This is a genomic window from Variovorax sp. GW821-FHT10C12, assembly GCF_059415405.1.
Genome location: NZ_JBWKNE010000001.1, coordinates 2,613,894 through 2,671,564 on the forward strand (window position 1 = coordinate 2,613,894; position 57,671 = coordinate 2,671,564).

At 68.2% G+C, this 57,671-nt stretch carries 45 protein-coding genes (2 of these 45 cut by a window edge); 7 read left to right on the plus strand and 38 right to left on the minus strand.

From position 1 onward, the window contains the following. Nucleotides 1–574, plus strand: the 3' portion of a protein-coding gene (locus AC07OH_RS12285) for a LysR family transcriptional regulator (protein ID WP_062474040.1). The gene continues 350 nt to the left of window position 1, outside the view; only the last 574 of its 924 coding nucleotides appear in the window; its start codon lies off the left edge, out of view; its stop codon occupies nt 572–574. On the opposite strand, the gene AC07OH_RS12290 is transcribed toward AC07OH_RS12285, so the two are convergent. From AC07OH_RS12290 to AC07OH_RS12340, 11 genes are all read right to left on the minus strand, one after another. Further along, entirely contained in the window at nt 562–1,533 is a 972-nt protein-coding gene (locus tag AC07OH_RS12290) for a Bug family tripartite tricarboxylate transporter substrate binding protein (protein WP_495300835.1), read from the minus strand. The genes AC07OH_RS12285 and AC07OH_RS12290 overlap by 13 nt on opposite strands. A 60-nt stretch (nt 1,534–1,593) precedes the next feature. After that, nucleotides 1,594–2,574 carry a tripartite tricarboxylate transporter substrate binding protein gene (locus AC07OH_RS12295; protein ID WP_495300836.1) on the minus strand — a complete coding sequence of 327 codons (981 nt, stop codon included), beginning with the start codon at nt 2,572–2,574 and terminating at the stop codon, nt 1,594–1,596. Nucleotides 2,575–2,589: 15 nt separating this feature from the next. Further along, nucleotides 2,590–3,393 (minus strand): crotonase/enoyl-CoA hydratase family protein, encoded by an 804-nt coding sequence (locus AC07OH_RS12300; RefSeq protein WP_495300837.1) that lies wholly within the window; start codon nt 3,391–3,393, stop codon nt 2,590–2,592. 1 nt (nt 3,394) lies between these two features. Then, nucleotides 3,395–3,817, minus strand: coding sequence for a hotdog family protein (locus tag AC07OH_RS12305; RefSeq protein WP_082818094.1), 423 nt, complete (start codon nt 3,815–3,817; stop codon nt 3,395–3,397). An 82-nt stretch (nt 3,818–3,899) separates the two neighbouring features. Beyond that, nucleotides 3,900–5,123 carry a CaiB/BaiF CoA transferase family protein gene (locus tag AC07OH_RS12310; protein ID WP_495300838.1) on the minus strand — a complete coding sequence of 408 codons (1,224 nt, stop codon included), beginning with the start codon at nt 5,121–5,123 and terminating at the stop codon, nt 3,900–3,902. Nucleotides 5,124–5,399: 276 nt separating this feature from the next. After that, nucleotides 5,400–6,080 (minus strand): RNA polymerase sigma factor, encoded by a 681-nt coding sequence (locus AC07OH_RS12315; RefSeq protein WP_495300839.1) that lies wholly within the window; start codon nt 6,078–6,080, stop codon nt 5,400–5,402. After that, on the minus strand, nt 6,067–17,811 hold the full coding sequence (locus tag AC07OH_RS12320) for a filamentous hemagglutinin family protein (RefSeq protein WP_495300840.1): 11,745 nt from the start codon (nt 17,809–17,811) through the stop codon (nt 6,067–6,069). Before AC07OH_RS12320 ends, AC07OH_RS12315 begins: the two co-directional genes overlap by 14 nt. Nucleotides 17,812–18,152: 341 nt before the next feature. Further along, complete coding sequence (locus tag AC07OH_RS12325) at nt 18,153–19,148, minus strand: FecR family protein (protein WP_495300841.1); 996 nt, start codon at nt 19,146–19,148, stop codon at nt 18,153–18,155. 72 nt (nt 19,149–19,220) lie between these two features. Beyond that, nucleotides 19,221–19,748 carry an RNA polymerase sigma factor gene (locus AC07OH_RS12330; protein WP_307635466.1) on the minus strand — a complete coding sequence of 176 codons (528 nt, stop codon included), beginning with the start codon at nt 19,746–19,748 and terminating at the stop codon, nt 19,221–19,223. Between the two features lie 3 nt (nt 19,749–19,751). Then, entirely contained in the window at nt 19,752–20,459 is a 708-nt protein-coding gene (locus tag AC07OH_RS12335) for an STN domain-containing protein (RefSeq protein ID WP_495300842.1), read from the minus strand. 208 nt (nt 20,460–20,667) lie between these two features. Next, on the minus strand, nt 20,668–23,175 hold the full coding sequence (locus AC07OH_RS12340) for a penicillin acylase family protein (protein ID WP_495300843.1): 2,508 nt from the start codon (nt 23,173–23,175) through the stop codon (nt 20,668–20,670). Between the two features lie 98 nt (nt 23,176–23,273). Here AC07OH_RS12340 and AC07OH_RS12345 point away from each other — a divergent pair, with 98 nt between their 5' ends. After that, a complete protein-coding gene (locus tag AC07OH_RS12345; protein ID WP_070063094.1) occupies nt 23,274–24,353 on the plus strand; it encodes a PLP-dependent cysteine synthase family protein in 1,080 nt (359 codons plus the stop codon). Between the two features lie 5 nt (nt 24,354–24,358). Next, nucleotides 24,359–25,450, plus strand: coding sequence for a lipocalin-like domain-containing protein (locus AC07OH_RS12350; protein WP_495300844.1), 1,092 nt, complete (start codon nt 24,359–24,361; stop codon nt 25,448–25,450). 21 nt (nt 25,451–25,471) lie between these two features. Here AC07OH_RS12350 and AC07OH_RS12355 read toward each other — a convergent pair whose 3' ends face one another. The 8 genes from AC07OH_RS12355 to AC07OH_RS12390 all read right to left on the minus strand — a co-directional run bounded on the left by AC07OH_RS12355 (nt 25,472) and on the right by AC07OH_RS12390 (nt 33,048). Continuing rightward, nucleotides 25,472–26,230 (minus strand): hypothetical protein, encoded by a 759-nt coding sequence (locus AC07OH_RS12355; RefSeq protein WP_495300845.1) that lies wholly within the window; start codon nt 26,228–26,230, stop codon nt 25,472–25,474. Between the two features lie 397 nt (nt 26,231–26,627). After that, entirely contained in the window at nt 26,628–27,074 is a 447-nt protein-coding gene (locus tag AC07OH_RS12360) for a cupin domain-containing protein (RefSeq protein WP_495300846.1), read from the minus strand. A gap of 107 nt (nt 27,075–27,181) precedes the next feature. Further along, nucleotides 27,182–28,168 carry a branched-chain amino acid ABC transporter permease gene (locus AC07OH_RS12365; RefSeq protein WP_495300847.1) on the minus strand — a complete coding sequence of 329 codons (987 nt, stop codon included), beginning with the start codon at nt 28,166–28,168 and terminating at the stop codon, nt 27,182–27,184. Nucleotides 28,169–28,178: 10 nt separating this feature from the next. Continuing rightward, nucleotides 28,179–29,054 carry a branched-chain amino acid ABC transporter permease gene (locus AC07OH_RS12370; RefSeq protein ID WP_101489724.1) on the minus strand — a complete coding sequence of 292 codons (876 nt, stop codon included), beginning with the start codon at nt 29,052–29,054 and terminating at the stop codon, nt 28,179–28,181. A gap of 45 nt (nt 29,055–29,099) precedes the next feature. After that, a complete protein-coding gene (locus AC07OH_RS12375; protein WP_489058731.1) occupies nt 29,100–30,296 on the minus strand; it encodes an ABC transporter substrate-binding protein in 1,197 nt (398 codons plus the stop codon). A gap of 37 nt (nt 30,297–30,333) precedes the next feature. After that, complete coding sequence (locus AC07OH_RS12380; protein ID WP_495300848.1) at nt 30,334–31,533, minus strand: ABC transporter substrate-binding protein; 1,200 nt, start codon at nt 31,531–31,533, stop codon at nt 30,334–30,336. Nucleotides 31,534–31,570: 37 nt separating this feature from the next. Continuing rightward, entirely contained in the window at nt 31,571–32,278 is a 708-nt protein-coding gene (locus AC07OH_RS12385) for an ABC transporter ATP-binding protein (RefSeq protein ID WP_369630389.1), read from the minus strand. Then, nucleotides 32,278–33,048: an ABC transporter ATP-binding protein gene (locus tag AC07OH_RS12390; protein ID WP_307693422.1), complete on the minus strand. Its 771-nt coding sequence runs from the start codon at nt 33,046–33,048 to the stop codon at nt 32,278–32,280. Before AC07OH_RS12390 ends, AC07OH_RS12385 begins: the two co-directional genes overlap by 1 nt. Nucleotides 33,049–33,388: 340 nt before the next feature. On the opposite strand from AC07OH_RS12390, the gene AC07OH_RS12395 reads away from it, so the two are divergent. From AC07OH_RS12395 to AC07OH_RS12405, 3 genes are all read left to right on the plus strand, one after another. Further along, nucleotides 33,389–34,597 (plus strand): AGE family epimerase/isomerase, encoded by a 1,209-nt coding sequence (locus AC07OH_RS12395; RefSeq protein WP_495300849.1) that lies wholly within the window; start codon nt 33,389–33,391, stop codon nt 34,595–34,597. Between the two features lie 107 nt (nt 34,598–34,704). Continuing rightward, a complete protein-coding gene (locus AC07OH_RS12400) occupies nt 34,705–35,322 on the plus strand; it encodes a cysteine hydrolase family protein (protein ID WP_495300850.1) in 618 nt (205 codons plus the stop codon). Between the two features lie 51 nt (nt 35,323–35,373). Continuing rightward, nucleotides 35,374–35,817: a cupin domain-containing protein gene (locus AC07OH_RS12405; RefSeq protein WP_495300851.1), complete on the plus strand. Its 444-nt coding sequence runs from the start codon at nt 35,374–35,376 to the stop codon at nt 35,815–35,817. A 16-nt stretch (nt 35,818–35,833) separates the two neighbouring features. On the opposite strand, the gene AC07OH_RS12410 is transcribed toward AC07OH_RS12405, so the two are convergent. Genes AC07OH_RS12410 through AC07OH_RS12430 form a run of 5 tightly spaced genes read right to left on the minus strand, consistent with a single transcriptional unit; the run spans nt 35,834 to nt 41,731 of the window. After that, complete coding sequence (locus AC07OH_RS12410; protein WP_495300852.1) at nt 35,834–36,742, minus strand: LysR family transcriptional regulator; 909 nt, start codon at nt 36,740–36,742, stop codon at nt 35,834–35,836. Between the two features lie 19 nt (nt 36,743–36,761). Then, complete coding sequence (locus tag AC07OH_RS12415; RefSeq protein WP_492682727.1) at nt 36,762–38,324, minus strand: DHA2 family efflux MFS transporter permease subunit; 1,563 nt, start codon at nt 38,322–38,324, stop codon at nt 36,762–36,764. 38 nt (nt 38,325–38,362) lie between these two features. After that, nucleotides 38,363–39,688 (minus strand): HlyD family secretion protein, encoded by a 1,326-nt coding sequence (locus tag AC07OH_RS12420; RefSeq protein WP_495300853.1) that lies wholly within the window; start codon nt 39,686–39,688, stop codon nt 38,363–38,365. A gap of 35 nt (nt 39,689–39,723) precedes the next feature. Further along, nucleotides 39,724–41,202, minus strand: coding sequence for an efflux transporter outer membrane subunit (locus AC07OH_RS12425; RefSeq protein WP_495300854.1), 1,479 nt, complete (start codon nt 41,200–41,202; stop codon nt 39,724–39,726). Then, nucleotides 41,195–41,731, minus strand: coding sequence for a MarR family winged helix-turn-helix transcriptional regulator (locus tag AC07OH_RS12430; protein ID WP_495300855.1), 537 nt, complete (start codon nt 41,729–41,731; stop codon nt 41,195–41,197). Before AC07OH_RS12430 ends, AC07OH_RS12425 begins: the two co-directional genes overlap by 8 nt. Nucleotides 41,732–41,809: 78 nt before the next feature. On the opposite strand from AC07OH_RS12430, the gene AC07OH_RS12435 reads away from it, so the two are divergent. Continuing rightward, a complete protein-coding gene (locus AC07OH_RS12435) occupies nt 41,810–43,597 on the plus strand; it encodes an ABC transporter transmembrane domain-containing protein (protein WP_495300856.1) in 1,788 nt (595 codons plus the stop codon). A 22-nt stretch (nt 43,598–43,619) separates the two neighbouring features. Here the strand turns inward: AC07OH_RS12435 and AC07OH_RS12440 are convergent, their stop codons facing one another. The 14 genes in view from AC07OH_RS12440 to AC07OH_RS12505 are tightly spaced (at most 37 nt apart) and all read right to left on the minus strand, a layout consistent with a single transcriptional unit that may run on beyond the window. Further along, on the minus strand, nt 43,620–44,105 hold the full coding sequence (locus tag AC07OH_RS12440) for a DUF1178 family protein (protein WP_495300857.1): 486 nt from the start codon (nt 44,103–44,105) through the stop codon (nt 43,620–43,622). Nucleotides 44,106–44,112: 7 nt separating this feature from the next. Continuing rightward, nucleotides 44,113–44,718 carry an NUDIX domain-containing protein gene (locus tag AC07OH_RS12445; protein WP_307693431.1) on the minus strand — a complete coding sequence of 202 codons (606 nt, stop codon included), beginning with the start codon at nt 44,716–44,718 and terminating at the stop codon, nt 44,113–44,115. A 5-nt stretch (nt 44,719–44,723) separates the two neighbouring features. Then, nucleotides 44,724–45,029 (minus strand): DUF2818 family protein, encoded by a 306-nt coding sequence (locus tag AC07OH_RS12450; RefSeq protein ID WP_307635456.1) that lies wholly within the window; start codon nt 45,027–45,029, stop codon nt 44,724–44,726. 14 nt (nt 45,030–45,043) lie between these two features. Beyond that, nucleotides 45,044–46,531, minus strand: coding sequence for an NADH-quinone oxidoreductase subunit NuoN (gene nuoN / locus AC07OH_RS12455; protein WP_489058743.1), 1,488 nt, complete (start codon nt 46,529–46,531; stop codon nt 45,044–45,046). 24 nt (nt 46,532–46,555) lie between these two features. Beyond that, a complete protein-coding gene (locus AC07OH_RS12460; RefSeq protein WP_492682739.1) occupies nt 46,556–48,034 on the minus strand; it encodes an NADH-quinone oxidoreductase subunit M in 1,479 nt (492 codons plus the stop codon). Nucleotides 48,035–48,059: 25 nt separating this feature from the next. Continuing rightward, nucleotides 48,060–50,105 carry an NADH-quinone oxidoreductase subunit L gene (gene nuoL, locus AC07OH_RS12465; RefSeq protein WP_495300858.1) on the minus strand — a complete coding sequence of 682 codons (2,046 nt, stop codon included), beginning with the start codon at nt 50,103–50,105 and terminating at the stop codon, nt 48,060–48,062. A 7-nt stretch (nt 50,106–50,112) separates the two neighbouring features. Further along, nucleotides 50,113–50,421, minus strand: coding sequence for an NADH-quinone oxidoreductase subunit NuoK (nuoK, locus tag AC07OH_RS12470; RefSeq protein WP_056579591.1), 309 nt, complete (start codon nt 50,419–50,421; stop codon nt 50,113–50,115). Next, entirely contained in the window at nt 50,418–51,077 is a 660-nt protein-coding gene (locus AC07OH_RS12475; protein ID WP_062475392.1) for an NADH-quinone oxidoreductase subunit J, read from the minus strand. The genes nuoK and AC07OH_RS12475 overlap by 4 nt, the downstream gene beginning before the upstream one ends. A gap of 37 nt (nt 51,078–51,114) precedes the next feature. Continuing rightward, nucleotides 51,115–51,660, minus strand: a complete 546-nt coding sequence (nuoI, locus tag AC07OH_RS12480; RefSeq protein ID WP_062475395.1) for an NADH-quinone oxidoreductase subunit NuoI — start codon at nt 51,658–51,660, stop codon at nt 51,115–51,117. Between the two features lie 18 nt (nt 51,661–51,678). Further along, a complete protein-coding gene (gene nuoH / locus AC07OH_RS12485; protein WP_495300859.1) occupies nt 51,679–52,755 on the minus strand; it encodes an NADH-quinone oxidoreductase subunit NuoH in 1,077 nt (358 codons plus the stop codon). Then, nucleotides 52,752–54,923, minus strand: a complete 2,172-nt coding sequence (gene nuoG / locus AC07OH_RS12490; RefSeq protein ID WP_495300860.1) for an NADH-quinone oxidoreductase subunit NuoG — start codon at nt 54,921–54,923, stop codon at nt 52,752–52,754. The genes nuoH and nuoG overlap by 4 nt, the downstream gene beginning before the upstream one ends. 20 nt (nt 54,924–54,943) lie before the next feature. After that, on the minus strand, nt 54,944–56,284 hold the full coding sequence (nuoF, locus tag AC07OH_RS12495; protein ID WP_159271073.1) for an NADH-quinone oxidoreductase subunit NuoF: 1,341 nt from the start codon (nt 56,282–56,284) through the stop codon (nt 54,944–54,946). Further along, complete coding sequence (locus tag AC07OH_RS12500; protein ID WP_099791019.1) at nt 56,284–56,826, minus strand: NADH-quinone oxidoreductase subunit NuoE family protein; 543 nt, start codon at nt 56,824–56,826, stop codon at nt 56,284–56,286. The genes nuoF and AC07OH_RS12500 overlap by 1 nt, the downstream gene beginning before the upstream one ends. 10 nt (nt 56,827–56,836) lie before the next feature. Beyond that, on the minus strand, nt 56,837–57,671 hold the 3' portion of the coding sequence (locus AC07OH_RS12505; RefSeq protein WP_099791021.1) for an NADH-quinone oxidoreductase subunit D. It continues 419 nt past the right edge of the window; the window shows 835 of its 1,254 coding nt (coding positions 420–1,254); its start codon lies off the right edge, out of view — the gene reads right to left on this strand; the stop codon is at nt 56,837–56,839.

Genomic DNA, 57,671 nt, shown 5'->3' on the forward strand with positions numbered 1-57,671 from the left:
CCCGCGCGTGGACCTGGAGATCGAGGAATCGACCACCACCGATCTGCTGCGGCGCATCGAGGACCACTCGCTCGACCTCGCGCTGGTGCGCTACCCGGTGCTGACGCCGACCGCAGCGGAACTCACGGTGCTGCAACTGGACCACCTGGTGCTGGCCGTGAGCGCCGATTCGGCCTTCGCGCAGCGCAGCGAGATCGCCATCGCCGAGCTGGAGGGCGAGCCCTTCATCGCGTACTCGCGCACGCTGGTGCCCACCATGCATGTGCTGACCATGCAGGTGTTCCAGGATGCCGGCGTGCAGCCGCGCATTACGCAGGAGGCGGTGCAGGTCCAGACGATCCTCGGCCTGGTGGAAAGCGGCCTGGGCATGGCGCTGGTGCCGGCGGTGGTGCAGCGCTACGCCAGCAACGGCGTGCGCCTGATCCCGCTGACCGACATGCCGTCCAAGTACACCGTGGGCATCGCGATGGCCACGCTGCCCGACGCCTTGACGCCGGCCGCACGCAATTTCATCGCGGTGGCGCATGCTGCTGTCCAGCCTTCTGCAACGCAGCCACCGGCTCAGTCTTCGTAGCCGATGTTGGCGGTCTTCACGATGCGCCGGGTCTTCTCGATCTCGGCCCGCTGGAACTCGCCGAAGGCCTGCGGCGCGCCGTAGAACACCGCCCCGCCCTGCAAGGTGATGAAGGTCCTGGCCTCGTCGCTGTCCATCAGCTCCTTGATGGCCTGCGACGCCCGGGTGAGCACGGGCTCGGGCACGCCCGCGGGAAAGAACACGCCGGTCCAGGCATAGGACTCGTAGCCGGGCGTGCCGCTCTCGCTCACGGTCGGCACCTGCGGCAGTTCCTTGATGCGTTCGTTGGCGGCGACGGCCAGCGCACGCACCTTGCCGCCGCGCAGCAGCGGCATCACCGCGCTGACCTCCGCCATCGTGTAGTCGATGTTGCCGCCGGCCAGGTCGGTCATGGCCGCCGAGGTGCCCTTGTAGGGCACGGCCGTGGCCTTGATCTGGTTGCGCTCGTGCAGCAGTTCGAGCGCGACGCGGTAGGTGGCGGTGCCGCTGCCGAAGTTGAGCTTGCCCGGCGCCTGGCGCGCAGCCACCACCAGGTCCTGCAGGGTCTTGAAGGGCGAGCTGGCGGGCACGACCAGCACCATCGGAAAGCGGGCGATGCGCGCCAGCGGCTGGAAGTCTTTCACCGCGTCGTAAGGCAACTGCCGGAACACGGCCACGTTGGTCACCATCGGCGAGTTGCTGGCGACGAACATGGTGTAGCCGTCGGCCGGTGCGGTGGCCACGGCGCGCGCGGCGATGAAGCTGTCGGCACCGGGCCGGTTGTCCACGAGAAAAGGCTGCCCGAGCTTCTCGCTCAGGTGCCTGGCCAGGAAGCGCGCAGTGGTGTCCGCGCCGCTGCCAGGTGGCAGCGACACGATCATCTTGACGGGCTTGTCCGGGTAGCCGGCCGCGGCCGCCAGCGTGGCGGCGCAACCCATTGAAAGCGCCAACAGCCAGCGCGTGAGGAAAGGGGTCTTCATGTCTCTGGTTCCTTGTCGTTGTTGTCCGGCCCGCCGATCGCAGGTCCGATGCCTGTCTTCTTATTCGGCCTCGATGCCCGCGGCCTGCACCGCGCCGGCCCAGCGCTTGAGCTCCGCGCGCAGGTACGTGCCGAACTGCTCGGACGTGGAAGACTGGAGCAGCACGCCTTGCGGCTCGAACTGGCCGCGCAGGCCCGGGTCGGCCACCGCCTTGTTGACGGCTTCGTTGAGCGTCTTGACGATGGCCGGCGGCGTGCCCTTGGCCACCAGCAGGCCGTGCCAGGTGGGTGCGTCAAAACCCGGGATCAGCGACTCGCCCAACGCCGGCACGCCGGGCAGCACGCCGATGCGCGCCTTGCCGGCCACGGCCAGCGCGCGCACGCGGCCATCGCGGATGAAAGGCAGCGACGAGTTCACGGCGTCGAGCAGGAACTGGGTCTGTCCGCTCATGAGGTCGGCCATGGCGGGTGCGGTGCCCTTGTAGGGCACATGCATCGCATCGAGCTTCAGGGCCTGCAGGAACAGCGCGACGCCCAGGTGCGTGACGTTGCCCTGCCCGCCCGAACCGTAGGCGAGCTTGCCGGGCCGCGCCTTCATGTACTGCACGAACTCCTCGATGTTGGCCACGGGCAAGCTCGGGCTTGCCATGAGCACGGTCGGGATCAGCGCGGGCAGCGCCACGGGCACGAGATCGCGCAGCGTGTCGTAGGGCAGGTTCTTGTGCAGCGCCGGGCTGATGGCCAGGCCCGACGAGTGGTACAGCACCGTGTAGCCGTCCGGTGCGGAGCGGGCCACGAACTCGGTCGCGATGTTGCCGCTGGCGCCGGTGCGGTTGTCGACGACCACCGGCTGCCCCAGCAGTTGCGAGAGCCTGAACCCGATGGCGCGTGCCACGACGTCGGTAGGCCCGCCCGCAGCGTAAGGCAGCACCAGCCGGATCGGCTTCTGCGGCCAGGCTTTGGGTTCATCGGCCGCGCGGGCCAGGGGCATCGCTGCGAGCGCACCCGCAGCGGCAAGGATGTGGCGCCGTTGAAAGGACATGGTCATTCCCCGCTGTCAGGTGCGTTCCGCGGCACGGGCCTTCGCCGCATCGAGAAAGGCATCGAGCGCGGACTCGTGCGCGGCGGTGTGGTGGGCCAGCGCCTGGAAGCCCGCCGACATCTCCAGCACCGTGTCGAGCCGCGCGTGCTGTGCTTCGCGCAGCAGCCGCTTGGTCATGCGCAGGGCATGCGACGGATTGCTGGCAATGCGCTGCGCGAGCCGCAATGCCGTGGGCATCAGCGCATCGGGCTCGACCACATCGGAGACCAGCCCCCATTGCAGGGCCTGTGCGGCATCGATGGGGTCGCCGGTGAAGGCCATCTCGCAAGCGCGCGACATGCCGACCGCCCGGGGCAGCAGCCACGCGCCGCCGTCGCCCGGAATCAGCCCGAGCTTGACGAAGCTTTCGGCGAACACGGCCGTGCGAGACGCGATCCGGATGTCGCACATGCAGGCCAGGTCGCTGCCCGCGCCGTAGGCCGGCCCGTTGACGGCCGCGATGGTCGGCACTTCGAGGTTGCACAACGCCAGCGGCAGGCGCTGGATGCCGTCGCGGTAGGCGTAGCGGCTGTGCACCGGCTCGCCGAGCCCGCTGCCGATGGTGTCGCGCAAGGTCTTCAGGTTGCCGCCCGACGAGAACGCCGTGCCGGCACCGGTCAGCACCACGGCGCGTACGGACAGGTCGCGGTTGACGGTGTCGCACAGCGCGATCAGCGACTCGACGGCATCCGCGTCGGACAGTGCATTGCGGGTCTGCGGACGGTTCATCGTCACCACGGCCACGCCGCCGTCGCGTTCGATCTTGAGGAAGTCTTCCATGTCAGTGCGCCTTCTTTTCGTCTGCCGGCTTCATGCGCATCATGCGCAGCGGCGTGTAGGTGAGGACGGTCTTGCCATCCTGGTTGAGAACCGAATTGCGGGTGCGCACGAGGCCGCGTCCCGGCTTGGCGGTGGGGCGTCGCTCGATCACTTCGCATTCGACATGGATCGTGTCGCCCACGAAGGTCGGCGCGGCGATGTCGAGCTCCGCATTCAGGAACGCGAGGCCCGTGCCCTGCATGGACGGCGTGATCAGTCCCTCGGCGAAGGCATAGACCAGCGCACCTGGCACCACCCGGCCCGCAATCGCCATGTGCGCCCGGTCGCTGGTGTCGGTGAACAGTTCTTCGTTCAGCCAGCTCAGGTTGATGAAGCTCACGAGGTCCGCCTCGGTCACGGTGCGGGCACGGGAACGAAAGCGCATGCCTGTTGGCAGCTCGTCGAAATGGAAACCGGTGTTCAGCTGGATCAAGGGTGCGCTCCGTTCAGGTCCATGCGATGGCGGTTCAGCCCGCTTCGGAAATCAGTTCGGCGGGCAACAAGGTGGCGCCCTGCGCAGCCAGTGCCTCGATCTGCGCCGCGCTGTAGCCGGCCTCGGCCAGCACCTCGGCGCTGTGCTCTCCGAGCCGGGGCGCCTGGCGCACCACCGCGGGGGGCGAGTCGGACCATCGCGTCGCGATCGCCATGGCGCGCAGGCGCCCTTCGCTGGGGTGTTCCACGGTTTCGAAGAAGCCCACGGCCTTGAGATGCGGGTCGTCCATCAGCGACTCGAGGGTGTGCATCGGCATGACCGGGATGTCGGCGGCTTCGAGCCGTGCGGTCCAGTCGGCTGATGTGCGGGTCTTCATCACCTGGCCCACCAGCTGGTACAGCTCGCCGATGTTCTCGGTGCGCCGGCCGATGGTGCTGAAACGCGGATCGGCCTCCATCTCCTGCGACTTGCCGATCAGGCCGAAGAAGGTCTTCCACTGCTTGTCGTTGTAGATCAGCACGCACAGATGACCGTCCAGCGTGGCATAGGGACGGCGGTGTTCGTTGAGCAGCCGCGCGTAGCCGGCAGGCCCGATCGGCGGCTCGAAGGTGCAGCCGCCCATGTGGTCGCCGAGAACGAACTGCGCCATGGTCTCGAACATGGGCACGTCGATCGATTGCCCCCTGCCCGTGCGTTCGCGGTGAAAGAGGCCCGCCGACACGGCGTTGGCCGCGCTCATTCCCACGATGCGGTCGACCATGGCACTGGGCACGTAGCGCGGCACGTCGGCGCCGGCGCGCACGCCCAATGTGGGAATCGCGGCCGCGCCCTGGATCAGGTCGTCATAGGCGGGCTTGGCCGCATAGGGCCCGTCTTGCCCATAGCCGTACACGCCGACATACAGGATGCGCGGATTGACGGCAGCAATGGCGGCGTAGTCCAGCCCCAGGCGCGCCATGGCCTGCGGCCGGACGTTGTAGATGAGCACATCGGCATCGGCGGCGAGCCGCAACAGCGCCTCGCGGCCATCGGGCTGCTTGAGATCCAGCACCACGCTGCGCTTGCTGCGATTGGCGTGCAGGAAGATGCCGCCCATGCCGGGATGGCGGCCGGGCCCGATGCCGCGCACCGTATCGCCGCCGGGCGACTCGATCTTGATGACGTCAGCGCCCAGGTCGCCGAGGATCTGGGTGGCATAGGGGCCCATCAGCACCGCGGTCATGTCGATGATGCGCACACCGTCGAGGGGTCCGCTCATGGGGCCCCCTGGCTTTTCGAAGCCGGTATCGCGGTGCGCGAAAGGAAGCGACCCGCCGCTTCTGTCCTTGTGTCCATTCGGTCTCCCGTATCGTTGGAACGATGCTAGGGGAACCGGTGTTGGCCGTGAAATACCGTCTTCATGTCGGGCGATACGCGTTGGGTATCGGGTGCTCGATCGGACAGATCGTGCGTCCCGCAACCACGCCCACCCGAACGCCGGCGAGATCGGCAGCAGCAAGTTGCTACCGGTCCGGCGCCGCCCGCAGGCGGGACTTCACTTCTGCGCGCGTGGCGCGCTGGCGCGCATCGGGGCGACGACTTTCTCCTGCCATCGCCGCGAAAGACCCCGCCGCGGCGAAGCGCCCTCCGCCCGCACCGTGTGGCCGGACGCATGCGCGCAGTAGTCCAGGGCCTGGCGAAGTGCCGTGTCCACCCGGCGCAAGGAGATGCAATGCCGGTCTGCCACGTCCTGGCGGGTCATCTCCTCGATCTGCAGCGCCACGAGCACCGAGCGATGCCGGTGCGAAAGCCGCTGCATCGCCTGCTCGACGGCCTCCACGGCCGAACGCGCCTCGGCGATCGCATCGGGGCCGGGCGCGTGATCGGCCAGGAGATCGAGGGCCGTGTCCCATTCGCCCACGTACTGCCAGGACCGGTCGCTGCGCAGGCGATCCATGGCCAGGTTGCGCGCCGTTCGATAGACATAGGCCCCGGGACTGCGCACGGGCTCCGATGCCGCCATGTCGCCCAGACGCAGCCAGGCCTCGTGCAGGCACTCGCTGGCCTGGTCGGAGCAGCCGAGATCGCGGGCCAGGCGGCGATGCAGGTACGTGTAGTTCGCCGTCAGGAACGCCCGCAGCACGACGCCGGTGGGCTCGCCGTGGCCCGCGAATGGCCCTTGAAAACAAGGACCGGGATCGAACTCAGCCGCGGACATCGTCTTACTTGCCGGCATGGCGCACCCTGGTCTTCTCGGCATCGGTCAGCAACGACATCACCGACGCGTCGAACTGATTGCCGTGCCCAAAGACCTGCACGGGGTTGGCGGGGTCGTACCGAGGCGCAGCGCCCGCCTGCGCGCCGGGGCGTGGCGGCGACGATGCACCCGCACCGCCCGGCGGCAGGCTGTCGTTGCCGAAGCCCAGCACCCGCACCGTGAAGACCGAGGGCAGGTTCTGCCGTGCCGCGGCCCGCTCATGGCGCATGGACTCCTGCGCCGCCATGGCCGCCGCCGACGCTGCCGCGCTGGCGGTGGTCAGTGCCCCGATGTTCACCGCCGCCACCACCGGCAGCCCGGTCGTTTCGCCCTTGACCTGGATGTTGTCGGCGTTGCGCACCTGCAGCGCTGCAATGTTGAGGTTGCTGGCGACCCGGATGCCGGCATCGCCCGCATCGATGGTGCCCCTCGGTGCGACCAGGTCCACGTCGCCTTCGCCCACGGTGCCGATGCCGGCGCCGCTCATGTCGCGCTTTTCCTCCACGGTGATGTTGCCGTCCACGTCCGACGTGACTTCCGGCGCCTGCGGGATGCGCACGGTCTTGGCGCCGCGGCCGGCGTCGATGTCGCCCTGGCTGGACCACAACACCTGGTCGCTGCCCAGCGGCTCGGCCTGCGAGACGAAGGACAGGATGCGCGAACGGTTCACGATGATGTCCCGGTCGGTGAACACATTGACCTGCCCCGGCGAGGCCAGCGTCACCAGGCCGTATCCGTCCGGCACCACCGCGCCCAGCCCCGCCACCTGCAGGCCGCCGCCGGGGGTGAAGACATTGATGTCGCCCCCCTGGTGGGTGCGCGCCGCCATCCGGGTCGCGGCGATGCTGCCCACGCCGGACCAGCTGCTGCGCCAGTTGTCCGGCAAATCTGCGGCGTAGCGCACGGGCTGGCCTTCGGCCGTCGCACCGCGGAACAGCGTGTCGATGGCCGCGTAGCCGCGACGGTAGCCGCCGTTGATCGGGCCGTTCTGCCCATCGCCCCCGTTCTGGTCGCGCCCTCCTTCGCGCAGTTCGTAGACAAAGACCTGGCGCAGGAACTGCTCGCGCACCAGCGGCGGCAGTTGCCGGTACTGCTCCCACGCCTGCTGCGGGCTCAGCTTGCCGTCCGCAGTGCCGGTGAGGCTGGCGACCTTGTCGGCACCGAGCATGCCTTCCACGAAGGACACCAGGCCCCGGCGCGTGAGCTTGGGCAGGTCGCCGCGGTGGTCCACGCCGTCGGTGAGGTACAGCGGCGCCACCGTCCCGTCGGCCAGGGTGGTCTTCAGGTACTGCGGCATGGCGGCCACGTTGGCCGGGTTCAGGTAGGCCGACTCGAAGGCGTCGTAGCGGGCGGCCTTGTTCATGCCGGCCATCAGGGTGATGTCAGCGCCCTCGGCGGGCAGGGCCTTGATGATGTTCGTTTCCTCGCCGCGCGGCGTGGCCGACACGTAGTCCCAATAGCGGTTGCCATTGGTGTACAGCGAAAAGTTGTTGCCCTGGATGTCGCGCCCGGCCAGCAGCAGCAGCTCGCCCGGCCCCTGCAGGGCGGTGCGGCTGCCCCGGTCGTAGTAGTACGAGGCCGCGCCTCCGCTGGGTCCCGCATAGGGATGCGACAGGAACCGGTTGGCGACCGCCAGGATGTCGTTGCCCGCCGCCAGCACCGTGCTGTCGGTGGCGCGCAGGTTGCGCGCGCTCAGCTCGAAATTGCGGATGTCGGTGCCGGCCTGCACGCGCACCGATTCCGACGCGATCAGGTTCAGGTCGCTGATGGAACCGGCCCCCGCGTAGAGGCGGCTGGGCGCGAAGTCGTGCGCCTGCATCGGCAGCGTGTCCGGGTTGTCGAACAGCTCCGCCCCCCCATTGGCGCTGTTCGTCAGGAAGGGGTTCGTCACCGAGAAACCGCCATAGACCGACTTCAGCGGCGCTCCGAACGCCGACGCACCGCCCAGCACGGTCGTGAGACCTGTCCATGGCCGGAAGATCGAGGGCCACTTGTCCAGCGTGGCCTGGGTCATCACGATGGCCCCCGTGTTCAGCAGGCTGCTGCCGCGCAGGAAGCGCAGGTCTTTCGCGGCCAGCAAGGAGAGGTCGGTGGTGTTCGCCGGCGCCATCGGCAGCAGGCCCGCGACGTCGATGCTTCCGCTCAGGGCCGACACGCTCAGCTTGGCCGGGTACAGGCCCACCATGTCCGTCTGGAGCTTGGGGTCCACCATGCCGTTCACCAGCTTGGTGGTGTTGCCCGTCTCGTTGCCCGCCACGTATTCCGACTGGTTTTCCAGGCGCACGTTGCCACCGGTGGACACCAGCGTGACGGCGCTGCGCTCGGTATGGCTGCTCATGAACATCGCATGGCTGGCCCCGCCACTGGTGTCCTTGTCGACCTGGTCGACGTAGGCACGGCGTATCTGCATGGGGTCGATCACGGTCTGCAGGACGAGGTCACCCAGCGTCTGCAGCTTGAGCGTGGCGTCCGACAGCGCCAGCACGGGCGCGATGTCGTAGGCATAGGTGGCGCCAGACCCGTTGCTCACTGTGCCGGTCATGACATAGCCGGCGGCGCTGGTGCCTGCGTCGATCTCGCCGGCGCCGCGGCCCACGTAGTACTGGCCGGCCTTCAAGGCGCCGCCCGCGCTCACCTGCAGCTGCCCGCCATTGCGCGTCACGATGGAGGCCGCGGCATCGCCGGCGGAACGCCCGCCCGTCACGCGCATGGTGCTGGGCAAGGCCACCACCAGGTTCACCAGGTCGCCGCCCGCCGACAGCTTCACGTTGCCGCCGCCCAGCGCGCCCAGGCCCTGCTGGAAGCTCGCGTGGTTCACCCACCAGCTCGGTTGCTGGCCCCGCGCGGACATGACCGGCGCCCAGGTGTCGCCCATGTTGTAGGGGTCGTAGTAGCCGGTGGGGCTGCTGAACTCGCCGCCGTAGCGTCCCTGGCGGAACAGCCATTCGGTCAGGATCTGGTCCGAACGCACGCCCTGCTGGGTCGGCGCACGCACGCTGCCCTGGACCGCGACGTCCAGGTGGCCGCCTGCGGTGCCGTACTGGGCATCGACGCTGGCGGTGTCGAAGCCGCCACCCAGGGTGGGATCGGCCTCGGCCCGGCCTGCGGTGTACAGCGCGGACTCCTTGTGGGCGAGCACCAGGTCGCGCCCGGCGCGTACCGTGAGGTCGCCGCTGCCGGTGCGCACCAGCTTGCCGGCGCCCGACTCGGCACCGGCCGTGCCCACGCGGACCGTGCCGGCATCGCTCGCGAGCGCACCCGGCGCCCGCGTGGCCAGTGCGTCGACCGAATTCAGGTCCGCGCCCGCCACCAGGCGCAGGTTCCACGACGCGGCCTGCTGCAGCCGCGCCGCCCGGCCCGCACCGTTGTCGCGGCCCGCCACGTCGAAGCCGTCGCTCAGATGGCCGTCGATGTTCAGGTTGCCGCCGGCGCGCAGCGTGAGCGTGCCTTCGCGGTGCGCCGCACCGAAGCTGTCGAACAGATTCCAGTCGCGGCCCAGCGTCAGGTCGCCGGGGCTGGTGATCTCGATGCCCGCCGCCAAGGTGTAGGCGGCGGCGTTGCCACCCAGCCTCGCCAGGATGCCGGTGTTGCTGGCAAAGGCATTGGCTTCGGCGATCGCCTGCGGGGCCACGGATTCCACCGTGCCATCCGTGCTGGCATGGCGGCGCACGCCTTCGAGCACCGCGGAGCGCGCGCCCTGCACGGCGGCGTTCAGCGCCGTGACGTTCAGGCCGTCGTTGCCTGCGGTGCGCTGCGCCCGCAGCCGCAGCTTGCCGCCTTCGCCGCCGCTCAGGTCCAGCGTGCCGCCGGCCAGGTGCAGTTGGCCGTCGACCGCTTCCAGGTCGATGCGGCTGCTGCCCAGGCCATCGATGGCGTCGGTGGCATGGGCCGCCAGCACCGCGCCCGGCTGCATCGTGAGCCCTGCCCCGCCGACCAGGCGGATGCTGCCGCCGTAGGCCGCGTTGGCTTCGACGCGCGCCGTGCCGTCGACAGCAATCACGCCGTGGTCGGTGATGACTTCGAAGTCGGCCACCCGCGTGGTGCCCGCGATCGTCAGGTCGCCCTGGCGGACGCGGAACTGCCGCGAGCGGCTGAAGCCCGCATCGTTGAGCGTTCGCGCCAGCGCGCCGAAATCGTCCAGCCGATCGATGGCCAGCGCAAAGTTGCCACCGTTGCCGCCGGCACCGGCCTGCGCTTGCACAGTGCCACCGAAGTGGACCCGCCCGCCGGCCGATGCATCCACCGTCAGGCGGCCGGCGTCGCCACCGCGCGGATGGGCGGACAGGTCCAGCAGGCTGCCCGGGGCCAGGTCGATCAGGCCGCCTCGCGTCGCCAAGCTGATCTGGCCGGCATCCACGTACTGGGCCGCGTCGAAGAAGACTTTTTCCAGGCCCCCCGCGTGCAGGCGGCCCGACGCTGCAACCGTGAGGTTGCCCGTGCCGGCATCGACCGCAATGCTGCCGCCCAGCGCGAGCACCGGCAGCGCCACGGTCACGCCCTGGCCCGACAGGCTCAGGCGCGCGCCCAGGCTGGCGCGGCCCAGTGACGCCATCTCTTGCGCATCCAGTTGCGCGTCTTGCTGCAACACCAGTTGGCCCTGCGTTCGCAGGGCCTGGTCGGCGCCGGACACCCCTTGCAGCACCGGCATGCGCAGCGTCAGCGCCGCCGTCCCGGCGTCCAGGCTCCCGGTGCCTTCGCCGGCGATGCGCCGGTTGGCCGACAGCAGCACCTGGTCGAAGCCGGACATCGTCTTGTCGCCCGCGCCCAGCACCAGCTCGCCGGCCGACAGTTCCAGGCGACCACTGCCTGTGCCCGCACTGCCGAGCGACGCGCCCGTGTTCTGCAGCGTCAGGTGGGAGGCCTGCACCTGCACGGCATCGGCGCCATGGCCCCGCAAGGCTGCGGCGTCGAACACCACCTGCGCCAGGCCGCGCATGTCCAGCGAGCGATAGAAGTCCAGGCTGCCGTAGCTGTGCAGCGTCAATGACTGCGCGCGCGACAGCTGCGCCAGGGCGTCGGTGTCCAGCACCAGGCCGCCGCTGCCGCCGCCGATGCCGATGCGGCTCGCGGCCACCGACAGGGCCTTGCCCGACAGCTGCGCGCCGGCAGCCATCTCGGTGTCGTTGGTGGCGTCGAGCAGCAGCGCCTCGCCGCCCTGCAGCAGCGCACCGGCGCCGATGCGCACCTGGCCGCCGACGGTGGTGTCCACGTTCTCGCGCAGCGCCCGCACGGCCTGGCCGCTGCTCACGCGCACCAGCGCACCCCAGTCTTTGGAGGGTGTGACGATGTGGTCGTCGCTGGTGTCGTTGGGCGTGTTGTTGTCGCTCCACACGGCCGCCACCTGCGGCTTGAGCACCAGGTTCGCTTCGTCGCCCGACGCGGCGCCGTTCGCGCGCAGCACGCTGCCCGACTCGATCGACACCACATTCGCCGCGGCCAGGATCACCTCCGGGCCGCTCAGCGCGGTGCCCGCCGTGTTGCGCAGCACCACATCGCTGGCGGCCACGTCCACTTGCAGGCCCCGCACATTGCCTGTGCGCGTGCCGCCCACCAGCAGGCTGCCCGCGCCGAAGCGCGTCAGGCTGCCGGCATCCACGACCAGGTAGCCGTCGGCGCGCAGGTCGCTGCTGTCCTGCCCCGCGCCGACGATGGCGATCTTGGCGGCGGCGATGTCCACCAGGCTGCCGCGCCCGCCCGCATCGGGTTGCGCGCGCAGTTCGCCGTCCAGCGTCAGCGCACGGTCGGCCTTGAACACCACGGCGCCGCCATCGCGGGCCAGACGCGGGGTCACGACATCCTGCCCCGTGAGGCGGTATTGCGTCAGCTTGAACGCATCCGACGAGAAGAAGGCGTTGCCCCGCGCCTCGTTGTATTCACTGACCTTGCGCACCAGGCTGGCGGGCAGCACGCGCCAGCCCGAGGCCGTGGCATCGCGCGCGCCACTGATCGTGTTCTGTTCCCGTCCGGCGACGATCGTCGAGCCGTCGCGCAGGCTGACCACCTCGCCGCGGGACGCGGCCCACGCCGGCAAGGCCTGGCCCGTGCTCTGCACCGCGAAGGCGCCGGGCAGCAGCGCATAGCGCGCCGGCAGGAGCGTGTACCAGCCGGCGCCCAGGCCGCCACCGGCCAGCCAGACCTTCTGGCCCGCCGCACCGCCCGCCACGGGCGACAGGCCCTGGTAGCCCGGCAGCACGGCGTACATGCCGGGCAGCGTCAGCACGTCGTGCGAGCCGCCCGAGCCGGGCACGTGCTCCCACGCATGCAGATCGCCGCCGCCCGCGATGTCCACCACCGCGCCCGCGGCCATGGCCACATCGGGCGCTTGCAGCAACACGCGCTTTTCCGGCAGCGACGACAGGTAGCGGTTTTCGTCCAGGGAACTGGCATCGCCGGCATTGGCACGATTGCGGCCCTGCGGGTTGGCCGGGTCCAGCCAGTACTCGGCGTTGCGCAAGCTGCCGTAGAGCACGTCCAGGCCCGCACCGGACACCGAGGTCAGGCTGTTCGTGCCCAGCGTCAGGCGCTCGCCGGCATTCAGCGCGATCTGCCCGAAGGGCGCGCGCAGCACGCCGTCCTGCTCGATGACGGGCGCGTTCAGCGTCAGGCTGCCGCCGGCCGACAGAGGCGCTGCGGCACTCCCATTGCCGCGCACGGTGATGGAGCGGTCCGAATTGATTCGCGCCGTGACGGCGGTGGCCGGGTAGACCTGCGCGGCCTTGATCTCCAGCGCGCCCCCCACGTCGAGCGTGGCCCGCAGCTGCGGGTCGTCGTAGTCGGTGCCGCCTTCGCTGTAGGCCCCTGCCACGAAGCGCAGGTCGCCAGTGTCCAGCACCGTGCGTTCGAAGCCGCGCAGCTTGACGTCGACGGGCAACGCCGACTCGCCCTTCGCACCCCGGCCTGCGATGTCGATGGCCTGGGTGGCCGACAGGATCAGTTCGCCCGCATTGCGGGGCGTGGCGCCGACCGCGCCCACCGCACCTGTCAGCGGGTTCAGTTGCAGATGGTGGGCATGCAAGCGCACCACACCGCCCAGCCCGTCGCTCTGGATGACCGGGGCGGTGATGCCCAGGCGACCGGCGACGCTCAGGTCGACACCGCCGTTCAGCTGCACGCCCACTTGCGTGGAACGCAGGTCGACCGCCGAGAAGCCCGTGTCCTGCAGCGCCTTCGCCGACACGTGCAGGGTGCCGTCCGAGGTCGCGATGTTGCCGATGTGGATCTTGTGGCTCAGCGCCGTGCCGGTGCCGCTCCAGAAGTACTTGTTGAGCAGGTCGACCACCCGTTTGTCGATGCTCGGGTCGTGCTCCCAGGGCGCCCTGTCGACGCCCGGTCCCGCGGCCAGCGCCGCGCCCGCGTCGAGGACGAGCCCCTTGCTGCTGGACACCGACGTCGGCAGCGTGGTGTTGAGCGCGGTGCGCATGGCGCTGCTCATCTTGACGTCGCCGGCGTACTCGTCGCGCACGTCGAGGTTGCCGCTGGTGCCGATGATCCGCGCGTACTTTTCGCCGTTGAACGTGTACGTGCCGGTGGGGCTCTTGTAGTAGAGGAAGGAGCCGATGTCCGGCGCCACCAGGTCCCCGGACGAGCTCCCGGCCGCGCTCGTGTCCGTGATGGACAACGAGCCGCCCGCCGCCTGGGCGTTGCCTCCGTGGGCGCGCAGCCTGGCGTTCATGGCACCGCCGGCCGCGGCCTCCATCACGACCGCGCCGCCGTCGCTGCCCAGTTCCTGGTCCACGCGCCGCAGGGCGCCGAGCGCACCCGTGCCGCGGTCCCAATACGCCACCGTGCCCCGCGCACCCGACACGTCGATCAGCGCACCCGCTTGCGCATCCAACGTGCCGGCGTTCAGCGTGACCGTGCCGCCCGGCAGCACCTTGCCCAGGGGCAGGCGCATGGCCGGGTCGTGGAAGATCTGCGCCACGCCGGGCAGCAGCAACTCGGCCCCGTCGGCCAGCGTCAGGGTTTTCTTGGCGCGGATGTTCAGCGTCCCGGCCGGCGCCAGAAGGCGGCCCGCCACCCGCACGGAAGCCTGCCCGGACCCGTCCGCGTCCAGTGAGATCGTGCCGCCGGTTTCTGTCTGGATGCTGGCGTTTGCGTCGATGCGGATGCCGCCGCCGGTCGCGCCGGTCGCCAGCGACAGGCCACCGGGCGCGCGCGCGGCGCGGCGCTGTTCGCTCAGTTCGTCCAGTGCCTTGGGGGCCAGCACATCGCCCAATGCGCTGCCACTGGGCAGCGTGCGCAGCGTCGATACCGCCGCGGGCATGTCCCAGCTCGTGGGTTGGATGTGCACCTGTGCGCCTTCCGCGACCACGACGTCCCCGCCGAGCGAACGGATGCCGATGGTGCCGAAGCCGCGCTCGGCGTACAGGGTCTGCGGCAGGTGCAACGGCTTTGCCGCGCCCGATGCCTTCCCGCCCGTGGCGTCGGCTGCGGGCGCGGCGCCGCCCACCTGCACGTCGCCGATCGCCGTGAGCGTGAGCCGGGACGCATCGCCTCCTGCCCAGCCGCGCAGGTCCAGCGTCTCGAGCGCCGTGTTGTCGAACGCCGTCAGGCTGATGGCCCCGCCGTTGCCGGCCTTCACCTTGCCGGCCTTGCCGCCCGCCGTGACACCGGACAGCCAGCCGCCGCCGGACACGTCCAGTGCCGCGCCGGCGGCCACCTCCACGTTGCCGTACACCGTGCCCAGGCCCTCCTTCATCGGGGTGCCCAGTGCAATCGAGCCCCCGTGGATGGCGCGGCCCAGCGTGACGCCGCTGCCGGTGTCGTTGACCCACTGGCCCGCGACGCTCAGCAGGCTGTTCGCACCCAGGCGCAGCACGCTGTCCGCCTTGCCGCCGGCGCTCAGCGCAATGGAGCCCCCCGGGGCGATGAGCTTGCCCTGGATGTCGAAGTTGCCGGGGATGCCCTGGCCGTCGTAGACCGCGGCCGTGAAGCGCGCCCCCGGCTGCAGAGTCACCACCGCGCTGTCTTCCAGCACGAAGCCGGTGTTGAGGTTCAACTCGATGGCGCCCAGGCCCGAATGGCTCAGCCCCGCAGCAGACAGCCAGGTGGTGCGGCCCACGCCCGCGCCAGCGCCGGGGGATTGCCCTTCCGGCTCGGTCAGGAAGGCGTCCTTGCCCAGCGGGCTGTCGATGCTGAAACCCGCCGGCAGCAACGCGGGCTTGTCGCTGATGACGACCTGGCCCAGGGTCCACATGCCCTCCTGCGCCCGGTTGGAACCCACCGTGAGGCGGCCGGCCCGAGGCAGCTCGGCCACTTCCTGCACCCGGTCGCCCGGCTGCACCGAGCCCCTGAACTCGCCCTCCAGGATGAAGGCGCTGCCGGCACGGATGTCGATCGAACCGGCATTGCGGCCTTCTTCGTAGCCCGGTTCCCAGCGCCGCCCCGACAGCATCGGATTGACATAGGTCTGCGTGACGCCCCAGCGCGCATGCGCGTGCAGGTACTGGCCCGCGATGCCCGTGTAGGTCATGTCCGCCGGCGCGGACGACATGGTGTAGGTGCGCCCGTCCGCGCCGCGCAGCAGGGTTTCCGTGTTCCAGCCGTCGCTGTAGCGCACCGAGCCGCCGGACACATCCAGGATGGAGCCCGGCCGCGTGATCACCGAACCGTTGGACTGGATGGTGATGTCGCCGCCTCGCGCCGCCAGCTCCGACAAGCCCACCAGGCCGTTGCCCACCCAGCCCGTCACGTCCGCCAGCGGGGTGCCGACCCAGACGCCCTTGAGCGCCTTGCCGGACTCGTCGGTGACCCATTCGACGCCCGCCATCAGCCCCTTGAAGGTGCCCGACCGGCGTCGATCCACGATGACCTTCCGGCCGTACAGCCAGGTGTTCGCCTGCAGGTGGGAGTCGCGCAGTTCGTTGATGCGCAGTTCGGCCTCGACGAAGTTGCTGGCCATGTCCACCGGCATCTGCATCAGACCCGCGGTGCTGACGGTGGCGTGTTCACCGATGAGGATGCGGCTGCCGTCGCCCACTTGCGTGTTGCGCTGCAGGGCCGCCGGGTTGGCCTGGGCCTGGATATCGATGTGGCCCGCGGCGGCGGTGACCTGCGCACGGGTCTGCACGTCGATCGTCTTGCCGTAGAGCTCGATGCGCCCGGGCTGGTAGCGGTTGGCCAGCGAGCCGCTTTCGATCCGCGTGGTGTCCTGCCAGTCGTTGACGACCTGGGTGATGCTGTCCGGCCCCAGGGTCAGCGTGCCGCCCGACCAGGCCGTCAGGCGCGGGACGTCGGCCGCCAGGTTGATGTCGATGTTGTGCACGCCCTGGCCCCAGGCGCGCAGGCGGATGGAGCCCGTGCGGTTGTTCAGCGCGGTGCTGGCTTGCAGGATGCCGCCCTGGTGGATCTCGCGCGACACCATGGTGATGTCGCCGTGATCGGCCTGGATGATGCCGGTGTTGTGCACGCTGTAGCCGACCTGGGCCGCGCGCTGCTCCATCAGCGGCAGGATGTCGGACACGATGCGCCCGATGAGGTAGGGCTGGAAGGCGGGCGCTGTCTGCGGGTTGATCAGGAACTTGGCCGGAAAGAGCCAGGGCCGCACCGACGAGGTGACGGCATCGAAGCCGCGCACGGTGGGGCTGATTTCCTTGGCCTCCAGCCAGACGTTCTCGCCGGCGCCCAGCAGCGTCTGGCCGCTCGGCGTGCGGATGCTGCCCGCGTTGCTGACCTTGGGCGCGAACATCAGCACGTGGCCGCCCTGGCCCGTGATCTGCGCACCGGCCAGCACCTTGACGTCGCCCGGCGGCTTGCCCGGATCGAAGGCCGGGCCCATGTCGGCGAACTGCACGTTCGAATCGGCCGGCATCTGCTTGGAGTTCTCGCCGAAGGTGGGAATGCCGACGGCCACTTCGAGGCCGCTCCAGTAACCGGGGTCACCCGATTTCGCGCCCAGGCACGTGTTGAGACCGGCCTTGAACTGTTCGTCGCTGAGCTTCAGGCTGGAGGCGACCAGGTTGCGCACGTTGACCTGGCTGCTGCCGGTGAACAGGATGCCGTTGCGATTGATGAGGTAGACGCTGCCCTCGGCCTCGATGCGGCCGGCGATCTGGCTGGGTCGACCGCTGGGGTCGTTGATGCGGTTGAGCGCGATCCACTCGTTGGCGCCGGTCTTGGCGTGGGTGCCGGCACGCTGGTCGAACTTCACCGTCGTGTGCTTGCCGACGTTGAAGGTCTCCCAGTTCAGGATGGCCTTGTCGGCGGTCTGCTCGATGGTGACCGTGGTCCTGCCGTTCGCCGCGGCCTGCACGGGGTCCCTGGCGTTGAGCCAGCCGGCGGTCAGCGAATTCGTGTCGACCTTCAGGCCGCCTTCGGCCAGGCCGTCTGGCGCGGATTCGCCGCTGGCCAGCGCCTCGGCCCGCTTCTGTGTCTGCTGTGCCTGCTGCGCGGCGATTGCGCGCGCGGCCAGGTTCAGGTTGGTGATGGACGTCTGCAGCTGCTGGCTCGCCGCCGACGACGGCTGCGTCGGGTGGACCAGGCTGGACGCCGGCGCGCCGTTCGGCAGCTTGCCCGTGGCGATCGCGCCCGCCTGCGCCGCGCCCTTGTCGGCGAACCACGCCGGGCTGAACGCCCGCTGGGCGTGCGCGCTGCCGAGGACCCCACCGGCGGCCAGCGCCACCGCGATGGCCCGCGCGAGGGGCGCCATCCTGAAAACCTGCTGCGCCGCGCGCGCCGGTCGATTCTTTTCCTTGCACCCACTGATGGTCATGTCTCGTTCCCGCCGAAGTAAAGCCTGTGCCGAAGGGGCTGCGCGCGTCGCGCAGGCACGCCCCATTCAAGAAGCCCCTGCGATGGCGATCGAAAGCCAAGGCGACAGGAGCCGTCAGTTTCTTGACGGGACGGGAACGTCGAATTCCAGAAGAATATTTTTGGCCTCGTTGTGGGCGAGCGCCTGCTGCTGCGGCCTCGGTACGGAAAGGCCTTGCAGATCAACGGCCAGGGCGCGCTGCACCTCGGCAAAGTCACGAAAGCTTCACAGTGGCTGCGCACGCCAACCATGGGAAGCCGCGACATCGAGACAGGGTCACCACCCAACCCCGAGGTCCACCTCTAGCTCAGGACCAGCACGCCGGCGGGGAGCGACCGGGCGTTCAAACCGAAGGAACGCTGCATCTGGAGCAAGGCCAGATCGAGGCGGTCGAGCTTGAAGGTCGCGGTGACCGTTTTCCCCCGCAGCGCATCCACCATCAGGACCACACGCCCGGGACGGTAGCGATTGATCTCGTCCAGCACCACCGACAAGGGCGCCTGCTTGAACACGAGCTCACCGCGCCGCCAGGCAGAAGCCACCTCGGGGTCTGCGGCGGCGATGCCGCTGATCGAGTGATCGCGGTAGACCGCTTGCTGACGTGCCAGCAGCACACGGTCGCCGGCCGGATGCTCGATGCGCACGCGCCCCGCCAGGCAGGTCACGCACACCCGCCCTTCCAGGCGGCTGATCTCGAAGCGCGCCGACTCGCCAATGCTGCGGCCGGCGCCGGCCACGACGCTGAAGGTGCGCGCACTGGGCAGCATCTCGATCGCCGCTTCGCCGTTCAGCAACTCCAGCCCCTCGGCCTGGTCGTCCTCCGGGGCCACCCGGCGGATGCTGGTGCGGGTGTTCAGGGTCACGTCGATCTGGTCGGACCACGCGATCGCACGCTGCTCTCCGGCGGCCGTGCGCCAGTCCGCACGCCATTCATTGGCCGCGGGCCACAACCCCAAGGGCGAATAGACCGCCACCCCTGCGACACCGGCCGCGGCGGCTGCACCCGCCACGCCCAGGAAGGCCCGGCGGCTCGCCGCGGGCTTGCGCAGGGTCTCGCGGTGAAGGCTCGCCGCTTCGGCGTCGGTGCGCACCAGCCGGTTCAGCGCGGGTTGAAGCACGCGCCACTGCTGCCGGGCCTCGATGAACGCCGCCTGATGCAAGGGACTCGCGTCGCGCCAGCGCCTGAACGCCTGGGCCTCCCACTGCGTGGCGGCGCCCGAATGCAGCTTGCGCACCCACGCGCGCGCGTCTTCGCGCAGCGTCTCGGGAAGCGTCGGTGATGGAGGGTGCGTCGTCATATGGGTTTCAGGGGCCCCGTACTTGATAGACGGTTGCCGACACCGCAATCCGCAAACTATTTCTTCGTGCCGTCATGAAGACCTGCCAGAGCGCGGCTCCAGCCGCGAGAACAGAAGATCCTGTGCGGCCTTCAGTTCGTACTCGACGGTCCGCACAGGAATGCCAAGCCGCGTGGCCACGTCCCGCTGCGACCAGCCCTCCAGGCGAACCAGCAGCAGGATTTCGCGGCGGCGCGGTGGCAGGCGCGAGAGCAGGCCATCCAGCGCCTCCAGCTGCGAACGGGCTTCGGCGACCTCGGCGGGACCGGGCGCCGGGTCCGGCAGCTCATTCATCAACATGTCGATGTCGTCGGACAGCAGGACCTGGCTCTGTGCGCGCCGGACGTCGATGGCCAGGTTGACCGCCATGCGCAGCAGGTACGCCTGGGGCGTGGCAATGGGGCCCGCCATGGGCTGGCTGCGCTCCAGCTTCAGCCAGGTTTCGTGCAGGGCGTCTTCCGCCAGTTCGCGATTCCCCAGCCGCACGGCCAGGCGTTGCCTGAGCTGCTCGTAGCGTTGCACCAGGAAGCTGCGCAGCAGCGGGATGACGTTCTCCGTCATGCGTCAGTGCACCGTGGCACAGCGAGGCCCGGGCAACACATCGTGCGGGAGGATGGCCAGCGTGAGCGGCAGCGCCAGGTCCGCCGGCGGAGGATGGTCCATCTTCAGAGGGGCCAATGCCGCGAGCATGGCGGCGTCCCGCGCAGGGTCTCCCGAAGACGACACCAGGCGGGCCTGGCCGATGCGGCCCGACGCGGTCACCTGCAGTTGCAGGATCGCGCGGTAGTGGCCGGGGGCCGTGCGCAGATCGGCGCACAGCGCGTCCCAGACACGGGCCTGGACCAGGGCGTCGTAGCCGCGTGGCGAACCGGCAGTCGATGCCACCCCAGGCGCCGCTGCGACGCGCTTCAGGATGAAGGCGCCGGAAAGCTGCGTGTCCACGTCATCCGCGGTGAAGCCTGTGCCGGCCAGCAGGGCCCGCAAGGCGGCATGCGGCGTATGGCGCCCGCGCACCAGGGCAGAGGTTCGCCCCGCCACCCACTCGTCGATGAACATCACCGATCGCCCCGACACCGCGGCGAACTGCGCCAGGGCAGCCGCCAAGGGCTGCGCCGGCAGGTCGAAGTCCAGCATCTGCGATTCGGACGACGCGCGGGTGGCGGCATCTGCCGACGGCACGTCGGTGCCCGCGGCCACGGCCTTCGCTGTCGATCCCCAGGCGATGCAGACGCACACCACGGTGCACGTCAGGCCGGAGACAAAGGCTCGCACGAGCCTGTCGTCCCTGCCCCGGCCCAAGCCCCGTCCAACCACTCGCCCACGACCACCATGCGCTGAAGTCAACAAGGAAGAAGTGGATCGTGTCAGCAAGCTTGTGGGCAGTATTTCAACTCCTGCAAGCATCACATCGGCGAATGACGACCTCGTGACGAGCGGCATGGCGGGGCGCGGGCAGCGCCCTCTTGCGTGACCGGTCCTGCTAGCGCCCCGGCGTCAGCTGGATCCGTTCCACCGTTTCCTTCTCGACCGCCCCGCGGCTGTAGACCAGCGGCACGTACTTGCCTTCGAGCCACAGCGGCGCCAGGTCGCGGTAGTTCGGGCTGTCGGGGTTGCCCGACTGGCCCGGCGTGTTGATGACGCGCGAGGCGTCCCAGTTGCCCACGTCGAGCACCATGCGAAACGACGCGCCCGAGGTCAGCTTGTAGTCGTTCGCGCGGTAGGTGGCCGCCATCGGCGTGAACGACGAGCCGGACATCGGCCAGTCGCCCACCTCGAGCTTCTTGCGCGTGGCCGCATCGACCACGCCGCCCAGTGGATGCCGGAACTCGGCGCGGTGCAAGGCGCCCCACTTCCACGCCGCCGGGTCGGGCCCGAGCTTGGCGGACAGTTCCTGCATGGCGGCGGGCAAGGTCGTCAGCAGCAGGGCATCGCGCTGCGCGTTGCTCACCCAACCGGACGGGTTCTCCAGCAGCAGCACCATGCGCGTGTTGTCGCCGGGCGCGGCCAGCGCGGCACCGGCATCGCCCGCCCCCGCCTTGAGCACGGCCTGGCGCAGGAACTTGCTGCTCCACACCTCGTACAGCGCGGCAGCCGCGCTGTCGCGGTCCATGGCGCCGTCCCAGCCCTGCAACAGGCGCAGCGCCGCCGCGGTCTGGGCGTCGTCGCTGCGCTGGCCGGCCAAGAGCCTCAGCACGCGCTGCGCCGGCGTCGCGACGATGTCGTTCTGCATGCGCTCCGAGTCTTCGATGGTGAAGCGCGACCCCGCCGCCACCTTGGCCGCGAACAGTTCCTTGAGGCGCAGCGCGCGGGCCGCGTCGCTCCACTCGTAGCCCACGCCCTTCTTCGCAGCGGGATGGTCGGGCGGGATGTTGTTCTCGTTGGCCGTGACGACGTAGCCGCGCGCGGGGTTGAACTCCGAGGGCAGCTCGTCGCCGTTGCGAAAGCCCGACCACTCATAGCGGCCGTCGCCCGGCACGGGCATGAGGCCGTCCCAGTTCGGGCGGATCGGCGTGAGGCCGCCCGGAATCCAGCCGACGTTGCCGCTGCTGTCGGCGTACACCTGGTTTTCGCCCGGTGCGCCCCAGCGGTTCATGGCCGCGCGGAACTGGTCCCAGTTGCGCGCGCGCATGTAGTCCATCGAACCGAAGTACGGTGCCATGCCGGGCTCCAGCCAGGCGGCGCGCAAGGCGAAGGCGCGGCGCTTGCCGGGCTCCGCGACCAGCACCGGGCCATGGCGCGTGAAGGTGTTGACCACCTCGCGCGGCGCGGCCTCGCCCTTGACCGCGATGCGCTCGGTGACGCGCGTCATCGGCTCCCAGCGGCCCTGGTAGCGGTACTCCTCGGGGTTGGCCGGGTTGAGCTCGTACACGTACAGGTCTTCCTGGTCCATGTAGAAGCGCGTGAGGCCGAAGGCGATGGTGCCGTTGTGGCCGATCGACAGGCCCGGCAGGAAGGGCTCGCCGGCGCCGATGGCGTCCATGCCGGGCGCGCTCAGGTGCGTCATGTAGCGCAGGCTCGGCGCGCCATGCGCGCGGTGCGGGTCGTTGGCCAGGATGGGCCGGCCCGTGGACGTGAGCTTCGGCGCGATGACCCAGTTGTTGCTGCCGTAGGCGGCGGTGGGATCACCCTGCGCCGCCTCGTCCTGCTCGGCCTTCGCGGCGATCGCCTCGGCGCTGCCCGGCAGCAGCGCGACCGGCGTGGAAGACGCGCCCGCGTTCATGCCCACGCGCGTGTTCTCCTTGGTGAAGCGCGGCGCATCGGTCGCCCGCAGGTAGGCCGCGCGCAGCTCCGCCGCAGGAAGGCTGCAGGGATCGAAGCCCTCGGGCACCTTGGGCGTGACCGGCGGATCGAGTTCGCGGCGCAGCCAGTCGGCCTTGACGCCCGGCGCGCCGGCGCAGAACGCGCGCGCGCGGTCGACCTCCGAGCTGAAGTTGAGCGTGAGCCCGTGGTGCCGGATGCGCACCACGTCTTCGGGCGACCACGTGGACGGCTGGTAGCCCAGCAGCGCGAACTCGGTGGGCAGCAGCGCGGGCTGCGCGCGCACCTGCGCCACGTAGGCATTGACGCCGGCCGTGAAGGCCTCGGCCACGCGCTTGGCGTCGGAGCCGTAGGCCAGCCACTCGCGGTACATGTCGCCGCGGTAGAGCACGGCGCGCGCGGCGCGGTCGCTCTCGACCCAGGCGGGGCCGAAGTCCTTCGCCATCTCGCCCAGGCCGCGCTTGCGCCACAGGTCCATCTGCCAGAGCCGGTCGCGCGCGGCGATGAAGCCCTGCGCCACGAAGGCGTCGTAGAGCGTGCCCGCGTAAAGGTGCGGCACGCCCCAGCGGTCGACCAGCACTTCGGCCGGCTTCTCGAGGCCGGGCACCGCGAAGGATGAGGAGGGGCGCGTGGGCGTGTTCACGCCCGGGGCATTGGACGCACACCCTGCGAGGGCGAGGACCGCCAGCGACACGGCGCCCAGGGAAAGCCGATGGTTCATTCTCTTCATGCAGTTCGTCTCCGGTCTTGTTGTGGATTGGCAGCGGGCAGTATCCCGATTTCTGTCACCCGACGGGTGACAAGGCATGACTTGTAGACTGGCGCGCTATGCAGCCCACCACCCCTTCAACCTCCTCCTGCGACAGCTGGCTCGCCGGCGCGATCCGCCGCATCGAAGCCGACTACCAGCGCAGCGCCGACACGCACCTCATTCCGCTGCCGCTGCCCGCGCTGGCCGCGCACGGCATCGACCTGTACCTGAAGGACGAATCGACGCACCCCACCGGCAGCCTCAAGCACCGGCTCGCGCGCTCGCTGTTCCTGTACGCGCTGTGCAACGGCTGGGTGCGCGAAGGCACGACCATCGTCGAGGCCTCCAGCGGCTCCACCGCCGTGAGCGAGGCCTACTTCGCGCGGCTGCTGGGCCTGCCCTTCATCGCCGTGATGCCGCGCAGCACCTCGCCCGAGAAGGTCGCGCAGATCGCCTTCTACGGCGCGAGCTGCCACTTCGTGGACCACGCCGCGCAGGTGTACGACGAGGCCCGCGCGCTGGCCGAGCGCACCGGCGGCCACTACATGGACCAGTTCACCTACGCCGAGCGCGCGACCGACTGGCGCGGCAACAACAACATCGCCGAGAGCATGTTCCAGCAGATGGCGCGCGAGCGGCATCCGGTGCCCGCGTGGATCGTGGTGGGCGCCGGCACCGGCGGCACCAGCGCCACCATCGGGCGCTACCTGCGCTTTCGCTGCCACGACACGCAGGTGTGCGTGGCCGACCCCGAGGGCTCGGTGTTCTCGGCCTACCACCGCAGCGGCGACGCCACGCTCACGGCACCCGGCTCGCGCATCGAAGGCATCGGCCGCCCGCGCGTGGAGCCCAGCTTCGTGCGCACGCTGGTCGACCGCATGCTCGAAGTGCCCAACCTCGACTCGGTGGCCGCCATGCATGCGCTGTCGGCGCTGCTGGGGCGCAAGGTCGGCCCGTCGACCGGCACCAACTTCGTCGGCATGCTGGCCGTGGCGCACGAGATGCGCGCGGCCGGCCAGCAGGGCTCGATCCTGTCGCTGCTGTGCGACGCGGGCGAGCGCTACCTGCCGAGCTACCACGACGCCGACTGGGTGCGCAACGCCTTCGGCGATATCGCGCCGGCGCAGCAACGCATCGACGCGCTGGTGGCGGGCTGATGGCCATGCGCCCGCCCCGTGGCCTCATCGCGCGGCGGCAGCTGTTGCTGCTGGCCGCGCTGGCCGCCTCGGGCGCGCCGCATGCCGCCCGGGCCCTGCCCGCGAAGGCGCTGCAGTTTCCGCGTGACTTCGGCAGCCACCCCGAGTTGCGCACCGAGTGGTGGTACATCACCGGCCACGGCCAGACCGCCGCGGGGCGCGCGTTCGGTTTCCAGGTGACCTTCTTCCGCTCGCGCGTCGACGCCACGCAGGCCATGCGCTCGGCCTTCGCCGCCAAGCAGCTGGTGTTCGCGCACGCCGCCGTCACCGACCTCGAAGGCCGCGTGCTGCGGCACGACCAGCGCATCGCACGCGCGGGCTTCGACGTGGCCTCGGCCAGAGAGACCGACACCGACGTGCGGCTGCGCGACTGGTCGCTGGTGCGCGACGCCGGCAGCGGCGCCTACAGCGCGCGCATTCCCGCCGGCGAATTCACGCTCGACCTGCGCTTCGCACCGTCGCAACCCGTGCTGCTGCAGGGCCGCGACGGCCTGTCGCGCAAGGGCCCCGAGCCCGAGCAGGCGAGCTACTACTACAGCGAGCCGCAGCTGCAGGCGCAGGGCCGCCTCACCTTGCAGGGCCAGGCGCCGTTCGAGATCGCCGGCACCGCCTGGCTCGACCACGAATGGAGCGAGGCGCTGATGCACCCCGAGGCCGTGGGCTGGGACTGGATCGGCATGAACCTCGACGACGGCAGCGCGCTCACCGCCTTCCACCTGCGCCGCCGCGACGGCAGCGCGCTGTGGTCGGGCGGCTCGTTCCGCCCGCGCGGCGGCGCGGCGCGCATCTTCCAGCCCGGCGAGGTGCGCTTCGAGGCGCTGCGCAGCTGGACCAGCCCGCGCACGCGCGCGAGCTACCCGACGCACTGGCGCATCGACACGCCCGCGGGCCGCTTCGAGGTGCAGGCCCTGCTCGACGACCAGGAACTGGACAGCCGCGGCTCCACGGGCGGCGTGTACTGGGAAGGGTTGAGCGAACTACGCGACGCACAACAAGGCCGGCGCGTGGGACGCGGGTATCTCGAGATGACGGGCTACGCGGCGCCGCTGCGGCTGTGAGCCGAAGCCCGGCGCGAGGGGCTACTTCACGCCCTGGCTCAGCGCCTGCGCCGTGTTGCGCGACAGCGCGCGGACGTAGCCGTCGATCGCCGAAGCGACCGGCGCGAACTCGGCAGCGCTCAACCGCTTGAGGTCGCGCGGTTCCTGGAAATCCTTGAGTTGCTGCACCCGTTGCCGCTGCTGGGCGAGCATCGGCTCATAGGCCGCGAGGTTCAGCGGCGGGTCCATGACGAAGACCTTGGCTTCGATCGCGGGCACCGCGAAGTACCGCGTCGACCCCAGCATGCCGCGCGTGAAGAGGCCCGAGTTCTGCATGAAGCTCTCGCCGCAGGGCCCCCCGGTGCACTCCAGGCGCGCCTGCGTTCGCGTCGCCTCGACGAGGACCACCGCGGCGATCTGCTCGTCCTTCAGCTTGCGTGCCGCCCACGCCTGCGCAGGATTCGCGATCCATTGATCGTGCTTGAAGGTGGCCAGCGCGTTGACGGAGGTCGTGGCAAAGCTCGTGAGCCGCACCACCTGGAAGCCCGCCTTCTCGAGCTCCGACGTGAAGGCCTCGTAGACCTTGGCCGTGGGGTTCCAGGGGAACGGGTACGTGGTCGAGAAGTTGTTGAAGACGGTCGTGCCCACGTGCATGTGTTCCGCGGATGCGGTGGGGATGCGGACCAGCAGGCCGACCTTCGCGCCCTTCGCGAGCTGGCCGCCGTTCGGCGGCAGCGGCGGTGGGGTCGTGCACCCTGTCAGCGCGAGCGCCACGAAAAGTGCGAGCAACCGTCTGCGCATGGGGGTCTCCTCCATCTTCTTGTCGGTGTGGGCCTGTGCGGCCGGGTGCGGATGATTGTGCCGAGCGCTGCATGCGCCGTCGCCACGGGAACCGGTGGTTTTGACTAGAGTCGGCCTCACGCCATGCCGAGCAGCCCACCGCCCACGAACCCCACACGCCCTCAGAAACTGCGCGCGGCCTTCGTCGCGGTCGCGGTGTTCGCGGCGATCGCCCTCGCGGGAGTGCTGTTCGGCTTCAGTCGGGGTGGCAATTCAACGGGCCTCGCAGGCCGCGAAATCTGCCGCACCACATGCATCGCGCGCGGCTGGAAAGACGGAACGATGGTCCCCCCATCGCACGCGACGACCGGCTCCACACAAGGCCCGAAGACTTGCCAATGCCGATGACGGCCGCGAATCAAGCGGAGACCGTCACGCCATTGCGCTCCAGCACCGCCAGCAGCTTCGGAATGTCGGGCGCCGGCCCGACCGGAATCTCGCGGTCGATCGCCGCGAACATCTGCGCGGCCATCGCGTCCTTGCCGGTGATCTCGAGCATCTGCCCGCCGCCCTTGCCGTAGTGAAAGCCATGCACCGTGCCACGCGGCACGTGCACCAGCGTGCCGGGCTGGCACCGATGCGCCTGGCCGTCGCAGAGGAACTCGACCTCGCCGCCGAGCACGTAGAACGACTCGTCCCAGTCGTGGCTGTGCGGCGGCGGGCCCGTGCCTTCGTCGCCGCGCTGGAAAGTGACGCCGTAGCTCTGCGTCGCGGCATTCGACGCCAGCACCGTCACCTGCGTGCCGAGCACGTTGAGCGGCGTCTCGCGCCGATCGGGTGTGAGGACAAAGTACGGAAGGGCCATGGCCGGCTCCTCGAAGTGGGAGCCAAATTCTGCGCCCCGGCCACAGGGGGCACAAGCGGTGGCGCTGCAGGGAGGGTAACCTCCCCGCCGTCACGCCACCGGCATCGCTACTTCGCGCGGCGGCGCTCGATGAAGGCGATGATCTCGCCCATGATGCCCTTGCGGAAGGCCAGCACGCAGATCACGAAGATCAGGCCCGTGACCATGGTCACCGACTCGCCCAGCGTGTTGAACCAGTCGATGGTCGTGATGCGCGCCAGGAAGCTGCCCAGTTCGCCGATCTTGTTCTCGAGCAGCACGACCACGGCCGCCCCCACCAGCGGACCCGACAGCGTGCCCAGGCCACCCACCAGCGTCATCAGGATGACCTGGCCCGAGGCGGTCCAGTGCACGTCGGACAGCGTGGCAAAGCCCAGCACCAGCGTCTTGAGCGAACCGGCCAGGCCCGACAGCGCGGCCGAGATCACGAAGGCCAGCAGCTTGAAGCGGCTCACGTCGTAGCCCAGCGACAGCGCGCGCGGCTCGTTTTCCTTGATGCCCTTGAGCACCTGCCCGAACGGCGAGTGGATGGTGCGCACGATCAGCAAAAAGGCCGCGACCACGATCACCAGCGCCACGTAGTACATGGTGAGGTCGTTGGACAGGTCGACGATGCCGAAGAGCTTGCCGCGCGGCACGCCCTGCAGGCCGTCTTCGCCGCCCGTGAACTTGGCCTGCAGCGCGACGAAGAACATCATCTGCGCCAGCGCCAGCGTGATCATCGCGAAGTAGATGCCCTGGCGGCGGATGGCCAGCACGCCGAACAGCCAGCCCAGCAAGGCGCCGGTGAGCGTGCCCGCGATCAGGCCCAGCTCGGGCGTGAGGCCCCAGACCTTGATCGCATGGCCCGCCACGTACGCGGAGCCGCCCAGGAAGGCCGCGTGGCCGAAGGACAGCAGGCCGGTGTAGCCCAGCAGCAGGTTGAAGGCCGCGGCGAACAGCGCGAAGCACATGAGCTTCATCACGAACACCGGGTAGGCGCCGAAGAACGGTGCGAGCACCAGGGCGACCAGCAGCAGCGCGTAGACGACGGTGGAGATTTTTTTCATGTTCATGCCGCTCGCCTTATTTCTCTTTGCCGAACAGGCCGGCGGGGCGGATGAGCAGCACGATGACCATGATCACGAACACAACCGTAGACGATGCTTCTGGATAGAAAACCTTGGTGAGCCCTTCGATCACGCCCAGGCCCAGGCCCGTGAGGATGGCGCCCATGATGGAGCCCATGCCGCCGATCACGACCACCGCGAACACCACGATGATGAGGTTCTGCCCCATCAGCGGCGACACCTGCATCACCGGCGCGGCCAGCACGCCGGCGAAGGCGGCGAGCGCACAGCCGAAGGCGTAGGTCAGCGTGATCATCAGCGGCACGTTGACGCCGAAGGCCTCCACCAGGCGCGGGTTCTCGGTGCCGGCGCGCAGGTAGGCGCCCAGGCGCGTCTTCTCGATCACGTACCAGGTCGCAAAGCAGATCACCAGCGAGGCCACGACCACCCAGGCACGGTAGTTGGGCAGCACCATGAAGCCCAGGTCGGTGGCGCTCGACAACGCATCGGGCGCGTCGTAGGGCAGACCCGACACGCCGTAGACCGAGCGGAACACGCCTTCGATCAGCAACGTGAGGCCCAGCGTGAGCAGCAGGCCGTAGAGGTGATCGAGCTTGTAGATCCAGCGCAACAGCAACCGTTCGATGACCACGCCGAACAGGCCGATGAGGATCGGCGCGGCGATCAGCATCACCCAGTAGTTGACGCCCAGGTACTCCATGGCCATCCAGGTCAGGACGGCCCCGAGCATGAACAGCGCGCCGTGCGCGAAGTTGATGACGTTGAGCAAACCGAAGATCACCGCCAGCCCGAGGCTCAGGATGGCGTAGAACGAGCCGTTGACCAGCCCCAGAAGGAGCTGGCTCAACAGGGCGGGAAGGGAAATGTTCATAAGCGTTTCAACGAACCCGGGCGCCGCAAGAGCGCCCGCGGGAGATCACTTCCAGAGGGCGCAACGGCTTTCGGCCTTGGTCGTGAAGACTTCTTCGCCCTTGAGCTTCTGGACCACCTTGTAGTAGTCCCACGGCTGCTTGGATTCGGCCGGCGACTTGACCTGCATCAGGTACATGTCGTGCACGAAGCGGCCGTCGGGGCGGATGACGCCCTTGCCGTAGAAGTCGTCGATCGGCGTGGACTTGAGCGTGGCCATGACCTTGTCGGCATCGACCGTCTTGGAAGCCTGCACGGCCTTCAGGTAGGTCATGGTGGCCGAGTAGTCGGCGGCCTGGATGTCGGTGGGCATGCGCTTGGTCTTCTCGAAGAAGCGCTTGCCGAAGGCGCGCGTCTTGTCGTCCAGGTTCCAGTCCCAGCTGGTGGTGAGCAGCAGGCCTTCGGTGTTCTTCAGGCCCAGGCTGTGCACGTCGGTCACGAAGACCAGCAGGCCGACCATCTTCATGCTCTTGCTGATGCCGAATTCCTTGGCCGCCTTGATGGCGTTGATGGTGTCGCCGCCCGCGTTGGCCAGCGCCAGCACCTGCGCCTTGGAGTTCTGCGCCTGCAGCAGGAACGACGAGAAGTCGGAGGTGTTGAGCGGATGCTTCACGCTGCCCACCACCGTGCCGCCCTTCTCTTTCACGACCTTGGAGGCATCGGCTTCGAGCGCCTGGCCGAAGGCGTAGTCGGCGGTCAGGAAGAACCAGCTCTTGTCGCCGCGCGCGATGACCGCGCTGCCGGTGCCCTTGGCCAGTGCCACGGTGTCGTAGGCGTAGTGCACGGTGTAGGGGCTGCACTGTTCGTTGGTGAGCGCCGAGCTGCCCGCGCCGTTCACGATGAACACGCGCTTCTTCTCCTGCGCCACCTTGGCCATGGCCAGGCCGGTGCCCGAGCTAGTGCCGCCGAACAGCATGGTCAGGCCCTGCGTGTCGATCCACTCACGCGCCTTGGAGGCGGCGATGTCGGCCTTGTTCTGGTGGTCGGCCTGCAGCAGCTCGATGGGCATGCCGTTGACCTTGCCGCCGAAGTCGTCGATGGCCATCTGGATGGCCAGCGCGCCGTTTTTGCCTTCGACGTCGGCGTACAGGCTCGACATGTCGGTGATGAAGCCGATCTTGACCTTGTCCTGCGCCTGGGCGGCACCTGCGGCCAGCGCGGCGGCGGCGAAAACGGCGGAGAGAGCGAATGTGGTGGTCTTCATGGATGTTGTTCCTGTGGGGTGTTCGGTGGGTGTCGTGTCACTTCCAGAGCGTGCACTTGGACTCGGCCTTGGTGGTGAACACCGTGTCGCCGGGCAGCTTCTTCACGAGCTTGTAGTAGTCCCATGGCGTCTTCGATTCGGCGGGCGACTTGACCTGCATCAGGTACATGTCGTGCACGTAGCGGCCATCGGGGCGGATCTGGCCGGTACCGAAGAAGTCGTTGAGCTTCATCTTCTTGAGCTCGGCCATGACCTTGTCCGAATCGTCGGTCTTGGCGGCGTCCACGGCCTTGAGGTAGGTCATGGTGGCCGAGTAGTCGGCGGCCTGGATTTCGGTGGGCATGCGCTTGGTCTTGTCGAAGAAGCGCTTGGCGAACTTGCGGGTTTCGTCGTTCAGGTCCCAGTACCAGCTGGTGGTGAACTGCAGGCCTTCGGTGTTCTTCAGGCCCAGGCTGTGCACGTCGCTCAAGAAGATCAGCAGGCCGGCCAGCTTCATGGTCTTGCCGATGCCGAATTCCTTGGCGGCCTTGATGCTGTTGACGGTGTCGCCGCCCGCATTGGCCAGGCCCAGGATCTGCGCCTTGGAGTTCTGCGCCTGCAGCAGGAACGACGAGAAGTCGGAGGCATTGAGCGGATGGCGCACCGCGCCGACGATCGTGCCGCCCTTGGCCTTCACGACGGTGGAGGTGTCGGCTTCGAGCGCGTGGCCGAAGGCGTAGTCGGCCGTCAGGAAGAACCAGGTCTTGCCGCCGCCGTCGACCACCGCGGCGCCGGTGCCCTTGGCGAGCGCGACGGTGTCGTAGGCGTAGTGCACGGTGTAGGGCGTGCACTGTTCGTTGGTGAGTGCCGACGAGGCCGCGCCGTTGTTGAAGTACACGCGCTTCTTCTCGGCCGCGACCTTGGCCAGCGCCAGGCCGACACCGGAGTTGGTGCCGCCGAAGACCATGCTCAGGCCTTGCGTGTCGATCCACTCGCGCGCCTTCGAGGCGGCGATGTCGGGCTTGTTCTGGTGGTCGACGGTGAGCAGTTCGACCGGCTTGCCCGCCGCCTTGCCACCGAAGTCGTCGATGGCCATCTGGATCGCCAGCGCGCCGTTCTTGCCTTCGAGGTCGGCGTACAGGCTGGACATGTCGGTGATGAAGCCGATCTTGACCTTGTCCTGGCCTTGCGCCTGGGCGGACGCTGCGAGCGCCAGTGCACTGAAAGCCAGGGCGAAAGCGGTGAGCTGATTTTTCATGGGTGTCTCCGGCAGTGGCAAGAAGGGGTGAAAGAACTCAGACGCCGAGCAACTCGGTCAGTACGGGCATCTTGGCTTCGAGCTCGGCGGCGCCGAACTTCAGGGCGATGCGGCCGTGCTCCATCACGTAGAAACGGTCGGCCAGCGGCGCGGCGAAGCGGAAGTTCTGCTCGACCATGACGATGGTGTAGCCCTTGGCGCGCAGCGTGGTGATCATGCGGGCCAGCGCCTGCACGATGACGGGCGCCAGGCCTTCGGAAATCTCGTCGAGCAGCAGCAGCTTGGCGCCGGTGCGCAGGATGCGCGCCACGGCCAGCATCTGCTGCTCGCCGCCCGACAGGCGCGTGCCCTGGCTGTGGCGGCGCTCGGCCAGGTTGGGGAACATGGCGTAGATCTCGTCGACCGACATGCCCTGCCCCGCGCCCTTGAGCTCGGGCGGCAGCATCAGGTTTTCTTCGCACGAGAGGCTGGCGAAGATGCCGCGCTCTTCGGGGCAGTAGCCGATGCCCAGGTGGGCGATGCGGTGCGTCGCCATCGAGACGGTCTCGACGCCGTTGACCTTGATGCTGCCCTTGCGGGCGCCGGTGAGCCCCATCACGGCGCGCATCGTCGTCGTGCGGCCCGCACCATTGCGGCCCAGCAAGGTGACGACCTCGCCCGGCTGCACGACCATGTCGACGCCGTGCAGCACGTGCGATTCGCCGTACCAGGCCTGCAGGCCCTTGATTTCGAGTGCAGCGGTCATCAGTGAGCCCCCTGCATTTCGCCGTCGGTGGTGCCCATGTAGGCTTCCATCACCTGCGGGTTCTTCGAGACTTCGGCGTACGGGCCTTCGGCCAGCACGGCGCCGCGCTGCAGCACCGTGATGGTGTCGGCGATGGTCGAGACCACGCTCATGTTGTGTTCGACCATCAGGATGGTGCGGCCGGCCGACACGCGCTTGATGAGTTCGGCCACGCGGTGCACGTCTTCGTGGCCCATGCCCTGCGTGGGTTCGTCCAGCAGCATCAGCTCGGGCTCCATGGCCAGCGTGGTGGCGATTTCGAGCGCGCGCTTGCGGCCGTAGGGCAGGTTCACGGTCTGTTCGTCGGCCAGGTCTTCGAGACCCACCTCGGCGAGCAGTTCGCGGGCGCGCGCATCGAGCGGCTTGAGCGACTTCTCGCTCTTCCAGAAGTGGTACGAGGTGCCGAGCTTGCGCTGCAGGCCCAGGCGCACGTTCTCGAGCAGCGTGAGGTGCGGGAACACGGCGGAGATCTGGAACGAGCGGATCACGCCGCGCCGCGCGATCTGCGCCGGGCGTTCGCCCGTGATGTCGTGTCCGTTGAACAGGATCGTGCCGGCCGTGGGTTCGAGGAATTTGGTGAGCAGGTTGAAGCAGGTCGTCTTGCCGGCACCGTTGGGGCCGATGAGCGCGTGGATCGAACCGCGCTTCACCGAGAGGTCGACCTTGCTGACCGCGGTGAATCCCTTGAATTCCTTGGTGAGCTGGCGTGTTTCAAGAATGACGTCGCTCATCTCGCGGCGTCGTCCGTGTGCGGAAAAAAGAAATCGGTCATGCGGTCCATCTCAATGCGCCACCATCGAGCGCGGACCGATTGTTGGTGGCTGCTATGCAATTGCATACTGGGGCAAATGCCTATGCTGCACTGCAACCATTCACAGAGTGCGCACCCTCTGTGCGAGCGACTGTCGTCCCGACGACATTGCGCACTGCAGCACGCACATGTGCGAACGCGCGATGCATGCACGTGCACCGTCATGAGGCCGTCAAACATGCCTGCACGCTTCGTGAAAAACTTGCGCGCCCGCTGCACTGCAACGATGCGCTTTCACCCGGATTGAATCCATCACCGCCATGCCGAACTTCCGCTCACCCGAATTCCTCGCCGGCCACGTCGCTCACACGCTGGCGTTCTACGCGCCGCGCAGCCGCGATGCCTCGGGCGGCTTCTTCCATTTCTTCAAGGACGACGGCACGGTGTACGACCGCCGCACGCGCCACCTCGTGAGCAGCACGCGCTTCGTGTTCAACCACGCGATGGCCTGGCGCCGCTTCGGCCGGCCCGACGACCTCGAGGCGGTGCGCCACGGCCTGGCGTTTTTGCAGACCGCGCATGCGCAGCCGAATGGTGGCTATGCATGGCAGATCGACTGGGATGGCCATCAAGCCACCGTGCAGGACGGCACGCAGCATTGCTACGGCCTGGCCTTCGTGCTGCTGGCGCACGCGCATGCGCTGATGGCCGGCGTCGAGGAAGCACGCGCCGGCCTCGCGCGCACCCGCGATCTGATGGAACGGCATTTCTGGGAACCGGCACACCAGCTGTACGCCGACGAGGCGACGCCAAGCTGGCAGGTCGGCCCCTACCGCGGCCAGAACGCCAACATGCACGCCTGCGAGGCCATGCTCGCGGCCTACGACGCCACGCGCGAGCCCTTCTATCTCGAGCGCGCACGCACGCTGGCCGAAAGCATCACGGGCCGGCAGGCCGCGCTCGCCGACGGGCTGGTGTGGGAGCACTACCGCGCGGACTGGTCGGTTGACTGGGACTACAACCGCGGCGACAAGACCAACATCTTCCGGCCCTGGGGCTTCCAGACCGGCCACCTCACCGAGTGGGCCAAGCTGCTGCTGCAGCTCGAGGGCCACCTGGGCCCCGACGCGCCGGGCACCGAATGGATCGTTCCGCGTGCACGCCACTTCTTCGACACCGCGATGCAGCGCGGTTGGGACGCCGCGCACGGCGGGCTGGTCTACGGCTTCGGGCCCGATGGCGCGGTGTGCGACGGCGACAAGTACTTCTGGGTGCAGGCCGAAAGCTTCGCCGCCGCCGCCCTGCTCGCGGTGCGCACGGGCGACGCCGGCTACTGGGACTGGTACGACCGGATCTGGGCCTACAGCTGGGACCACTTCGTCGACCACGCGCACGGAGCGTGGTACCGCATCCTCACGCCGCAGAACGCGAAGATCAGCGACGAGAAGAGCCCGGCGGGCAAGACCGATTACCACACGATGGGTGCGTGCCATGACGTGCTGAAGGCGCTGGGACACGGCGTCAAATAGCCGCGTCACCCTTCAATATCCGCACAAATCTTGTGCGGCCACGCCCCTACCCCGCAGCGCGCGGGCTGCCTACGCTTCAGGCCTTCTTTCACTCACGCAGAGAACGCATGAAGCACCCCAGCATCCGCAGCCTCACCGGCGCCGTGCCCACGAGCCGCCTCGATCCCGCCGCCACGGCGCTGATCGCGATCGACTTCCAGAACGAGTATTTCGACGGGCGCATGCCCATTACCGACGGACTGGCCGCCCTGCGCCAGGCGCGGCGCCTGATCGATGCCGCCGACCGGCATGCGGTGCCGGTGTTCCATGTGCAGCACGTGGCGCCCGCCGACAGTCCGATCTTCGCGGAGGGCAGCCACGCCTTCGGCATCCACGATGCACTGCGCCCGGCGCCGCAGCACGCCGTGCTGCGCAAGGCCACGCCGAGCGCCTTCGCCGGCACCGCGCTCGAGGCCGAGCTGCAGGCGCGCGGCATCACGACGCTGATCCTCACGGGCCTCATGACGCACATGTGCGTGTCGGCCACGGCCTTCGATGCCGCACCGCGCGGCTACCAGAGCCTCATCGTGGGCGATGCCTGCGCGACGCGCGACCTCGACCTGGAGGAAGGCGGCGTGCTGGGCCACCGCGAACTGCATCGCGCGGCGCTGCGCGGCGTGTCGGATGTGGTGGCCGAGGTGCGCTCGACCGACGAGGTGTTGCAACTGCTGGACGCGGGCCGCTGACGCCCTGCCCTTCGCATGCACCCACGAATCCACCCTCTTCGATCCATGACCATGCAACGCTCTTCCGCCTTGTTCCTCGCCCTGTCCTGCGCCCTGAGCGCGTCGGGCCTCGCCACCGCCGCCACGCCGGCACCCCGCACGCCGATCTCGGCGCCGGCCGACACGCTGCAATGGCAGGCCCTCGCGGGCGGCATCCGCTACGCCAACGTGCGCGGCAACCTGACGGGCAAGGGCCCCTACGAAGCCTTCGTCGAATTCCCGGCCGGCTTCGACAACCCGCACCATCGCCACACGCAGGCGCTTCCGTCCGTCGTGCTCTCGGGCGTGTTCTACGCGATCTTCGATGACGGCAAGAAGGTGTTGTACCCGGCCGGTTCCTACTACCTGCTGCCGGCGCGGCTGCCGCACCGCAGCGGCTGCGAGCCGGGCGCGAACTGTCTGCTGTTCCAGTACCAGAGCGACCGCTTCGACCTGGTGCCCACCGCAGCGAAGTAAGGCGCGGCTGCCGCGCTCAGTCGCCCTGCCCGTCCGCGGGCAGGTAGCGCGCGGCAGCAAAGTCGACAAACGCCCGCACCTTCGGCGACAGGTGCCGGTTCTGCGGATACAGCGCGTACAGGTTCAGCGGCTGCTGGCGGAATTCGGGCAGCACGCGCACCAGGTCGCCGCGCGCCACAGGGTCGCGCACGAGGAACGCCGGCGACGCCGCCAGCCCCGTGCCCGCCAGCGCGGCGCTGCGCAGCACGAGCCCGCTGTTGGCCTGCAGCCGCCCACCCACGTCGACCGTGCAGACGCTGCCGTCCGGCGCGGTGAAGCTGGGCTGTGCGGCCTTCGCGGCCAATGAATAGTTCAGGCAGTCGTGCCCCGCCAGGTCGGCGGGCGTTTGCGGCGTGCCGCGCCGCTGCAGGTAGGCGGGCGACGCCACCCACCACTCCTCGAAGCTGGCGAGGCGCTTGACAATCAGCGTGGAATCCGAGAGTGCATACGCCAGTCGCAATCCGACGTCGAAGCCCTCTTCGATCAGGTCGACGAAGCGGTCGTTGCACACGAGGTCGGCTTTGACCTGCGGGTGCGCGTCGAGAAAAGCCGGCAGCCACTGCGCCAGCTCCTCCAGCCCGAAGGACATCGGCGCGTTGATGCGCAGCAGGCCCGTGGGCTCGACCTGGTGCTGCGCCACGACCAGCGCCGCAGTCTCGACCTGGTCGAGGATCTGCCGCGCGTGTTCGTAGTAGGTCTGGCCCGCCTGCGTGAGCGCGAAGCGGCGCGTGGTGCGATTGAGCAGCTGCACGCCCAGCGCCGTTTCCAACTGCTTGACGTGGCGCGAGACCACCGTGTGCGACACGTCCATCGCGTCGGCCGCGGCGGTGAAGCCGCCGGCCTCCACGACGGCGCGGAACGCCTTCATGGCCGCGAACTGGTCCATGCGCGCGGGCCGTGCGGGGTCAGTGCGCGCCGGCAGCCGCGTCGCCGCCCGCGCCGCCCTTTTGCGGCCGCGCCAGCCACACCAGCGGAATCAGCAGCAGGAACAGCACCGCCGAGGCATAGAAGATGTCGTTCGTCGCGAGCATGAACGACTGCTGGTCGACGAGGCGGTTGATCTGCCCGAGCACCTGCTCGGTGCTGAAGCCGCTGCTCGTCAGCCCCGAGATGGCGCTGGTGGCCGCGCTGTTGCCCGGGTTCACCGACTCCACCAGCTGCGCGTGGTGCAGGGCCGCGCGGCTGTCCCACAGCGTGGTCGCGATCGAGGTGCCCATGGCGCCCGCCGTGATGCGCAGGAAGTTCGACAGCCCCGACGCGGCCGGGATGCGGTCGGGCGTGAGGCCCGACAGCGTGATGGTCACGAGCGGAATGAAGAAGAACGCCATCGCGATGCCTTGGATGATCGTCGGGATGATGATCGTCACGAAGTCGGCCTGCGTGTTGAAGTTCGAACGCATCCACAGCACCAGCGCGAACACGAGGAACGAGAAGGTCGCGTAGCGGCGCGGGTCGATCTTGGACACCGTGAGGCCCACCACCGGCGAGAAGAAGATCGCCAGCAGCCCCACGGGCGCCATGATCATCCCCGCCTGCGTGGCGGTGTAGCCCATCCACTGCTGCAGCCACAGCGGCAGCAGCACCACGTTGCCGAAGAACAGGCCGTAGGCGATGGCCGTGGCCACCGCGCCCGACCAGAAGTTGCGGCGCTTGAACAGCGACAGGTCGACCACCGGGTGCTTGTCGGTCAGCTCCCAGACCAGGAAGAACGCGAAGCCGACCGCGGCCACCACGGCCATCGTGACAATCTCGGCGGAGTGGAACCAGTCGAGCTCCTTGCCCTTGTCGAGCATGAGCTGCAGCGAGCCCACCCACAGCACCAGCAGCGCCAGGCCGATGGCGTCGATCGGCACCTTGTGCGTCTTGCTCTCGCGCTTGTGATACAGCGTCCAGGTGATGGCCGCGGCCACGATGCCGACCGGGATGTTGATATAGAAGATCCACGGCCACGAGATGTTGTCGGTGATCCAGCCGCCGAGCAGCGGCCCCATCACGGGCGCGACCAGCGTCGTCATCGACCACATGGCCATGGCCAGGCCGGCCTTGGCCTTCGGGTAGCTCGACAGCAGCAGTGTCTGCGACAGCGGGATCATCGGACCCGCCACGAAGCCCTGCAGCGCGCGGAACAGGATGAGCGTGGTCATGTTGGGCGCCAGGCCGCACAGCAGCGAGGCGACCATGAACAGGATCACGCTGGCCATGAACAGGCGCACCTGGCCGAAGCGCTGGGTCATGAAACCCGTGAGCGGCACCGCGATGGCGTTGGCCACCGCGAAGCTGGTGATGACCCAGGTGCCTTGCGTGGTGCTCACGCCGAGGTCGCCCGAGATGGCCGGCAGCGACACGTTCGCGATCGACGAGTCGAGCACGTTCATGAAGGTGGCGGCGGACAGCGCGACCGTGCCCCACACGCGGGCGGAGCCCTCGAGCGGGGGGTGCGCGATGTAAGCAGGAGCAGCAGTGGCCATGGCGCGGGCTGTGAGGGTTCAGCGAGTACGCGCTGCGATCAGCCCGGCTGGCCCTGCGTGGCGGCGTGCGCGGCCGGTGCCGCAGTGGCTGCGGCCGGACGGCTCACGGCCGCCGTGGGCGCGCCGCGACCGAGGTTGGCGGCCACGATGCGGTCCACCTCGGCGTCGGCGCCGCGGTCGAGCTGGCTGTAGACCTGCGTCTGCGCGAAGGCGGTGCTGCGCGGCGCGTCGGCCAGCATCTTGCCGGTCTTCTGCGTGATGTCGATCTCGGCGTCCATCGACAGGCCGATGCGCAGCGGGTTGGCCTTGAGCTGCTCGGGGTCGAGCGCGATGCGCACGGGCACGCGCTGCACCACCTTGATCCAGTTGCCGGTGGCGTTCTGCGCCGGCAGCAGCGCAAAGGCAGCGCCGGTGCCCACGCCCAGACCCGCGACCTTGCCGGTGTACTCGACCTTCTTGCCGTACACGTCGGCGGTGAGCTTCACGGGCTGGTCGATGCGGATGTTGCGCAGCTGCACTTCCTTGAAGTTGGCGTCGACCCACAGCTGGTGCAGCGGCACGATGGACATCATCGGCGTGCCGGCGGCCACGCGCTGGCCCAGCTGCACGGTGCGCTTGGCGACGTAGCCGTCGACCGGTGCGGGCATGGCCACGCGCTGCGTGGCGAGGTAGGCCTCGCGCACCCTGGCGGCGGCGGCCAGCACGCTCGGGTGCTGGGCCACGCTGGTGCCCTCGGTCAGCGACTGGTTGCTGGCCAGCGCCTCGCGCGCGGCGACCACGCCGGCCTGTGCGGCGGCCAGTGCGCTCTTGGCGTTGGCCAGCTGCGTCTCGGCGTGGTTGAGTTCTTCCTTCGACACGGCGCCGTTGCCCGACAGCGCGCGGCGGCGCTGCAGGTCGTCCTGCGCCTTGGCGATGTCGCTCTGGGCCTTGGCGATGTCGGACTGGCGCAGCGTGACCTGCGCGGCCAGCGAGCCGTTGTTGGCATACAGCGTGCGCACCTGGCGCACGGCCTGCGCGAGCGCGGCCTCGGACTGCTCGAGCGCCACCTTGGCGTCGGCCGGGTCGAGCTGCACCAGCGGCTGGCCGGCTTTCACGAAGTCGGTGTCGTCGGCGCCGATGGCCATGACGGTGCCGCCGATCTGCGGCGTGATCTGGATGACGTTGCCCTGCACGTAGGCGTTGTCGGTGTTCTCGTAGTGGCTGGCGACCAGCCATTCGTACAGCCCCCAGCCGCCGCCGGCGACCACCACGACGGTGGCGAGGACGGTGAGTGCGCGGCGGCGCTTGCCGTTGCTGGCAGGCGCCTCGGGCGCTGCGGGGGTGGGCACGGGGGAAGCGGATGTCGGAGTGTTGTTATCGCTCATGATGGAGTTCTTTCCGAAGAAGGCGGATCAGCAAATCAGTTCTGGATGGCGGCCGTCGGCGCCGACGCCGTCGCGGTGGCCGGCGGCTGCCAGCCGCCGCCCAGGGCGCGCGCCAGGCCCACCTGCGTGTCGAGGGCGCGGGCCGCCAGGTCGACCGCGAGCCGGCGCTGGGCCAGCACGGCGGTTTCGGCGGTCAGCACGTTGAGGTAGTTGCCCAGGCCCGCGCGGTAGCGCTGCACGGCAATGTCGTAGGCGCCTTCGGCGGCCGTCTGCGCGGCGCGCTGCTCGGTCTGCTGGCGCACGATCGACTGCGCGCTCGAAACCTGGTCGGCCGCGTCGCGCACGGCGTCGAGCACGGTGGCGTTGTAGCTTTCGATGGCCACGTCGAGGTCGGCCGACTTGCCGCGCAGGTTGGCGCGCAGGCGCCCGCCTTCGAAGATCGGCAGGTGGATGGCTGGGCCCACGCCCCACTGCTCGCTGCCCGACTTGAGCAGCCTGCCGAAACCCAGGCTCTGGAAGCCGGCAAAAGCCGTGAGGTTCACGTTGGGATAGAACTGGGTCTTGGCGTTGGCCACGTCGCTGGTGGCCGCTTCGACGCGCCAGCGCGCGGCGGCGATGTCGGCGCGGCGGCCCAGCAGGTCGGCCGGGATGTTTGCCTGCAGCGCCATCGGCTTCACGCCGGCGAGCACCGGCGGCTTGAGCGAGGCCGACACGTTGGGCTGGCCCACGAGCGCATCGAGTGCGTGCTGCTGCAGCGCGATCTGCTCGTTGAGCGCTTCGATCTGCTGGCGGGCTTCGGGCAGGCCGCCTTCGCTCTGGCGCAGTTCGAGGCGGGTATCGAGGCCGGCCGAGACGCGGTCGCGCACCAGCTTGAGGGTCTCGTCGCGCTGGGCCAGCGTGCGCTTGGCCACCTCGACCTGCTCGTTCAGGCGCGCCCACTGGAAGTAGCTGCGCGCCACGTTGCTCGCGAGCAGCACGCGGGCGGCATCGGCATCGGCGGCGGCGGCGTTGGCCACGCCGAGGGCGGTGTCGAGTGCGCTGCGGTTCTTGCCGAAGAAGTCGAGCTCCCAGCTCGCGCCCAGCTGCAGCAGGCCGATGTTCTGCGTCGAGCCACCCAACGGCGCCGGGTAGATGTAGTTGCTGTTGAACTTCTGGCGGTTCAGGTTGAGGTCGGCGCCGACCTTGGGCAGCAGCGCCGCGCCGGCGATGTCCGCCGAGGCCTGGGCGCGCACGAGGCGCGCACGCGCGACCTGCAGGTTCGGGTTGCCGGCCACGGCCTGGTCGACCAGCGCATTGAGCTGGCTGTCGCCGAAGGCCTGCCACCACTGGCTGTCCAGGCTGGGGACGGTGGCGCGCGCGGGGTCGGCTGCGATGCCGAGCGTGGACGCATCGCGCAACTTGGCGTGCGAGCCGATGCCGGCCATGTCGGCACAGCCGGCGAGCGCGACCACCGCCAGCGCGGCGGCCACGACGGGCGTGCGGCGCAGCGCGCGCACGGCGAAAGACTCAGTCATTCTTCTCTCCACGGGCCGCGAGGCCCTGTGCGTTGTCGAGGATGCGGCGCAAGTAGTCCTTGAGCTGCTCCCATTCTTCGGGGCTGAAGCCGGCCAGGTACTCGTTCTGCACCCGGCTCAGCACATAGGGCACTTCCTTCGCGGCCGCACGGCCTTCGTCGGTGAGTTCGATGTTGACCACGCGGCGGTCTTCGAGCGAGCGCACGCGCCGGCACAGGCCCTTGGCCTCGAGGCGGTCGAGCAGGCGTGTCATGGCGCCGGTGTCGAGTTCGCAGGCGCGGGCCAGTTCGGCCACGGTGGTGGCGGCGCCGACGTGCAGCTTGTACAGCGGCACCCACTGCGGGTACGTGGGGCTGCCGGGCTCGCACATGCGCGTGCCGACGGTCTGGCCGACGGACGTGACGATGCGGCGCATCAGGTAGCCGATGCTCTCTTCGGCGCGGTAGTCCTCGGCGCGATAGAAGGCGGCCGGCGGGCGCGCGGCCTCGTCGGGCGTCGGAGGGACCGGGGAAATGGGGACATCGCTCATGACCGAAATATTAGTTGTCATGGCAATTACTGTCAAGGCGACCTTTGTGGGGGCAAGGGCTCGGTAGAATTCGCGCCCATGGCTTCTTCCCCTCCGTCGTCCTCCGCAGCCAAGGGTTCGCCCCGCTCGCTGTCGGGGTTGCGCCCCTTCCTTCGCCCCTACCGCGTGCAGATCGTCCTGGCGGGGGTCTTCCTGGTGATGGCGGCCGTCACGACGCTGGCTTTCCCTATCGCCCTGCGCAGCCTGATTGACGGCGGCTTGGTCAGTGCCGACAAGGGCGCGCAGACCATGGCGCTGCGCGAGCACTTCGGCGCCCTCTTCGCGGTGGCCGTGGCACTGGGCCTGTTTTCGGCCGCGCGCTTCTATACGGTGAGCTGGCTCGGCGAGCGTGTCACGGCCGACCTGCGCAACGCGGTCTACGGGCACGTGCTGCAGCAGAGCCCGGCCTTCTTCGAGACCACGCAGACCGGCGAGGTGCTGTCGCGCCTCACGGCCGACACCACGCTCGTGCAGACGGTGGTCGGCTCGTCGCTGAGCATGGGCCTGCGCAACGCCGTCATGGGCGTGGGCGCGCTGGCGGTGCTGGTCTGGACCAACCCTTATGTGATGGTGCAGGTGCTGGGCATCCTGGTGCTGGTGGTGCTGCCGAGCATGTGGTTCGGCCGCCGCGTGCGCAAGCTCTCGCGCGCCAGCCAGGACCGAGTGGCCGACTCGAGCGCCATCGCGGCCGAGGTGCTGAACGCGATTCCCGTGGTGCAGAGCTACACGGCCGAAGGCCGCGAGGCCGACCGCTTCAACAGCTCGACCGAGAACGCCTTCCATACCGCCGTGCGCCGCACGCGCGCGCGTTCGGTGCTGGTGGCCTTCATCATCATTGCCACCTCGGCCGCCCTGCTCTGGGGCCTGTACGAAGGCACGCAGGCCGTGCTGCGCGGCGACATCACGGCCGGCCACCTGGGCCAGACCGTGGTCTACGTGGCGATCTTGGCGAGCGCCACGGCGGTGCTCGGCGAGGTGTACGGCGACCTGCTGCGCGCCGCCGGCGCCACCGAGCGCCTGATGGAGCTGCTGCACGCGCCGACGGCCATCGCCTCACCCGCACGACCGGCAGTCACGCCCGTCCCCGCGGCGGGCAGCGCCATCCGTTTCGACGCCATCACCTTCCACTACCCCTCGCGGCCGGGCACGCCGGCGCTGCGCGACTTCAGCCTGGACATCGCGCCGGGCGAAACCGTGGCGCTGGTGGGATCGAGCGGCGCGGGCAAGAGCACGGTGTTCCAGCTGCTGCTGCGCTACTACGACCCGCAGTCGGGCCGCATCGTGCTCGACGGTGCGTCGCTCGATGCGCTCGCGCTGCACGACCTGCGCACCCGCATCGGCCTCGTGCCGCAGGACGCGGTGATCTTCTCGGCCAGCGCCTTCGAGAACATCCGCTACGGCCGGCCCGAAGCCAGCGCCGACGAGGTGCACGCCGCGGCACGCGCGGCCTTCGCGCACGACTTCCTGCAGGCCCTGCCCGAGGGCTACGACACCTTCCTGGGCGAACGCGGCGTGCGGCTGTCGGGCGGCCAGCGCCAGCGCATCGCGATCGCGCGGGCCATCTTGAAGAACCCGCCGCTGCTGTTGCTGGACGAAGCCACCAGCGCGCTCGACGCCGAGAGCGAACGCATGGTGCAGGCCGCGCTCGAATCGGCAATGGAAAACCGCACCACGCTCGTGATCGCCCACCGCCTGGCGACCGTGCAGAAGGCCGACCGCATCATCGTGCTGGACCACGGCGGCATCGTCGAACAGGGAACGCACGCGGCGCTGGTGGCGCAAGGCGGCGTGTACGCACGGCTGGCCGCGCTGCAGTTCACGGCCTGACCCGATCGGGTCGGTCGGTCAGTTACTGCAGGGTTTCTTTCAGCGCCGCCGGAATCGGCAGCGCCATCACCGGAATGCCTTCATCGAGCAGCGCCTCGGTCTGCTCCGGCGTGGCCTGGCCGCGGATGCCGCGCTCGGCGGTTTCGCCGTAGTGCATCTTGCGCGCCTCGTCGGCGAAGCGGTCGCCGACGTCTTCGGTCTTGGCCAGCACTTCGCGCACGGCGCGCATCCAGCGGGCTTCGGGTGAAGTCGCGGTTGCGGAGACTTGCGTGGACGGCGATGCGGGCGCCGACGGCGCGTGGGCCGCGTCGCCGCGTCCCTCTTCTTTCGGCGCCTTGGCGTTGCTCAGGTTCAGGCGCGGCGCGCTCAGCAGCTTGACGATCGCGGTGTCCCCGCAGACCGGGCACTCGACCAAGCCGCTGGCGAGCTGGCTGTCGAACGCCTCGTTGGACGCGAACCAGCCCTCGAAGCCGTGGCCGTGCGTGCAGCGGAGATCGAGGACCTTCATGCGCGGATTATCCCGCGCCGCCTTGCGAGGCTGCGGCCTGCCAATCCAGTGCCCATGCGCCCGACAGGACGTTCTGCAGCCACAGGGCGCAGGTGAGCGTCTTCGCGTCGGTCACGGTGCCGTCGCGGCACCAGCCGATGAGCTCCTGCGGCGTGGCGGTGAACACGTCGAGAAACTCGCCGTGGTCGAGCTGGCGCTCGCCCAGCGAGAGGCCGCGTGCGAAGTAGATGTGGATGATCTCGGTCGAGTACGCCACCGCCAGGTGCGTGGCGCCCGCATGCGCCCATTCGCGCGCGGTGTAGCCGGTTTCCTCGAGCAGTTCGCGCTGGCCGCACAGCAGCGGATCTTCGCCGGCGTCGAGCTTGCCCGCGGGAAACTCGACGATCACCCGGTCCACCGGGTAGCGGAACTGGCGCTCCAGCACCACGCGGCCGTCGTCGAGCAGCGGAATCACCACCACCGCGCCGGGATGCACCACGTACTCGCGCGTGGCGCTGTGGCCATCGGGCAGGCGGATGGTGTCGCGCTTGGCGTGCAGGAACTTGCCCTTGAAGAGCTCCTCGCTGCTGACGAGCGCTTCCTTCAGATGCGAATCGGGTGCGGGAGAAGTCATGTCGGTCAGTGCCTGTGCTTCATCAGGTAGCGCCAGGTGAACCCCGGGAAGGCCAGCACGACGAACAGCGAAGCCGTCACCGCGTAGAACTCCCAGCCCTGGGCCGAGATCTGCCCTGCCCTGCGTTCGAACAGCAGGCCGATGCCGCCGGCAATGAAGTACAGCACCACCAGTTCGCCGAAGCGGATGGCAAGCGACTTGTGCGCGGTCGACAGCGGCACCGCCCCGAACAGGCGCTCATTCAGGAACGGCAGGTTGGCGGCCACCAGGGCCACCAGCAGCACCACCCAGACCGACGCGGTTTGCGACACCTGTGCGGGCCGCGTCAGTGGGCCAGCGTGGCCGCGATGGCGTCGTAGCACAGCGTCATCAGACCGCCGGGCACCACGCCAAGAATCAGGATCAGCGCACCGTTGATCGTGAGCACGGTGCGCACGTCGAACGAGGCCGACACGGTGGTCGCCGTGACGGGCGCGTCGAAGTACATGACCTTGACCACGCGCAGGTAGTAGAACGCACCGATCAGCGAGGTGATCACGGCGAACACCGCCAGGCCGATGTAGATGGCGGCGCCCGAGGCGATCAGCGCCTGCAGCACGGCCAGCTTCGCGTAGAAACCGACCAGCGGCGGCAGACCGGCCAGCGAGAACATCGCGATGGCCATCACGCCGGCGTACAGCGGGCTGCGCTGGTTCAGGCCGGCCAGGTCGGTGATCTCTTCGCTTTCGAAGCCTTCACGCGCCAGCAGCAGGATGATGCCGAAGCTCGCCAGCGTGGTCAGCACGTAGGTGATGACGTAGAACATCGAGGCGCTGTAGGCGGCCTGTGCGTTCTGCGTGCCCTGCTGATCGGAACCCGCCACCAGGCCCAGCAGCATAAAGCCCATCTGCGCGATGGTCGAGTAGGCCAGCATGCGCTTGAGGTTGCTCTGCGCAATGGCGGCCAGGTTGCCGATCACCAGCGAGGCGATCGCCAGCACCGCCAGCATCTGCTGCCAGTCGATGGCCAGCGGCTGCAGGCCGTCGACCAGAAGGCGAATGATGATGCCGAAGGCAGCCAGCTCGGGCGCGGCACCGATCAGCAGCGTGATCGCCGTCGGCGCGCCCTGGTAGACGTCGGGCACCCACATGTGGAACGGTGCAGCACCGACCTTGAAGGCCAGGCCCGCCACGATGAAGACCAGGCCAAACACCAGCACCTGGTGGTTCACCTTGCCGGTCGAGATCGCCTTGAACACTTCGTTCAGGTCGAGCGAGCCGGTCGCGCCGTACATCATCGACAGGCCGTACAGCAGGAAGCCGCTGGCCATGGCGCCGAGCACGAAGTACTTCATGGCGGCTTCGCTGGCCACCGCGTTGTCGCGGCGCAGGGCCACGAGCGCGTAGCTCGACAGGGTGAGCAGTTCCAGGCCGAGGTAGATCAGCAGGAAGTTGCTGCCGCCGATCATCACGAACATGCCCAGCAGCGCCAGCATGCTGATCGTGAACATCTCGCCGCCGCGCAGCATCTCGCGGTCGGCCGCATAGGGACGGCCGTAGACCAGCGTCACCATCAGGGCGAGCGAAGCGAAGCACTTGAGCCAGTTGCCCATCGAGTCACTCACCACCATGCCGCCGAAGCCGTAAGAGGTCTTGCCGCCGACAGCGGCCAGGCCCGTGAGCACAGCCACCGCCGCCAGCGTGAGCAGCGTCAGGATGTAGGTGCGGGTGCGGCGCGGGCTCGTGTCCGACAGGTCGACCAGCGCAATGATGCAGGCCATGACCAGCAACACGATTTCGGGGTAGATCGTCACCCAGCTGAGTTTGTCAATCATCTCGTTCTCTTCTTCAGCGTGGCATCAGACGGGCAGCTTCGAAATCGCCACATGGCGCAGAAGCTCGACGACGGAGGCATCCATCGCGTCGGTGAAAGGCTTCGGGTACAGGCCCATCCACAGCACGGCGATTGCCAGCAGCGAGAGCATCAGGAATTCGCGGGCGTTGATGTCCTTCAGTTCCTTGACGTGGTCGTTGCCGACCGGGCCCAGGTACACGCGCTTGTACATCCACAGGGTGTAGGCAGCGCCGAAGATCAGTGCGGTGGCAGCGCCCAGGCCGATCCAGAAGTTGGCCTTCACGGCGCCCAGGATCACCATCCATTCGCCCACGAAACCGGCGGTGCCCGGCAGGCCGCAGTTGGCCATGGCGAACAGCAGCGCGAACGCGGCGAACTTGGGCATGGTGTTGACCACGCCGCCGTAGTCGGCGATCTGGCGCGAGTGCACGCGGTCGTACAGCACGCCGATGCCCAGGAACATGGCGCCCGACACGAAGCCGTGGGCAATCATCTGCACGATGCCACCGGACACGCCGAGCTCGTTGAAGATGAAGAAGCCCAGCGTCACGAAGCCCATGTGGGCGACCGACGAGTACGCCACCAGCTTCTTCATGTCCTGCTGCACCAGCGCCACCAGGCCCACGTAGATCACGGCGATGAGCGACAGCGCGATCATGAGCCACGCCCACTCGTGCGAAGCGTCAGGCGCGATGGGCATCGAGAAGCGCAGGAAACCGTAGGCGCCCAGCTTCAGCATGATCGCGGCCAGCACGGCCGAGCCGCCCGTGGGGGCCTCGACGTGCACGTCGGGCAGCCAGGTGTGGACCGGCCACATCGGCACCTTGACGGCGAAGGCCGCGAAGAAGGCGAAGAACAGGAAGGTCTGCGCGGTCGAACCCAGCGGCAGCTTGTGCCAGCTCAGGATGTCGAAGCTGCCGCCCGACTTGTTGTACAGGAAGATCAGCGCGACCAGCATCAGCAGCGAGCCGAGCAGCGTGTACAGGAAGAACTTGAACGCCGCGTAGATCTTGTTCGGGCCGCCCCAGATGCCGATGATCAGGTACATCGGGATCAGCGTGGCTTCGAAGAACACGTAGAACAGGATGCCGTCGAGCGCCGAGAACACGCCGATCATGAAACCCGACAGGATCAGGAACGCGCCCATGTACTGGTTCACGCGCTCGGTGATCACTTCCCAGGCCGAGATCACGACCACGACCGTGATGAACGAGGTCAGCAGCACCAGCCACAGCGACATGCCGTCGATGCCCAGGTGGTAGTTGACGTTGAAGCGCGAGATCCAGCTCGTCTTCTCGACGAACTGCATCGCGGCGGTTCCGTTCTGGAAGCGCGTGAACAGCGGCACCGTGACCAGGAAGCTCACGATGGCACCGACGAGCGCGACCCAGCGCACGCCCTTGGCGTGCTCGTCGCGGCCAAACGCCAGCAGCACGGCGCCGAATGCGATCGGCACCCAGATGGCAAGGCTCAACAAACCCATTTTTCTTTTTCTCCAGCGTTCGGGCTCAACGTTTGAACCAGACGAAGTACGTCATCAGGATGAAGATGCCGAGCAGCATCGCGAAGGCGTAGTGATAGATGAAGCCCGACTGCAGCCAGCGCACGACGCCGGCCACACGCCCCACCACTTTCCAGGAACCGTTGACGATCGCGCCGTCGATCAGGGCTTGGTCGCCGCCCTTCCACAGACCGGTGCCGAGCATGCGGGCACCGCGGGCCAGGATGTTCTCGTTGATCCAGTCGAGGTAGTACTTGTTCTCGAGCAGGTTGTAGATCGGGCTGAAGGCGCGCTTGATGGCGGCCGGCAGTGCCGGGTTCATCATGTACATGTAGTACGACAGCGCCACGCCGGCCAGCGCCAGCCAGAACGGTGCGGTCTGCAGGCCGTGGATCGCCATGGCGACCGGGCCGTGGAAGGCTTCCTTCAGCTCGCCCATCGCGTGGTGCTTGGCACCGTCGACGAAGATCGCGTCCTTGAAGAAGCTGCCGAACAGCATCGGGTCGATGGTCATGAAGCCGATCACCACCGAGGGGATCGCCAGCAGCACCAGCGGCAGCCAGACCACCATCGGCGATTCGTGCGGCTTGTGGGCGTCGTGGCCATGGCCGTGATCGTCGTGACCATGGGCATCGTGCGCATGGTCGTCATGGTGCGCATCGGGGTTCTGGTCGTAGCGCTCCTTGCCGTGGAAGACCAGGAAGTACATGCGGAACGAGTAGAACGCCGTCACGAACACGCCGGCCAGCACCGCGTAGTAGGCGAACTGCGCGCCCCACAGGTGGCTTTCGTGCACGGCCTCGATGATGCTGTCCTTCGAGTAGAAGCCCGAGAAGAACGGCGTGCCGATCAGTGCGAGCGAACCCAGCAGCGAGGTGATCCAAGTGATGGGCATGTACTTGCGCACGCCACCCATCCAGCGGATGTCCTGGTTGTGGTGCATGCCGATGATCACCGAGCCCGCGCCGAGGAACAGCAGCGCCTTGAAGAAGGCGTGCGTCATCAGGTGGAACACCGCGACCGAGTAGGCCGAGGCGCCGAGTGCCACCGTCATGTAGCCGAGCTGCGAGAGCGTCGAGTACGCGACCACGCGCTTGATGTCGTTCTGGATGATGCCCAGGAAGCCCATGAACAGCGCGGTGATGGCACCGATCACGAGGATGAAGCTCAGGGCCGTGTCGCTCAGCTCGAACAGCGGCGACATGCGCGCCACCATGAAGATGCCGGCCGTCACCATGGTCGCCGCGTGGATCAGCGCCGAGATGGGGGTCGGGCCTTCCATCGAGTCGGGCAGCCACACGTGCAGCGGGAACTGGGCGCTCTTGCCCATCGCGCCGATGAACAGGCAGATGCAGATCACCGTGATGAGCATCCACTCGGTGCCCGGGAAGGTGATGCCGGCCAGCGTGTGCGCCTTGGCGAAGGCTTCGCCGTAGTTCAGCGTGCCGGCGTAAGCGGCGATCAGGCCGATGCCCAGGATGAAGCCGAAGTCACCCACGCGGTTGACCAAGAAGGCCTTCATGTTCGCGAAGATGGCCGTGGGCTTGTTGAACCAGAAGCCGATCAGCAGGTACGACACCAGGCCCACCGCCTCCCAGCCGAAGAACAGCTGGAGCATGTTGTTGCTCATGACGAGCATCAGCATCGAGAAGGTGAACAGCGAGATGTACGAGAAGAAGCGGTTGTAGCCGTCGTCCTCTTCCATGTAGCCGATGGTGTAGATGTGGACCATCAGCGACACGAAGGTCACGACGCACATCATCATGGCCGTGAGGCCGTCGACCAGGAAGCCGACTTCCATCTTCAGGCCGCCAACCATCATCCATTCGTAGATGGTCTGGTTGAAGCGGGCACCGTCGACGATGACCGACTTCAGCGTCATCGCCGAGATCACGAAGGCGACGAACACGCCCAGGATGGTCAGCGAATGCGTGACCTTGCGGCCGATGTGGTTGCCGCCGAACTTCGTGCCGAACAGGCCGGCAAGTGCGGCGCCGACCAGGGGTGCCATCGGCACGGCCAGCAAGGTGGATGCGGAAAGGGTTGCGCTCATACTGCTGTCAACCCTTGAGCGAGTTGAGTTCGTCGACGTTGATGCTCGACTTGTTGCGGAACAACAGGACCAGCAACGCGAGGCCGATGGCCGATTCGGCCGCCGCCACCGTCAGGATGAAGAACACGAAGATCTGGCCGTGCATGTCGCCCAGGTAGTGCGAGAAGGCCACGAAGTTCATGTTGACCGCGAGCAGCATCAGCTCGATGGCCATGAGCAGCACGATCAGGTTCTTGCGATTCAGGAAGATGCCGATCACCGACAGCGCGAAGAGCATCGCGCCGAGCGAGAGAAAGTGTCCGAGCGTGAGCGTCATGCCTTGTTTTCCTTTGCAGCTGCATCCGCTGCCGGGGCCTCAACCACCGGCTCGGCCGCACGTGTGACGGGCATCTGCACGATGCGCACGCGGTCGCGCGCCTTCACGCGCACCTGGTCCGACGGGTTGACGTACTTGCTGTCCTTGCGGGTGCGCAGCGTCAGTGCAATGGCGGCAATGATGGCCACCAGCAGGATGACCGCGGCGATTTCCAGCGGGTAGAGGTATTCGGAATACAGCAGCTTGCCCAGCTCGAGCGTGTTCGAGCTGTTGGGCGAGGTCGTCGCCATGGCGCGCGGGCCTTCGCCCAGGCGGAAGCCGCCCATGAGCACGGCCGCCATTTCGAGCGCGATGAGCGCACCGATGCCTGCGGCCAGGGGGAAGTGCTTCCAGAAGCCCTCTCGCAGGCCGTCGACGTCGATGTCCAGCATCATCACGACGAACAGGAACAGCACCATCACGGCACCGACGTACACCAGCACGAGCGAGATCGCCAGGAACTCGGCGCGCAGCAGCAGCCAGATGGCCGAGGCCTGGAAGAAAGCCAGCACCAGGTACAGCGCGGCGTACACGGGGTTGCGGGAGGTGATGACGCGGAAGGCTGCAAACAGCAGCACCGCGGCAAACAGATAGAACAGACCGGTCTTGACGTCCATTGGAATTCGATTGGTACGGGTTTCGAGCGGAGCCGGCTCAGCGGTACTTGGCGTCGGCCGCCTTGTTCGCCGCGATTTCTTTTTCGTAGCGGTCGCCCACGGCCAGCAGCATGTCCTTGGTGAAGTACAGGTCGCCGCGCTTTTCGCCGTGGTATTCGAAGATGTGCGTCTCGACGATCGAGTCGACCGGGCAGCTCTCTTCGCAGAAGCCGCAGAAGATGCACTTGGTCAGGTCGATGTCGTAGCGCGTGGTGCGGCGCGAGCCGTCGTCACGCACGTCGGATTCGATGGTGATGGCCAGTGCGGGGCACACGGCCTCGCAGAGCTTGCAGGCGATGCAGCGCTCTTCGCCGTTCTCGTAGCGGCGCAGTGCGTGCAGGCCGCGAAAACGCGGCGACAGCGGCGTCTTCTCTTCGGGGAACTGGACGGTGATCTTGCGCGCGAAGGCGTACTTGCCCGTGATGGCCAGGCCCTTGAACAGTTCGAACAGCATGAAGCTGCCCAGGAAGTCCTTGAGCGAGAAAGGTGCGGAGGCCAGCTTGGAGGTGCGTCCAAGCCCTCCGGCGGTGTGTGAAGCAGTCATGATGTCGTCGCTTCCTGCTTATTTCCAGATGTTGAACGGCGTCTGCATCCAGCCACCGACCACGACCAGCCACACCAGGGTGACGGGAATGAAGATCTTCCAGCCCAGACGCATGATCTGGTCGTAACGGAAGCGCGGGAACGTCGAGCGCACCCACAGGAACATGGTGACCACGCAGAAGGTCTTGGCGCCCAGCCAGATCCAGCCCGGAATGAAGCTCAGGAACTCGAACGGCGGCAGCCATCCGCCAAGGAACAGCACCACGGTCAGGATCGAGACGAGCCACATGTTGGCGTACTCGGCCAGGAAGAACATCGCGAAGCTCATGCCCGAGTACTCGATCATGTGACCGGCCACGATTTCGGACTCGCCTTCCACCACGTCGAATGGGTGGCGGTTGGTTTCGGCGAGACCCGAGATGAAGTAGACGACGAAGATCGGCAGTAGCGGCAACCAGTTCCACGACAGGAAGCCAATGCCCATGTCATGGAACATGCCCTTGCCCTGCACCGTCACGATGTCGGACATGTTCAGGCTGCCCGTGACCATCAGCACCACGACGAAGCAGAAGCCCATCGCGATTTCGTAGCTCACCATCTGTGCCGAGGCGCGCAGCGCGCCCAGGAAGGCGTACTTCGAGTTCGAGGCCCAGCCGGCGATGATCACGCCGTACACCTCGAGCGAGGTGATGGCCATCACGAACAGCAGGCCGGCGTTGATGTTGGCCAATGCCACGTCGGGGCCGAAGGGAATCACGGCCCATGCGGCCAGCGCCGGCATGATGGTCATGATGGGGCCGAGCAGGAACAGGCCCTTGTTGGCGACCGTCGGAAGGATGATTTCCTTGGTCATCAGCTTGAGCGCGTCGGCGATCGGCTGCAGCAGGCCCAGCGGCCCGATGCGGTTCGGGCCCACGCGGATCTGCGTGAAACCGATGGCCTTGCGTTCCCACAGCGTGAGGTACGCCACGGCACCCATCAGCGGGATCACGACGACGATGATCTTGATCAGCGTCCAGATCACGGGCCAGACGACGGACGTCCACCAGCCTGCGGCGACCAGCCCCAGGCCGAAGCCATGAATTGCGTCGATCATGCCAGTGCCTCCTCGGCACGCGCCGGTGCACCCGGTGCGGTCGATGCGTTGCGCGCATCGGCGGTCAGCTGCAGCGACGGTGCGCGACGCACGATCGAGTCGAGCTGGTAGATGCTCGCGACCACGGGTGCGGCCGCGGCGCCGCTGGCCGCGACGGCCTTGGCGGTGGTGGCGTTGCTCAGCGCGTTCGCCGGCACGGTGCCCTTGTCACCGACGGTGGCGAGCACCTCGGCGGTCGATTCGAAGGCGAAGCCCGGCAGGCCGAGCAGGTTCGCCAGCACGCGCAGCACCTTCCAGGCCGGACGCGTTTCGCCTTGCGGCTTCACGACGGCATGGAAACCCTGCACGCGGCCTTCCGCATTGACGAAGGTGCCGGGCGTTTCGGTGAACGGGGCGATGGGCAGCAGCACGTCGCTGAATTCGAGGTTGGCCTTGAAGGGGCTCAGCGTGACCACCATCTGCGCATTGCCGATGACATCGGCGGCGGCAGCACCGGCGGCCGAGTCGAACACCGGCTCGGTGTTCAGCAGCAGCACGGCCTTGAGGCCAGAGCCGGCGGCGAGCATGCGGCCGGCATCGAGGCCGCCGTTCTGCGGGAAGGCACCCACGAGTTGTGCGCCCACGGTGTTGCCGGCTTCGGTCAGGTAGCCGACGGTGGCGCCGGTCTGTGCGCCGATCCAGTTCGCGAGGGCCAGCAGGCTGCTGGCTTGTGCGTGGTGCGCGGCGGCATTGCCGAGCAGGATCGCCTTGCGCTCGCCGCTCAGCAGCGAGGCTGCGATGGCTTGCGCGGCGGCGTCGGGCGCGTTCTTCGGTGCCAGCGGTGCGGCAGCGCCGTTGGTCTGGCCGATGGCAGCAGCCACGGCCGCCAGCGCCTCGACCCACTGGTCGGCTTCGACGATCGACGCTTGTGCCACGTCGATGGCCCAGGCAGCGCGGTCGGCCATGAGGCTGGACGAGGTGATCACCGACAGTGCGGCGCCCTTGCGCACGGCCTGGCGGATGCGCTGCGCGAACAGCGGGTGTTCCTTGCGCAGGTTCGAACCGACGACCAGCGCGCGCTGCACTTGCGTGAGCGAGGCGATCGACGTACCGAGCCAGCGCACGCCTTCGAAGGCCGTGAATTCGGCGTTGCGCAGGCGGTAGTCGATGTTGTCGCTGCCCAGTTCACGCGTGAGCATGGCGGCGAGCTGCAGCTCTTCGAGCGTGCTGTGCGGGCTGACCAACGTGCCGATGCTTTGCGCACCGTGGTCGGTCTTGATCTGCTTGAGGCCGTTGGCGACGTACTCGAGCGCCGTCTGCCAGTCGACCTGCTGCCATTGGCCGCCCTGCTTCAGCATGGGCTGGGTCAGGCGTTCCGTGCCGTTGAGCGCTTCGTACGAGAAGCGGTCGCGGTCGGCGATCCAGCATTCGTTGACGTCTTCGTTCTCGAGCGGCACCACGCGCATCACGCGGTTGTTCTTGACCTGGACGATCAGGTTGGCACCGGTGGAGTCGTGCGGGCTCACCGACTTGCGGCGCGACAGTTCCCAGGTGCGGGCGCTGTAGCGGAAGGGCTTGCTCGTGAGCGCGCCGACCGGGCAGATGTCGATCATGTTGCCCGACAGCTCGGAGTCGACCGAGTCGCCGAGGAAGGTTTCGATTTCGGAGTGCTCGCCGCGATGCGACATGCCCAGCTCCATCACGCCGGCCACTTCCTGGCCGAAACGGACGCAGCGCGTGCAGTGGATGCAGCGGCTCATTTCTTCCATACTGATCAGCGGGCCGACGTCCTTGTGGAACACGACGCGCTTTTCTTCTTCGTAACGCGAAGAAGAACCGCCGTAGCCCACGGCCAGATCCTGCAGCTGGCATTCACCGCCCTGGTCGCAGATGGGGCAATCCAGCGGGTGGTTGATCAGCAGGAACTCCATGACGGACTGCTGGGCCTTGATGGCCTTGTCGCTCTTGGTGCGAACGATCATGCCCTGCGTGACGGGCGTGGCGCAGGCCGGCATCGGCTTGGGCGCCTTTTCCACGTCGACCAGGCACATGCGGCAGTTGGCCGCGATGCTGAGTTTCTTGTGATAGCAGAAGTGCGGAATGTAGGTGCCCGCCTTTTCGGCCGCATGCATCACCATGCTGCCTTCGGTCACTTCGACCTTCTTGCCGTCGAGTTCGATTTCGATCATGTCTGTGTTTCTTCTCGCACTCAGGCCTTGACGGGCGCCGTCGGGACGTGGCCCGGAATCAGGGCCTCGAACTCATGGCGGAAGTGCTTGATCATGGCGCGCACGGGCATGGCTGCCGCATCGCCGAGCGCACAGATGGTGCGGCCCATGATGTCGCCGGCCACGGAGTCCAGCAGCTGCATGTCGCTGGGCTTGCCCTGGCCGTTGTGGATGCGGTCCACCACACGGTAGAGCCAGCCCGTGCCTTCGCGGCAGGGGGTGCACTGGCCGCAGGACTCGTGCATGTAGAAGTACGAGAGGCGCTTGAGCGACTCGACCATCGAACGGCTGTCGTCCATGACGATCACCGCGCCCGAGCCCAGCATGGAGCCGGCCTTGGCGATGGAGTCGTAGTCCATGGTGCAGGCCATCATGATGTCGGCCGGCAGCACCGGCGACGACGAGCCGCCGGGAATCACGGCCTTGAGCGTGCGACCCTTGCGCACGCCACCGGCCAGTTCGAGCAGCTTGGAGAACGGCGTGCCCATCGGCACTTCGTAGTTGCCGGGCAACTCGACGTCGCCGCTCACCGAGTAGATCTTGGTGCCGCCGTTGTTCGGCTTGCCGCACTCGAGGTAGGCCTGGCCGCCGTTGCGGATGATCCAGGGCACCGCCGCGAAGGTCTCGGTGTTGTTGATGGTGGTCGGCTTGCCGTACAGGCCGAAGCTCGCCGGGAACGGCGGCTTGAAGCGCGGCTGGCCCTTCTTGCCTTCGAGCGATTCGAGCAGCGCGGTTTCTTCGCCGCAGATGTAGGCACCGAAGCCGTGGGCCGCGTGCAACTGGAAGTTGTACGTGCTGCCCATGATCTTGTCGCCGAGATAGCCCGCGGCGCGCGCCTCTTCGAGGGCGGCCTCGAAGCGGTCGTAGCTTTGGAAGATCTCGCCGTGGATGTAGTTGTAGCCCACACTGATGCCCATCGCATACGCGGCGATGGCCATGCCTTCGATCACGATGTGCGGATTGAACTGCAGGATGTCGCGGTCCTTGCACGTGCCGGGCTCGCCTTCGTCCGAATTGCAGACGAGGTACTTCTGGCCCGGGAACTGGCGGGGCATGAAGCTCCACTTCAGGCCGGTGGGGAAGCCTGCGCCGCCACGGCCGCGCAGGCCCGAAGCCTTCACTTCGGCGATCACCTGGTCGGGTGTCAGGCCCTCTGTGAGGATCTTGCGCAGCGCCTGGTAGCCGCCGCGCGCTTCGTAGTCGGCCAGATGCCAGTTGGTGCCATCGAGGCCTGCATAGATCTGAGCGCCGATGTGGCGGTCATGGAAGCAGGTCTGGACACCGGTGGCCTGGAATTGCGAGAGAACCTGTTCGGGCGTCATCACGAAGCCTCCCCTGGCTTGGCACTGCGCAAACCGTCGATGAGCTGGTCGAGCTTGTCGTTGCTCATGAAGCTGCACATGGTGCGGTCGTTGACCAGCATCACGGGCGAATCGGCGCAGGCGCCGAGGCATTCGCTCTGCTGCAGCGTGAACAGGCCGTCGGCCGTGGTCTCGCCCATCTTGATGCCGAGCTTCTTCTCGAGGTGCACGAGCGCGGTGACGCCGTCGCGCAGCTGGCACGGCAGGTTGGTGCACACGTTGAGCTTGAACTTGCCCACCGGATGCTGGTTGTACATGTTGTAGAAGGTCGTCACTTCGTGCACGGCGATGGGCGCCATGCCGAGGTAGGCGGCGATCTCGCGCTCGCGCTGCACACTCACGAAGCCTTCGTCCTGCTGGACGATGGCCAGGCAGGCCATCACGGCCGACTGTTTTCCGGCTTCGGGGTACTTCGCGACCTCGCGCGCAAAGCGCTCGAGGATGGCGGCCTTCAACGGCGCCGAAGGCACCGCGTCATGGTGATGGGTTGAGGAAGTCGTCATTCGCTCTTTCTCACCTGTCGATTTCGCCGAACACGATGTCCATCGTGCCGATCACCGCGACAGCGTCGGCGATCATGTGGCCGCGCGACATTTCGTCGAGGGCAGCGAGGTGCGGGAAGCCCGGGGCGCGGATCTTCAGGCGGTACGGCTTGTTGGCGCCGTCGCTCACGAGATAGATGCCGAATTCGCCCTTGGGGTGCTCGACGGCGGCATACGCTTCGCCTTCGGGCACATGGAAGCCTTCGGTGAAGAGCTTGAAATGGTGGATCAGCTCCTCCATGTTCGCCTTCATCGATTCGCGCGCAGGGGCAGCAACCTTGTGGTTGTCGGTGATAACCGGACCCGGATTCACGCGCAGCCATGCCGAGCACTGCTGGATGATCTTGTTGGCCTGGCGCATTTCTTCCACGCGCACGAGGTAGCGGTCGTAGCAGTCGCCGGTCTTGCCCACGGGCACGTCGAACAGCATCTGGTCGTAGACGTCGTAGGGCTGCTTCTTGCGCAGGTCCCATTCGACGCCCGAGCCACGCAGCATCGGACCGGTGAAGCCGAGGTTCAGCGCGCGCTCCGGCGTGACCACGCCGATGCCCACGGTGCGCTGCTTCCAGATGCGGTTGTCGGTGAGCAGCGTCTCGTACTCGTCGACCATCTTCGGGAAGCGCTTGCAGAAGTCGTCGATGAAGTCGAGCAGCGAACCCTGGCGGTTCTCGTTCAGACGCTCGATCGCCTTCGCGTTCTTGATCTTGCTGACCTTGTACTGCGGCATCGAATCCGGCAGGTCGCGGTAGACGCCGCCCGGACGGAAGTACGCCGCGTGCATGCGCGCGCCGGACACGGCTTCGTAC

What these genes read in the sequence shown, in the direction of transcription:
- AC07OH_RS12315 (WP_495300839.1), bottom strand. Translation starts at nt 6,080, where the DNA reads ATGCCGGCAAGTAAGACGATGTCCGCGGCTGAGTTCGATCCCGGTCCT.
- AC07OH_RS12400 (WP_495300850.1), top strand. Translation starts at nt 34,705, where the DNA reads ATGAAGCACCCCAGCATCCGCAGCCTCACCGGCGCCGTGCCCACGAGC.
- AC07OH_RS12310 (WP_495300838.1), bottom strand. Translation starts at nt 5,123, where the DNA reads ATGAGCGGACCCCTCGACGGTGTGCGCATCATCGACATGACCGCGGTG.
- AC07OH_RS12385 (WP_369630389.1), bottom strand. Translation starts at nt 32,278, where the DNA reads ATGACCGCTGCACTCGAAATCAAGGGCCTGCAGGCCTGGTACGGCGAA.
- nuoK (WP_056579591.1), bottom strand. Translation starts at nt 50,421, where the DNA reads ATGACGCTCACGCTCGGACACTTTCTCTCGCTCGGCGCGATGCTCTTC.
- AC07OH_RS12325 (WP_495300841.1), bottom strand. Translation starts at nt 19,148, where the DNA reads ATGACGACGCACCCTCCATCACCGACGCTTCCCGAGACGCTGCGCGAA.
- AC07OH_RS12405 (WP_495300851.1), top strand. Translation starts at nt 35,374, where the DNA reads ATGCAACGCTCTTCCGCCTTGTTCCTCGCCCTGTCCTGCGCCCTGAGC.
- nuoI (WP_062475395.1), bottom strand. Translation starts at nt 51,660, where the DNA reads ATGACTGCTTCACACACCGCCGGAGGGCTTGGACGCACCTCCAAGCTG.
- AC07OH_RS12345 (WP_070063094.1), top strand. Translation starts at nt 23,274, where the DNA reads ATGCAGCCCACCACCCCTTCAACCTCCTCCTGCGACAGCTGGCTCGCC.
- AC07OH_RS12365 (WP_495300847.1), bottom strand. Translation starts at nt 28,168, where the DNA reads ATGAACATGAAAAAAATCTCCACCGTCGTCTACGCGCTGCTGCTGGTC.
- AC07OH_RS12340 (WP_495300843.1), bottom strand. Translation starts at nt 23,175, where the DNA reads ATGAAGAGAATGAACCATCGGCTTTCCCTGGGCGCCGTGTCGCTGGCG.
- AC07OH_RS12380 (WP_495300848.1), bottom strand. Translation starts at nt 31,533, where the DNA reads ATGAAAAATCAGCTCACCGCTTTCGCCCTGGCTTTCAGTGCACTGGCG.
- AC07OH_RS12425 (WP_495300854.1), bottom strand. Translation starts at nt 41,202, where the DNA reads ATGACTGAGTCTTTCGCCGTGCGCGCGCTGCGCCGCACGCCCGTCGTG.
- nuoF (WP_159271073.1), bottom strand. Translation starts at nt 56,284, where the DNA reads ATGACGCCCGAACAGGTTCTCTCGCAATTCCAGGCCACCGGTGTCCAG.
- AC07OH_RS12355 (WP_495300845.1), bottom strand. Translation starts at nt 26,230, where the DNA reads ATGCGCAGACGGTTGCTCGCACTTTTCGTGGCGCTCGCGCTGACAGGG.
- nuoN (WP_489058743.1), bottom strand. Translation starts at nt 46,531, where the DNA reads ATGATTGACAAACTCAGCTGGGTGACGATCTACCCCGAAATCGTGTTG.
- AC07OH_RS12420 (WP_495300853.1), bottom strand. Translation starts at nt 39,688, where the DNA reads ATGAGCGATAACAACACTCCGACATCCGCTTCCCCCGTGCCCACCCCC.
- AC07OH_RS12395 (WP_495300849.1), top strand. Translation starts at nt 33,389, where the DNA reads ATGCCGAACTTCCGCTCACCCGAATTCCTCGCCGGCCACGTCGCTCAC.
- AC07OH_RS12430 (WP_495300855.1), bottom strand. Translation starts at nt 41,731, where the DNA reads ATGAGCGATGTCCCCATTTCCCCGGTCCCTCCGACGCCCGACGAGGCC.
- AC07OH_RS12320 (WP_495300840.1), bottom strand. Translation starts at nt 17,811, where the DNA reads ATGACCATCAGTGGGTGCAAGGAAAAGAATCGACCGGCGCGCGCGGCG.
- AC07OH_RS12440 (WP_495300857.1), bottom strand. Translation starts at nt 44,105, where the DNA reads ATGAAGGTCCTCGATCTCCGCTGCACGCACGGCCACGGCTTCGAGGGC.
- AC07OH_RS12435 (WP_495300856.1), top strand. Translation starts at nt 41,810, where the DNA reads ATGGCTTCTTCCCCTCCGTCGTCCTCCGCAGCCAAGGGTTCGCCCCGC.
- AC07OH_RS12410 (WP_495300852.1), bottom strand. Translation starts at nt 36,742, where the DNA reads ATGGACCAGTTCGCGGCCATGAAGGCGTTCCGCGCCGTCGTGGAGGCC.
- AC07OH_RS12500 (WP_099791019.1), bottom strand. Translation starts at nt 56,826, where the DNA reads ATGACGACTTCCTCAACCCATCACCATGACGCGGTGCCTTCGGCGCCG.
- nuoH (WP_495300859.1), bottom strand. Translation starts at nt 52,755, where the DNA reads ATGATCGACGCAATTCATGGCTTCGGCCTGGGGCTGGTCGCCGCAGGC.
- AC07OH_RS12460 (WP_492682739.1), bottom strand. Translation starts at nt 48,034, where the DNA reads ATGGGTTTGTTGAGCCTTGCCATCTGGGTGCCGATCGCATTCGGCGCC.
- nuoG (WP_495300860.1), bottom strand. Translation starts at nt 54,923, where the DNA reads ATGATCGAAATCGAACTCGACGGCAAGAAGGTCGAAGTGACCGAAGGC.
- AC07OH_RS12375 (WP_489058731.1), bottom strand. Translation starts at nt 30,296, where the DNA reads ATGAAGACCACCACATTCGCTCTCTCCGCCGTTTTCGCCGCCGCCGCG.
- AC07OH_RS12415 (WP_492682727.1), bottom strand. Translation starts at nt 38,324, where the DNA reads ATGGCCACTGCTGCTCCTGCTTACATCGCGCACCCCCCGCTCGAGGGC.
- AC07OH_RS12305 (WP_082818094.1), bottom strand. Translation starts at nt 3,817, where the DNA reads ATGCGCTTTCGTTCCCGTGCCCGCACCGTGACCGAGGCGGACCTCGTG.
- AC07OH_RS12300 (WP_495300837.1), bottom strand. Translation starts at nt 3,393, where the DNA reads ATGGAAGACTTCCTCAAGATCGAACGCGACGGCGGCGTGGCCGTGGTG.
- AC07OH_RS12370 (WP_101489724.1), bottom strand. Translation starts at nt 29,054, where the DNA reads ATGAACATTTCCCTTCCCGCCCTGTTGAGCCAGCTCCTTCTGGGGCTG.
- nuoL (WP_495300858.1), bottom strand. Translation starts at nt 50,105, where the DNA reads ATGAGCGCAACCCTTTCCGCATCCACCTTGCTGGCCGTGCCGATGGCA.
- AC07OH_RS12475 (WP_062475392.1), bottom strand. Translation starts at nt 51,077, where the DNA reads ATGGACGTCAAGACCGGTCTGTTCTATCTGTTTGCCGCGGTGCTGCTG.
- AC07OH_RS12350 (WP_495300844.1), top strand. Translation starts at nt 24,359, where the DNA reads ATGCGCCCGCCCCGTGGCCTCATCGCGCGGCGGCAGCTGTTGCTGCTG.
- AC07OH_RS12360 (WP_495300846.1), bottom strand. Translation starts at nt 27,074, where the DNA reads ATGGCCCTTCCGTACTTTGTCCTCACACCCGATCGGCGCGAGACGCCG.
- AC07OH_RS12290 (WP_495300835.1), bottom strand. Translation starts at nt 1,533, where the DNA reads ATGAAGACCCCTTTCCTCACGCGCTGGCTGTTGGCGCTTTCAATGGGT.
- AC07OH_RS12390 (WP_307693422.1), bottom strand. Translation starts at nt 33,048, where the DNA reads ATGAGCGACGTCATTCTTGAAACACGCCAGCTCACCAAGGAATTCAAG.
- AC07OH_RS12330 (WP_307635466.1), bottom strand. Translation starts at nt 19,748, where the DNA reads ATGACGGAGAACGTCATCCCGCTGCTGCGCAGCTTCCTGGTGCAACGC.
- AC07OH_RS12445 (WP_307693431.1), bottom strand. Translation starts at nt 44,718, where the DNA reads ATGACTTCTCCCGCACCCGATTCGCATCTGAAGGAAGCGCTCGTCAGC.
- AC07OH_RS12295 (WP_495300836.1), bottom strand. Translation starts at nt 2,574, where the DNA reads ATGTCCTTTCAACGGCGCCACATCCTTGCCGCTGCGGGTGCGCTCGCA.